General features: G+C 71.2%; 52 protein-coding genes and 2 pseudogenes (1 of these 54 running past the window's edge). 33 read left to right on the forward strand and 21 right to left on the reverse strand.

Annotated elements, in window-relative coordinates; all coding sequences use genetic code 11:
- From ACFT4A_RS25070 to ACFT4A_RS25080, 3 genes are all read left to right on the forward strand, one after another.
- On the forward strand, positions 1–1,706 hold the 3' portion of the coding sequence (locus ACFT4A_RS25070; protein WP_382833627.1) for an ABC transporter ATP-binding protein. 2,014 nt of this gene lie to the left of the window's left edge; the window shows 1,706 of its 3,720 coding nt (coding positions 2,015–3,720); its start codon lies beyond the left edge, outside the window; it ends in the stop codon at positions 1,704–1,706.
- A 113-nt stretch (positions 1,707–1,819) separates the two neighbouring features.
- A complete protein-coding gene (locus ACFT4A_RS25075; RefSeq protein ID WP_382833630.1) occupies positions 1,820–2,212 on the forward strand; it encodes a hypothetical protein in 393 nt (130 codons plus the stop codon).
- Positions 2,213–2,310: 98 nt separating this feature from the next.
- Positions 2,311–3,753 (forward strand): S28 family serine protease, encoded by a 1,443-nt coding sequence (locus tag ACFT4A_RS25080; protein ID WP_382833634.1) that lies wholly within the window; start codon positions 2,311–2,313, stop codon positions 3,751–3,753.
- A gap of 25 nt (positions 3,754–3,778) precedes the next feature.
- Here the strand turns inward: ACFT4A_RS25080 and ACFT4A_RS25085 are convergent, their stop codons facing one another.
- The 3 genes from ACFT4A_RS25085 to ACFT4A_RS25095 all read right to left on the reverse strand — a co-directional run bounded on the left by ACFT4A_RS25085 (position 3,779) and on the right by ACFT4A_RS25095 (position 7,656).
- On the reverse strand, positions 3,779–4,432 hold the full coding sequence (locus ACFT4A_RS25085) for a hypothetical protein (RefSeq protein ID WP_382833637.1): 654 nt from the start codon (positions 4,430–4,432) through the stop codon (positions 3,779–3,781).
- A gap of 129 nt (positions 4,433–4,561) precedes the next feature.
- A complete protein-coding gene (locus ACFT4A_RS25090) occupies positions 4,562–6,406 on the reverse strand; it encodes a glycoside hydrolase family 3 protein (protein WP_382833639.1) in 1,845 nt (614 codons plus the stop codon).
- Between the two features lie 332 nt (positions 6,407–6,738).
- On the reverse strand, positions 6,739–7,656 hold the full coding sequence (locus ACFT4A_RS25095; protein WP_382833642.1) for a LysR family transcriptional regulator: 918 nt from the start codon (positions 7,654–7,656) through the stop codon (positions 6,739–6,741).
- Positions 7,657–7,750: 94 nt separating this feature from the next.
- On the opposite strand from ACFT4A_RS25095, the gene ACFT4A_RS25100 reads away from it, so the two are divergent.
- Positions 7,751–8,752 carry an EamA family transporter gene (locus tag ACFT4A_RS25100; RefSeq protein ID WP_382833645.1) on the forward strand — a complete coding sequence of 334 codons (1,002 nt, stop codon included), beginning with the start codon at positions 7,751–7,753 and terminating at the stop codon, positions 8,750–8,752.
- On the opposite strand, the gene ACFT4A_RS25105 is transcribed toward ACFT4A_RS25100, so the two are convergent.
- Genes ACFT4A_RS25105 through ACFT4A_RS25115 form a run of 3 tightly spaced genes read right to left on the reverse strand, consistent with a single transcriptional unit; the run spans position 8,673 to position 11,802 of the window.
- Entirely contained in the window at positions 8,673–9,503 is an 831-nt protein-coding gene (locus tag ACFT4A_RS25105; RefSeq protein WP_382833648.1) for a sugar phosphate isomerase/epimerase family protein, read from the reverse strand. The genes ACFT4A_RS25100 and ACFT4A_RS25105 overlap by 80 nt on opposite strands.
- On the reverse strand, positions 9,500–10,654 hold the full coding sequence (locus ACFT4A_RS25110) for a dihydrodipicolinate synthase family protein (protein ID WP_382833651.1): 1,155 nt from the start codon (positions 10,652–10,654) through the stop codon (positions 9,500–9,502). Before ACFT4A_RS25110 ends, ACFT4A_RS25105 begins: the two co-directional genes overlap by 4 nt.
- Positions 10,651–11,802 (reverse strand): Gfo/Idh/MocA family protein, encoded by a 1,152-nt coding sequence (locus tag ACFT4A_RS25115; RefSeq protein WP_382833654.1) that lies wholly within the window; start codon positions 11,800–11,802, stop codon positions 10,651–10,653. The genes ACFT4A_RS25110 and ACFT4A_RS25115 overlap by 4 nt, the downstream gene beginning before the upstream one ends.
- Before the next feature lie 290 nt (positions 11,803–12,092).
- On the opposite strand from ACFT4A_RS25115, the gene ACFT4A_RS25120 reads away from it, so the two are divergent.
- Positions 12,093–13,142 (forward strand): LacI family DNA-binding transcriptional regulator, encoded by a 1,050-nt coding sequence (locus ACFT4A_RS25120; protein WP_382833656.1) that lies wholly within the window; start codon positions 12,093–12,095, stop codon positions 13,140–13,142.
- Positions 13,143–13,315: 173 nt separating this feature from the next.
- Here the strand turns inward: ACFT4A_RS25120 and ACFT4A_RS25125 are convergent, their stop codons facing one another.
- Complete coding sequence (locus tag ACFT4A_RS25125; protein WP_382833659.1) at positions 13,316–14,005, reverse strand: class I SAM-dependent methyltransferase; 690 nt, start codon at positions 14,003–14,005, stop codon at positions 13,316–13,318.
- Between the two features lie 104 nt (positions 14,006–14,109).
- Between ACFT4A_RS25125 and ACFT4A_RS25130 the strand changes: the two genes are divergently transcribed.
- The 4 genes from ACFT4A_RS25130 (at position 14,110) to ACFT4A_RS25145 (ending at position 17,096) form a co-directional block, all read left to right on the forward strand.
- Positions 14,110–14,712 (forward strand): dihydrofolate reductase family protein, encoded by a 603-nt coding sequence (locus ACFT4A_RS25130; RefSeq protein ID WP_382833662.1) that lies wholly within the window; start codon positions 14,110–14,112, stop codon positions 14,710–14,712.
- Between the two features lie 86 nt (positions 14,713–14,798).
- On the forward strand, positions 14,799–15,731 hold the full coding sequence (locus ACFT4A_RS25135) for a GNAT family N-acetyltransferase (protein ID WP_382833665.1): 933 nt from the start codon (positions 14,799–14,801) through the stop codon (positions 15,729–15,731).
- 44 nt (positions 15,732–15,775) lie between these two features.
- The gene (locus ACFT4A_RS25140; RefSeq protein WP_382833668.1) at positions 15,776–16,579 is read left to right on the forward strand and encodes a sugar phosphate isomerase/epimerase family protein; all 804 of its coding nucleotides are present in this window, start codon (positions 15,776–15,778) and stop codon (positions 16,577–16,579) included.
- 13 nt (positions 16,580–16,592) lie between these two features.
- Positions 16,593–17,096 (forward strand): GNAT family N-acetyltransferase, encoded by a 504-nt coding sequence (locus tag ACFT4A_RS25145; RefSeq protein ID WP_382833671.1) that lies wholly within the window; start codon positions 16,593–16,595, stop codon positions 17,094–17,096.
- A 206-nt stretch (positions 17,097–17,302) separates the two neighbouring features.
- Here ACFT4A_RS25145 and rbsD read toward each other — a convergent pair whose 3' ends face one another.
- From rbsD to ACFT4A_RS25170, 5 genes are all read right to left on the reverse strand, one after another.
- Positions 17,303–17,692: a D-ribose pyranase gene (gene rbsD, locus ACFT4A_RS25150; protein WP_382833675.1), complete on the reverse strand. Its 390-nt coding sequence runs from the start codon at positions 17,690–17,692 to the stop codon at positions 17,303–17,305.
- Positions 17,689–18,591 (reverse strand): ribokinase, encoded by a 903-nt coding sequence (locus ACFT4A_RS25155; protein WP_382833678.1) that lies wholly within the window; start codon positions 18,589–18,591, stop codon positions 17,689–17,691. Before ACFT4A_RS25155 ends, rbsD begins: the two co-directional genes overlap by 4 nt.
- Before the next feature lie 100 nt (positions 18,592–18,691).
- Positions 18,692–20,644 (reverse strand): substrate-binding domain-containing protein, encoded by a 1,953-nt coding sequence (locus tag ACFT4A_RS25160; RefSeq protein WP_382833681.1) that lies wholly within the window; start codon positions 20,642–20,644, stop codon positions 18,692–18,694.
- A complete protein-coding gene (locus ACFT4A_RS25165) occupies positions 20,634–22,154 on the reverse strand; it encodes a sugar ABC transporter ATP-binding protein (RefSeq protein ID WP_382833684.1) in 1,521 nt (506 codons plus the stop codon). Before ACFT4A_RS25165 ends, ACFT4A_RS25160 begins: the two co-directional genes overlap by 11 nt.
- Positions 22,151–23,188, reverse strand: a complete 1,038-nt coding sequence (locus tag ACFT4A_RS25170) for a LacI family DNA-binding transcriptional regulator (protein WP_382833687.1) — start codon at positions 23,186–23,188, stop codon at positions 22,151–22,153. Before ACFT4A_RS25170 ends, ACFT4A_RS25165 begins: the two co-directional genes overlap by 4 nt.
- 208 nt (positions 23,189–23,396) lie before the next feature.
- On the opposite strand from ACFT4A_RS25170, the gene ACFT4A_RS25175 reads away from it, so the two are divergent.
- From ACFT4A_RS25175 to ACFT4A_RS25190, 4 genes are all read left to right on the forward strand, one after another.
- Positions 23,397–23,762 carry a hypothetical protein gene (locus ACFT4A_RS25175; RefSeq protein WP_382833690.1) on the forward strand — a complete coding sequence of 122 codons (366 nt, stop codon included), beginning with the start codon at positions 23,397–23,399 and terminating at the stop codon, positions 23,760–23,762.
- 81 nt (positions 23,763–23,843) lie between these two features.
- Positions 23,844–24,491: a dihydrofolate reductase family protein gene (locus ACFT4A_RS25180; protein ID WP_382833693.1), complete on the forward strand. Its 648-nt coding sequence runs from the start codon at positions 23,844–23,846 to the stop codon at positions 24,489–24,491.
- 353 nt (positions 24,492–24,844) lie between these two features.
- Positions 24,845–26,191 carry an RNA-guided endonuclease InsQ/TnpB family protein gene (locus ACFT4A_RS25185; RefSeq protein ID WP_382833695.1) on the forward strand — a complete coding sequence of 449 codons (1,347 nt, stop codon included), beginning with the start codon at positions 24,845–24,847 and terminating at the stop codon, positions 26,189–26,191.
- A gap of 29 nt (positions 26,192–26,220) precedes the next feature.
- Positions 26,221–26,367 (forward strand): hypothetical protein, encoded by a 147-nt coding sequence (locus ACFT4A_RS25190; protein ID WP_382833698.1) that lies wholly within the window; start codon positions 26,221–26,223, stop codon positions 26,365–26,367.
- Between the two features lie 16 nt (positions 26,368–26,383).
- On the opposite strand, the gene ACFT4A_RS25195 is transcribed toward ACFT4A_RS25190, so the two are convergent.
- Genes ACFT4A_RS25195 through ACFT4A_RS25205 form a run of 3 tightly spaced genes read right to left on the reverse strand, consistent with a single transcriptional unit; the run spans position 26,384 to position 27,303 of the window.
- On the reverse strand, positions 26,384–26,752 hold the full coding sequence (locus ACFT4A_RS25195) for a DUF4345 domain-containing protein (RefSeq protein ID WP_382833701.1): 369 nt from the start codon (positions 26,750–26,752) through the stop codon (positions 26,384–26,386).
- 33 nt (positions 26,753–26,785) lie between these two features.
- Positions 26,786–27,094 carry a hypothetical protein gene (locus ACFT4A_RS25200; RefSeq protein WP_382833704.1) on the reverse strand — a complete coding sequence of 103 codons (309 nt, stop codon included), beginning with the start codon at positions 27,092–27,094 and terminating at the stop codon, positions 26,786–26,788.
- Positions 27,091–27,303 (reverse strand): hypothetical protein, encoded by a 213-nt coding sequence (locus ACFT4A_RS25205; RefSeq protein WP_382833707.1) that lies wholly within the window; start codon positions 27,301–27,303, stop codon positions 27,091–27,093. The genes ACFT4A_RS25200 and ACFT4A_RS25205 overlap by 4 nt, the downstream gene beginning before the upstream one ends.
- A 128-nt stretch (positions 27,304–27,431) precedes the next feature.
- On the opposite strand from ACFT4A_RS25205, the gene ACFT4A_RS25210 reads away from it, so the two are divergent.
- From ACFT4A_RS25210 to ACFT4A_RS25225, 4 genes are all read left to right on the forward strand, one after another.
- Positions 27,432–28,256: a Scr1 family TA system antitoxin-like transcriptional regulator gene (locus tag ACFT4A_RS25210; RefSeq protein WP_382833710.1), complete on the forward strand. Its 825-nt coding sequence runs from the start codon at positions 27,432–27,434 to the stop codon at positions 28,254–28,256.
- Positions 28,243–28,458, forward strand: coding sequence for a DUF397 domain-containing protein (locus ACFT4A_RS25215; protein WP_382833713.1), 216 nt, complete (start codon positions 28,243–28,245; stop codon positions 28,456–28,458). Before ACFT4A_RS25210 ends, ACFT4A_RS25215 begins: the two co-directional genes overlap by 14 nt.
- Positions 28,459–28,530: 72 nt before the next feature.
- Complete coding sequence (locus tag ACFT4A_RS25220) at positions 28,531–28,743, forward strand: Scr1 family TA system antitoxin-like transcriptional regulator (RefSeq protein WP_382833715.1); 213 nt, start codon at positions 28,531–28,533, stop codon at positions 28,741–28,743.
- Positions 28,724–28,942, forward strand: a complete 219-nt coding sequence (locus ACFT4A_RS25225; RefSeq protein WP_382833718.1) for a DUF397 domain-containing protein — start codon at positions 28,724–28,726, stop codon at positions 28,940–28,942. The genes ACFT4A_RS25220 and ACFT4A_RS25225 overlap by 20 nt, the downstream gene beginning before the upstream one ends.
- Here ACFT4A_RS25225 and ACFT4A_RS25230 read toward each other — a convergent pair.
- A complete protein-coding gene (locus ACFT4A_RS25230; RefSeq protein WP_382833721.1) occupies positions 28,920–29,090 on the reverse strand; it encodes a hypothetical protein in 171 nt (56 codons plus the stop codon). The genes ACFT4A_RS25225 and ACFT4A_RS25230 overlap by 23 nt on opposite strands.
- Positions 29,091–29,251: 161 nt before the next feature.
- Here ACFT4A_RS25230 and ACFT4A_RS25235 point away from each other — a divergent pair, with 161 nt between their 5' ends.
- On the forward strand, positions 29,252–31,522 hold the full coding sequence (locus ACFT4A_RS25235) for an ATP-dependent RecD-like DNA helicase (protein ID WP_382833724.1): 2,271 nt from the start codon (positions 29,252–29,254) through the stop codon (positions 31,520–31,522).
- Between the two features lie 178 nt (positions 31,523–31,700).
- Complete coding sequence (locus ACFT4A_RS25240; protein WP_382833728.1) at positions 31,701–32,990, forward strand: citrate synthase; 1,290 nt, start codon at positions 31,701–31,703, stop codon at positions 32,988–32,990.
- Between the two features lie 663 nt (positions 32,991–33,653).
- On the opposite strand, the gene ACFT4A_RS25245 is transcribed toward ACFT4A_RS25240, so the two are convergent.
- From ACFT4A_RS25245 to ACFT4A_RS25255, 3 genes are all read right to left on the reverse strand, one after another.
- Positions 33,654–35,930, reverse strand: coding sequence for a heavy metal translocating P-type ATPase (locus tag ACFT4A_RS25245; protein WP_382833731.1), 2,277 nt, complete (start codon positions 35,928–35,930; stop codon positions 33,654–33,656).
- A gap of 163 nt (positions 35,931–36,093) precedes the next feature.
- Complete coding sequence (locus tag ACFT4A_RS25250) at positions 36,094–36,333, reverse strand: heavy-metal-associated domain-containing protein (protein WP_215121267.1); 240 nt, start codon at positions 36,331–36,333, stop codon at positions 36,094–36,096.
- A gap of 95 nt (positions 36,334–36,428) precedes the next feature.
- Positions 36,429–37,070, reverse strand: a complete 642-nt coding sequence (locus tag ACFT4A_RS25255) for a TetR family transcriptional regulator (protein WP_382833771.1) — start codon at positions 37,068–37,070, stop codon at positions 36,429–36,431.
- A 225-nt stretch (positions 37,071–37,295) separates the two neighbouring features.
- Between ACFT4A_RS25255 and ACFT4A_RS25260 the strand changes: the two genes are divergently transcribed.
- Together ACFT4A_RS25260 and ACFT4A_RS25265 are read left to right on the forward strand one after the other, a co-directional pair.
- Positions 37,296–39,512 (forward strand): MMPL family transporter, encoded by a 2,217-nt coding sequence (locus tag ACFT4A_RS25260; RefSeq protein WP_382833734.1) that lies wholly within the window; start codon positions 37,296–37,298, stop codon positions 39,510–39,512.
- 89 nt (positions 39,513–39,601) lie between these two features.
- Positions 39,602–40,645 (forward strand): zinc-dependent alcohol dehydrogenase family protein, encoded by a 1,044-nt coding sequence (locus ACFT4A_RS25265; RefSeq protein ID WP_382833737.1) that lies wholly within the window; start codon positions 39,602–39,604, stop codon positions 40,643–40,645.
- 25 nt (positions 40,646–40,670) lie between these two features.
- Here ACFT4A_RS25265 and ACFT4A_RS25270 read toward each other — a convergent pair whose 3' ends face one another.
- On the reverse strand, positions 40,671–40,871 hold the full coding sequence (locus ACFT4A_RS25270) for an AlpA family transcriptional regulator (protein ID WP_215121270.1): 201 nt from the start codon (positions 40,869–40,871) through the stop codon (positions 40,671–40,673).
- Positions 40,872–41,146: 275 nt separating this feature from the next.
- Positions 41,147–42,181, reverse strand: coding sequence for a PucR family transcriptional regulator (locus tag ACFT4A_RS25275; protein ID WP_382833740.1), 1,035 nt, complete (start codon positions 42,179–42,181; stop codon positions 41,147–41,149).
- A 96-nt stretch (positions 42,182–42,277) separates the two neighbouring features.
- Between ACFT4A_RS25275 and ACFT4A_RS25280 the strand changes: the two genes are divergently transcribed.
- The 12 genes and pseudogenes from ACFT4A_RS25280 to ACFT4A_RS25335 all read left to right on the forward strand — a co-directional run bounded on the left by ACFT4A_RS25280 (position 42,278) and on the right by ACFT4A_RS25335 (position 55,660).
- On the forward strand, positions 42,278–43,174 hold the full coding sequence (locus ACFT4A_RS25280) for an alpha/beta hydrolase (protein WP_382833743.1): 897 nt from the start codon (positions 42,278–42,280) through the stop codon (positions 43,172–43,174).
- 58 nt (positions 43,175–43,232) lie between these two features.
- Entirely contained in the window at positions 43,233–43,655 is a 423-nt protein-coding gene (locus tag ACFT4A_RS25285) for a cupin (RefSeq protein ID WP_382833746.1), read from the forward strand.
- Positions 43,656–43,795: 140 nt separating this feature from the next.
- Positions 43,796–44,746, forward strand: coding sequence for a 5-dehydro-2-deoxygluconokinase (iolC, locus tag ACFT4A_RS25290; protein WP_382833749.1), 951 nt, complete (start codon positions 43,796–43,798; stop codon positions 44,744–44,746).
- On the forward strand, positions 44,743–45,624 hold the full coding sequence (locus ACFT4A_RS25295) for a deoxyribose-phosphate aldolase (protein WP_215121275.1): 882 nt from the start codon (positions 44,743–44,745) through the stop codon (positions 45,622–45,624). Before iolC ends, ACFT4A_RS25295 begins: the two co-directional genes overlap by 4 nt.
- A gap of 79 nt (positions 45,625–45,703) precedes the next feature.
- Positions 45,704–45,808: pseudogene (locus ACFT4A_RS25300) on the forward strand (5-deoxy-glucuronate isomerase); the annotation flags it as partial.
- Between the two features lie 35 nt (positions 45,809–45,843).
- Positions 45,844–47,721: a 3D-(3,5/4)-trihydroxycyclohexane-1,2-dione acylhydrolase (decyclizing) gene (iolD, locus tag ACFT4A_RS25305; protein WP_382833753.1), complete on the forward strand. Its 1,878-nt coding sequence runs from the start codon at positions 45,844–45,846 to the stop codon at positions 47,719–47,721.
- 14 nt (positions 47,722–47,735) lie between these two features.
- A complete protein-coding gene (mmsA, locus tag ACFT4A_RS25310) occupies positions 47,736–49,238 on the forward strand; it encodes a CoA-acylating methylmalonate-semialdehyde dehydrogenase (protein WP_382833756.1) in 1,503 nt (500 codons plus the stop codon).
- Between the two features lie 61 nt (positions 49,239–49,299).
- Positions 49,300–49,449 (forward strand): annotated as a pseudogene (locus tag ACFT4A_RS25315) (amino acid permease); the annotation flags it as partial.
- Between the two features lie 165 nt (positions 49,450–49,614).
- Positions 49,615–52,272 (forward strand): CocE/NonD family hydrolase, encoded by a 2,658-nt coding sequence (locus ACFT4A_RS25320; protein WP_382833759.1) that lies wholly within the window; start codon positions 49,615–49,617, stop codon positions 52,270–52,272.
- Entirely contained in the window at positions 52,269–53,135 is an 867-nt protein-coding gene (locus tag ACFT4A_RS25325; RefSeq protein WP_382833762.1) for an ABC transporter permease, read from the forward strand. Before ACFT4A_RS25320 ends, ACFT4A_RS25325 begins: the two co-directional genes overlap by 4 nt.
- A gap of 148 nt (positions 53,136–53,283) precedes the next feature.
- Positions 53,284–54,780, forward strand: a complete 1,497-nt coding sequence (locus tag ACFT4A_RS25330) for a von Willebrand factor type A domain-containing protein (RefSeq protein ID WP_382833765.1) — start codon at positions 53,284–53,286, stop codon at positions 54,778–54,780.
- A 148-nt stretch (positions 54,781–54,928) separates the two neighbouring features.
- On the forward strand, positions 54,929–55,660 hold the full coding sequence (locus ACFT4A_RS25335; RefSeq protein ID WP_382833768.1) for a chaplin: 732 nt from the start codon (positions 54,929–54,931) through the stop codon (positions 55,658–55,660).
- Positions 55,661–55,864 lie beyond the last annotated feature (204 nt).

A 55,864-nucleotide genomic window follows, 5' to 3' on the forward strand; every position in this document is an offset into this window, starting at 1 on the left:
CGCTGCTGGTCAGCCTCGCCCTGGTCGCCACCGACGCGGGCATGGGCCTGCTGCTGCCCGTGCTGATCCGGCACGGCATCGACTCCGGCGTCACCCAGGCCGCGCTCGGCGCCGTCTGGGCGGCCGCCCTGCTCGGGCTGCTCACGGTGGTCGTGCAATGGGCGGCGCAGATCGGTGAGACCCGGATGACCGGCCGTACCGGCGAGCGGGTCCTGTACTCGCTCCGCCTGAAGATCTTCGCCCAGCTCCAGCGCCTCGGGCTCGACTACTACGAGCGGGAGCTGACCGGCCGGATCATGACCCGGATGACGACCGACGTCGACGCGCTGTCGACGTTCCTCCAGACGGGCCTGGTCACGGCCTTCGTCTCGGTCGTCACCTTCTTCGGCATCATGGTCGCCCTGCTGGTGATCGACGTGGAGCTCGCGCTGGTCGTCTTCGCGACGCTGCCGCCGCTGATCATCGCCACGTTCTTCTTCCGCCGGGCGAGTGTGAAGGCGTACGAACTGGCCCGTGAGCGGGTGTCGGTGGTCAACGCCGACCTCCAGGAGTCGGTGTCGGGGCTGCGGATCGTGCAGGCCTTCCGGCGTGAGCGGGACGGCGGGCTGCGGTTCGCCGGGCGCAGCGCCGACTACCGCCAGGCGCGCATCCGGGGCCAGTGGCTGATCTCGATCTACTTCCCGTTCGTGCAGTTCCTGTCGTCGGTGGCGGCGGCGGCCGTGCTGATCATCGGCGGCGCCCGGGTCGACGACGGCACGCTGGCGATCGGCTCACTGGTGGCGTACCTGCTCTACATCGACCTGTTCTTCGCGCCCGTGCAGCAGCTCTCCCAGGTCTTCGACGGCTACCAGCAGGCGACCGTCTCGCTGGGCCGCATCCAGGAGCTGCTCCAGGAGCCGACGTCGACGAAGTCCGCCGACGAACCCCTGGAGGTCCTCTCCCTGCGCGGCGAGATCGCCTTCGAGGACGTGCACTTCGCGTACGGTGACGACGAAGAAGCCCTGGGCGGAGTCGACCTGCGCATCCCGGCCGGGCAGACCGTCGCCTTCGTCGGCGAGACCGGCGCCGGCAAGTCGACCCTGGTCAAGCTCGTGGCCCGCTTCTACGACCCGACCGGCGGCCGGGTCACCGTCGACGGCACCGATCTGCGGTCCCTGGACCTCACCTCGTACCGGCACCGTCTCGGGGTCGTCCCGCAGGAGGCGTACCTCTTCCAGGGGACCGTCCGTGACGCCATCGCCTACGGCCGCCCGGACGCGACCGACGCCGAGGTCGAGGCGGCGGCCCGTGCGGTCGGCGCGCACGACATGATCGCCACGCTGGACGGCGGCTATCTCCACGAGGTCGCCGAGCGCGGCCGCAATCTGTCCGCCGGTCAGCGGCAGCTGATCGCCCTGGCCCGTGCCGAGCTGGTCGACCCGGACGTCCTGCTCCTCGACGAGGCGACGGCCGCACTGGACCTGGCCACGGAGGCCCAGGTCAACCAGGCCACCGACCGCCTCGCGGGCCGCCGTACGACCCTCGTCGTCGCCCACCGCCTCACCACCGCCGCACGCGCCGACCGGGTCGTCGTCATGGACCACGGCACGGTCATCGAGGACGGCACCCACGACGAGCTGCTCGCGCGCGGCGGCCGGTACGCCGACCTGTGGCGGACCTTCATCGGCGCCGCCGAGCCGGAGGAGCCGGTCGGGGTGTCCCGCTGACGGGCACCCGGCGAGGGCGTCTTCGTTACGGTCGTGCAACCGTCCGACATACGTCATGCGTCCGTACAGCCATACGCCGATGGTCGCGCACGACGCGGTACGGGAGGACAACAGTGGACAGTGGAGCGATACGCCGGCGGCTCGCGCTCGGCCTGGCCGTGCTGACCGCCTCCGGCTTGCTCGCCGTGGCGGCACCGGGCGAGGCGCAGGCCGCCGGCTCCGCGTCCTGCCCCGGCCGCAAGGTCCGCACCCTGCCGTTCTCCACCGGCACCGTGTACGTCTACAAGCGCGGCGGCTACGTCTGCGCCGTGACCGTGGCCAAGAAGCCCGGCACGAAGCGGAAGATGTCGGTGAGCGTGCAGGCGCGCGGCAACCGGCCGGTCGTCGACGAGGGCAAGTACTCCTACCTCGCCGGCCCGGTCACCGTGCACGCCGGACGCCGCTGCGTCTGGCTCAAGGGCAGGGTCGGCCCCAAGTCCGTCAGCACCGGCTGGATCCTGTGCTGATTCCCCGCCCGCGCACAGGGTTTTCCCTATGTCCCCTGGTGCTCCGGTGAGTTGGTCCGCTAGCTTCCGGCGCACATCTGTCTCACAGGGGAGTGCGCATGCGCAAGGCGCTCAGATGGCTGCTGGCGCTCACGGTGCTCATAGGCACAGTGAGCACGGCGTCAGCGGCCACCGCCGCCGAGCCGGAGGCCACCGGCACCGGCAGCACCACTGACATCAAGGAGAGGCTGCTTGCCGTACCGGGCATGAGCCTGGTCGAGGAGAAGCCGTACACCGGCTACCGCTTCTTCGTCCTGAACTACACCCAGCCGGTCGACCACCGGAAGCCGTCCAAGGGCACGTTCCAGCAGCGCATCACCGTGCTGCACAAGGACGTCGCCCGCCCGACGGTGTTCTTCACCAGCGGCTACAACGTCTCCACCACGCCCCGCCGCAGCGAGCCCACCCAGATCGTGGACGGCAACCAGGTCTCCCTGGAGTACCGCTTCTTCACCCCGTCCCGCCCCGACCCGGCCAACTGGTCCAAGCTGGACATCTGGCAGGCGGCCAGCGACCAGCACCGCGTCTTCAAGGCCCTGAAGAGCGTCTACGGCAAGAAGTGGCTCTCCACGGGCGGTTCGAAGGGCGGCATGACCGCCACCTACTACGAGCGCTTCTACCCGCGCGACATGGACGGCGTCGTCGCCTACGTCGCCCCCAACGACGTCGTGAACGACCGGGACGCGGCCTACGACCGCTTCTTCGCCCGCGTCGGCACCAAGGAGTGCCGCGACCGGCTGAACGCCGTGCAGCGCGAGGCACTGGTCCGCCGCGAGCCGCTGGAGAAGAAGTACGCGGCCTACGCGAAGGAGGAGGGCCTCACCTTCGAGACCATCGGCAGCCTGGACAAGGCCTACGAGGCGACCGTCCTCGACTACGTGTGGGGCTACTGGCAGTACAGCCTGCTGAAGGACTGCGACCAGATCCCGGCCGACGCCAGGAACGCCACCGACGACGACATCTGGACCTCCGTCGACACGATCTCCGGCTTCTCCGCCTACGCCGACCAGGGCCTGACGACCTACACGCCGTACTACTACCAGGCCGGCACGCAGCTCGGCGCGCCGACGATCGGCTTCCCGCACATCGAGAAGAAGTACATCCGCTACGGCTACCAGCCGCCCCGCAACTTCGTCCCGCGTGACATCCCGATGAAGTTCCAGCCGGGGGCGATGCGGGACGTCGACACCTGGGTCCGGCACAACGCCCGGCAGATGCTCTTCGTCTACGGCGAGAACGACCCGTGGGGCGCCGAGCCGTTCCACGTCGGCAAGGGCGCGAAGGACTCCTACGTCATGACCGCTCCGGGCATGAACCACGGGGCCAACGTCGCGGGCCTCGTGCCCGAGCAGAAGGCCCTCGCCACCGCCCGCATCCTCGACTGGGCCGGTGTCGCCTCCGGCGCGGTGCAGGCAGACCCGCAGGCGGCGAAGCCGCTGGCGAAGTTCGACGCCAAGCTCGACAAGCGGGAGACGCAGCGGGAGATGACGCTGCGGCCGTAACGCGGTGAGTGTGCCCGGCCGTCGCTCACAGCGGCCGGGCGCACCCCACGGGCCGATCGCCGCCGAGCCGGACGTACAGCGCGGTCGAGCCGGGGCAGTCGGCCCGTCCGGCGACCGCCCGGGTCACCCGGTACTCCGGCTGCCGCTCGCCCGTCCCGTCGCAGGCGGTCTCGCGGACCTGTCCGTCGCCGGAGCTGTAGACGCAGTCGCCGACGACGGTGCGCGGACCGCCCCCGCCGCCCGGGTCGCCGGGGTGCGGCGGCTGGAGGTTGCGCATACAGGCGTAGCCGCGCGGCACCGCCCCGTCGCCGTCCTCGTCGGACGCGGGCCGCTGCTCGCTGATGTGCAGCACGAAGTCCGTGGCCGCGGGGCAGCGCGGCCCGTCCCGCACCGCGCCGTCGTGCCGCGCCACGACCCGCGCCGCCGCCCGCTCGCCGGTGCACGGCACCTCGGTGAAGCTCGTCGTACCGAACGAACTGCACTCGTCGACCGCGAGGAACACCGCCCCGTACCCGGACGTCCGGGTCGGCGACGGTGAGACCGCGGTACTCGTCCCCGTCGCCGGCTCGCCCAGCCGGCCGTCCTCCGCCACCCCCGCCGACGGACTCTGACACCCCACCAGCAGCGCGACCAGCAGAAGCAGCCCGCCCACCACCCCCACCGAACCCGTCTTGCGCATTGCCGTCCCCCTGTGTGCTCAGGGCCCTGGGGGCCCTGACCCAGCGTGACCCGCGATCAAGGGCGCACGCCAGGCACATGGGGTGGTTTGCGCACATTGGGGGTGGTGCGCCCGGTCCGTGGCGTACGTCTAGTACGACAGACCGTGTCCGATCGGGTACAGCACCTGCTCCGGATCATCCGCCCGCTGGACGGCGACCGGCAGTTTCCCGCGTGGCTTGACCCGGCCCGCGATCACCCGGGCGGCGGCCCGCAGTTCGACGTCCGTCCAGGAGTAGGCGGCGAGACAGGCCGGGACGGACGGCAGCTGGGCGATGTCGTACGGGTTGCGGATGGCGACCGCCACGACCGGCCTCCCGGTCGCCACGAGCTGCTCGACCAGCGCCTTCTGGCTGCTGCTCGCCGTGACGTTGTAGGTGGCCACCACCACGGCGTCCACGTCCCGGGCTGCCGCGACCGCCTTGGCGATGGTCGCCGCGGAGGGCGCGGTGCCGGTCGACAGGGCGGTGGCGGTGAAGCCGAGTTCCGACAGCGCACCCGCGAGCACGCCCGTGGGCGGACCGGTCGTCCCCGACGGCGAGGCCGGATCGGCCCCGACCACGAGCACCTTGGGATGGCGGCGCCGGGACAGCGGCAGCAGCCGGCCCTCGTTGACGAGCAGGGTGGTCGTCCGCTCGGCGATCCGGTCGGCCGCCTTCAGATGCGTACGGATGCCCACGGTCCGGTCGACGCCGCCCTGACTGACGTACGGCGAACGGAACAGCCCGAGCTTCGCCTTCAGCCGCAGCACCCGCAGGATCGATTCGTCGAGCCGCGCCTCCGTCAGCTCGCCCTCACGCACGGCCGTCAGAACGGCGTTCCAGGCCAGGTCCAGATTCGGCGGGTTGAGCAGTTGGTCCACGCCCGCCTTCAGCGCGAGCACCGGCACCCGGGCATCGCCGTACTTGGTCCGTACGCCCTCCATGCCGAGGGAGTCGGTGACCACGACCCCGTCGTAGCCGAGCCGCTCGCGCAGGATGCCGGTGAGGATGGGGCGGGAGAGGGTCGCCGGGTCGCCGGAGTCGTCGAGGGCCGGGACCATCAGATGGGCGGTCATGATCGAGTCGATGCCGGCGGCGATGGCAGCCCGGAAGGGCGGTGCGTCCAGCTTCTCCCAGACCTCCCGGCTGTGCGTGATGGTGGGGAAGCCGGTGTGGCTGTCGACGTTGGTGTCCCCGTGCCCGGGGAAGTGCTTGGCGGTCGCGGCGACCCCGGAGCCCTGGTACCCGGCGACCTCGGCGGCCACCAGCCCGGCCACGGCCCGCGGGTCGGCGCCGAAGGACCGTACGCCGATGACCGGGTTGGCCGGGTTGACGTTCACGTCGGCCACGGGGGAGTAGTCCTGCCGGATGCCCATCGCCCGCAACTCGGCACCCGCGATCCGGCCGAGCGCCCGGGCATCGGACCGCGACCGGCCCGCCCCGACGGCCATGGCCCCCGGGAAGAGCGTCGCGGGCTTCCCCACCCGGGCGACGATCCCGTGCTCCTGGTCGGTGGAGATGAGCACGGGCAGCCCGCGGGGCAGTCCCAGGGAAGCCCGCTGGATGCCGTTGGAGAGGTCGGCGATCTGGTGCGGCTCGCGGGTGTTGTGCGCCCAGGCGAAGTAGATGATGCCGCCGACCCGGTACTTCGCGACCAGTTCGGCGGCCGTACGGACCCCGATCTCCTTGAGGTTGGCGTCGATGTCGGCCTGGTCGGGGGCGGTGGCGGAGTGGCCGTAGACCCGCATCACGAAGAGCTGGCCGACCTTCTCCTCCAGCGTCATCCGCGAGACGAGAGCGCGCAGTCGCGTGTCGTCCGAGGAGTCGGCCGCGTACGAGGGCCCGGCGGCCGCGAGACCCGCGGTGACCCCGGCCGTGGCCGCGAGAACGGTGCGTCTGGAGGGCTGTGCGGTGTTTCCCGTGCTTCCCGTGCTTCCCGTGCCGGTGTCGTGCACGTGCGCTCCTTCCGGAGGTGATCCGCTCGGATCCGCTGAAGGAAACTTCCAAGAAGTCACCAATAACCGGGAAGTTTCTGCCAGTCAAGGGAATGCACAGTAACCGCACAGGGGCCGCCACCGGCGCGGTTGGAGGGGGACGCGCCGGTGGCGGTGGGGCCGCCGGTCGCGGTACGGCGGAGAGGGTGGTCAGCGATCGCAGCCAGGAGCGAGGGCCGACACCGCACCGTGGTGACTCTCCGGGGGCCTGCGCATTGGACGGGCCGGATCCGGACCGGGTTCCCGGCGCGGGCCGGATTTCCGGAAGTCGGTACTCAAGGTGAACCGGTGACTCAACGGGGCGTGTGAGCCGACACGTTCGGCCACTGCTCGCCCAGTGCCCGCACGGTCTCCGCGATGGCCGGACGCCGTGCCGCCCCCGTCCGCCACAGCGCGTACAGCCGCCGCACCGGCATGGGATCGAGCGGCACCTCCACCACCCCGGCGGGCAGGGCCCCGCGCCCCAGCCGGGGGATCAGCGCGACCCCGAGCCCGGCCGCGACGAGGGCGACGAGCGTCGGATTCTCCTCGGCCTGGTGGACGATGTCCGGCTCGTGCCCGGCCGTGCGCAGCGTCCGCAGCAGCCAGTCGTGGCAGACCCGCCCCGGCGGCTGGCAGATCCACCGCTCACCGCCCAGCTCCTCCCGCCGTACGGCCGTACGCCCGGCGAAGGGATGCCCCTCGGGTACGAGCAGATCGCACAGGTCGTCCCCGATGTACGCCTGTTCCACGCCCGGCGGGGCGGGCAGCGGCGCGATGTCCCAGTCGTGCGCCACGGCGAGGTCGACGGCTCCCTTCGCCACGAGGTCGACGGACAGATGCGGGTCGACCTCGGTGAGCCGGGCGTCCAGGGCCGGGTGCCTGCGGCCCAGTTCGGCCAGCACGCCCGGCAGCAGCCCGCGCGCCGCCGACGCGAACGCGGCGACGGTCAGCCGTCCGGCAGGCAGCCCCCGCCGCTCCTCCAGATCGGTCTCCGCCCGCTCCACGATGGCCAGCAACTCCTTGGCGGTCGCGGCCAGTTGCCGGGCCTCGTCGGTGAGTCGGACGCCCCGCCCCTCCCGCTCCAGCAGCACGGTCCGCGTCTCCCGCTCCAGCTTGGCGATCTGCTGGGACACCGCCGAGGGCGTGTACCCGAGCGCGACGGCGGCGGCCCCGACGGTGCCGTGCACGGAGACGGCGTGCAGGGCGCGCAGCCGCTGGAGGTCGAGCATGGGACTCCCCACTTCCATGGTTCAGCGATGCTTCATCCAACTCTGCAGCAATCATCGCTGGTGCTTCACGGTCGCCGGACGCGATGCTCACGGCATGCGCCCCTCACACCTCGCCCTCGCCGTGCTGGTCGCCGCCGTCTGGGGCGTCAACTTCACGGTCATCGAGATCGGACTCGACCACTTCCCGCCCCTGCTCTTCTCGGCCCTGCGCTTCCTCGCGGCGGCCCTGCCCGCGGTGTTCTTCGTGGGGCGCCCGAAGGTGGCGTGGAAGTGGATCGTGGCGGTCGGCCTGGTCCTGGGCGTGGCGAAGTTCGGCCTGCTGTTCGTCGGCATGGACGCGGGGATGCCGGCCGGTCTGTCGTCCCTGGTCCTGCAGATACAGGCCGTCTTCACGGCGGCCATCGCCGCCCTCACCCTCGGCGAACGGCCCTCCCGCGTCCGGCTGCTGGGCATGCTGATCGCCCTGGCCGGGATCGCCGTGGCGGCCGTCGACGAGGGCACCTCGGGCCCGCTCGGCGCCTTCGCGCTGGTCGTCGCGGCGGCGGCCTGCTGGGGCGCCTCGAACGTCCTCACCCGCAAGGCGGCACCCCCCGACTCCCTCAACTTCATGGTCTGGGTGAGCACCGTCCCGGTCCTGCCCCTGCTGGCCCTCTCCCTCCTCGTGGAGGGCCCGTCCCGTGACCTGGCGGCCCTGCGCGCGATGGACTGGCAGGGCGCGGGCACGGTCGTCTACGTCGCCTGGATCACGACCGTCTTCGGCTTCGGCGTATGGGGCCTGCTCCTGCGCCACCACCCCGCCTCCACGGTGGCCCCGTTCTCCCTCCTGGTCCCCGTCTTCGGGATGTCGTCGGCGGCCCTGTTCCTGGGGGAGCCGGTGAGCCCGCTGCGCTGGTGCGCGGCGGCGCTGCTGGTGGGCGGGGTGGCGCTGACGTCCGGCTTCCCCCGGCCCCCGCACACGGCCGCCGCCCCGCCCGGGGCATCCGGGCGGGGCGGCGTGGGCGCGGTTCAGGGCTGGATCACAAGGTGTGTTCGACGAACCTCGCAGCCGTCTCGGCCAGCACCTCGCGGCCGTCGCGTGCCCACAAGCCGTCGTTGAACAGCTCCACTTCGATGGCGCCGGTGTACCCGGCGTCCTCCACGTACCGCTGCCACTCCCGCATGTCGATCGCGCCGTCACCGATCTGGCCCCGGCCGGTCAGCACGCCCTCCGGCAGGGGAGTCGTCCAGTCGGCGAGCTGGAAGGTGTGGATGCGGCCGGACGCGCCCGCGCGGGCGATCTGCGCGGGGGCCGTGTCGTCCCACCAGATGTGGTACGTGTCGACGGTGACCCCGACCTGCTGGGCCGGGAACCGTTCGGCCAGGTCCAGGGCCTGCGCCAGCGTCGACACCACGCAGCGGTCGGAGGCGTACATCGGGTGGAGCGGCTCGATGGCCAGGCGTACGCCGTGCTCCTCGGCGTACGGCCCCAGTTCGGCCAGCGCGTCCGCGATCCGCTCCCGCGCCCCGTGCAGATCCTTCGAGCCGGCCGGGAGGCCGCCCGAGACCAGGACCAGCGTGTCCGTGCCGAGCGTCGCCGCCTCGTCGATCGCGCGCCGGTTGTCGGCCAGGGCCTCGGCCCGCTCCCGCGGGTCGATCGCCGTGAAGAAGCCGCCCCGGCACAACGTTGTCACCGTCAGGCCCGCGTCCCGGACCAGCTTGGCTGTGGCCTCCAGACCGTACGTCTGGACCGGCTCGCGCCACAGGCCGACGTTGGCGACGCCCGACTCACGGCAGGAGTCGACCAGTTCCGGCATCGACAGCTGCTTGACCGTCATCTGGTTGATGGAGAATCGCGCGAGCTCGGTCACTGGTCCACCCCGTACAGGGACAGCAGGTTCTTCATCCGCTCCTGCGCCAGCTTCGGGTCGGGGAACAGACCGAGACCGTCGGCGAGTTCGTAGGCCTTCGCGAAGTGCGGGAGCGAGCGGGCCGACTGCAGCCCGCCGACCATCGTGAAGTGTGACTGGTGGCCCGCGAGCCAGGCCAGGAACACCACGCCCGTCTTGTAGAAGCGGGTCGGCGTCTGGAAGAGGTGGCGGGAGAGCTCGACCGTCGGGTCGAGGAGCGCGCGGAATCCCGCGACGTCCCCGGTGTCGAGCACCCGGACCGCTTCCGCCGCCAGCGGACCCAGCGGGTCGAAGATGCCGAGCAGGGCGTGGCTGAAGCCCTGCTCGTCGCCCGCGATCAGCTCGGGGTAGTTGAAGTCGTCGCCGGTGTAGCAGCGCACGCCCTGCGGCAGCCGGCGGCGCAGATCGACCTCGCGCTGGGCGTCCAGCAGCGAGACCTTGATGCCGTCGACCTTGTCGGGGTGCGCGGCGATGACCTCGAGGAAGGTGTCCGTCGCCGCGTCCAGGTCGGACGAGCCCCAGTAGCCCTCCAGTGCCGGGTCGAACATCGGGCCGAGCCAGTGCAGCACGACCGGTTCGGCGGACTGGCGGAGCAGCCGGCCGTAGACCTCCAGGTAGTCCTCGGGGCCGGAGGCGGCCGCCGCGAGCGCCCGGGACGCCATCAGGATGGCCTGGGCGCCGGAGGCCTCCACGAGCGCGAGCTGCTCCTCGTAGGCCGCGCGGACCTCGGCGAGGGTCGCCGGGCCGGTGAGCTGGTCGGTGCCCACGCCGCAGGCGATACGACCGCCCACCGACTTGGCCTCGGCCGCCGACCGGCGGATCAGCTCCGCCGCGCCCGCCCAGTCCAGGCCCATGCCGCGCTGCGCGGTGTCCATGGCCTCGGCGACGCCCAGCCCGTGCGACCACAGATGGCGGCGGAAGGCGAGGGTGGCGTCCCAGTCGACGGCGGCGGGCGAGTCGGGGGACACGTCCGCGAACGGGTCGGCGACGACGTGCGCCGCCGAGAAGACCGTGCGGGAGGTGAACGGGGAACCGGTGGTGAGCGCAAGGGGTTCCTGGCGGGGCTCGTACGCCCTCAAGGCCCCGCTCGTGTCCGGGAGCTGGATGGTCACAGGGAGATCTCCGGTACGTCGATACGACGGCCCTCGGCCGAGGACGCGAGCCCCAGCTCGGCGAGCTGGACGCCGCGGGCACCGGCCAGCAGGTCCCAGTGGTAGGGGGCGTCGGCGTAGACGTGCCGCAGGAACAGCTCCCACTGGGCCTTGAAGCCGTTGTCGAACTCGGCGTTGTCCGGAACCTCCTGCCACTGGTCGCGGAAGACCTCCGTGGCGGGGATGTCCGGGTTCCAGACCGGCTTGGGGGTGGCCGAGCGGTGCTGGACGCGGCAGTTGCGCAGGCCCGCCACGGCCGAGCCCTCCGTGCCGTCCACCTGGAACTCCACCAGCTCGTCGCGGTTGACGCGCACGGCCCAGGAGGAGTTGATCTGGGCGATGGCGCCGCCCTCCAGCTCGAAGACGCCGTACGCGGCGTCGTCGGCGGTGGCGTCGTACGGCTTGCCGTTCTCGTCCCAGCGCTGCGGGATGTGGGTGGCGGTGAGGGCCTGGACGGACTTCACACGGCCGAACAGCTCGTGGAGCACGTACTCCCAGTGCGGGAACATGTCGACGACGATGCCGCCGCCGTCCTCGGAGCGGTAGTTCCAGGACGGGCGCTGGGCGTCCTGCCAGTCGCCCTCGAAGACCCAGTAGCCGAACTCGCCGCGCACGGACAGGATCCGCCCGAAGAAGCCGCCGTCGATGAGGCGCTTCAGCTTCAGCAGGCCGGGGAGGAAGAGCTTGTCCTGGACGACGCCGTGCTTGATGCCGGCCTCGTCCGCCAGCCGGGCCAGGTCCAGGGCGCCGGCGAGACCGGTGGCGGTCGGCTTCTCGGTGTAGATGTGCTTGCCGGCCGCGATCGCCTTCTTCAGGGCCTCCTCGCGGGCGGAGGTGACCTGGGAGTCGAAGTAGATGTCCACGGTCTCGTCGGCGAGGACCGCGTCCAGGTCGGTCGAGACGTGCTCCAGCCCGTGCCGCTCCGCCAGCGCCCGCAGCGCGTGCTCGCGGCGGCCGACCAGGATCGGCTCGGGCCACAGCACGGTGCCGTCGCCGAGGTCGAGGCCGCCCTGCTCGCGCAGGGCCAGGATGGAGCGGACCAGGTGCTGGCGGTAGCCCATGCGCCCGGTCACGCCGTTCATGGCGATACGCACCGTCTTGCGTGTCACGTCGTTCCCTTCGTACGCGGTCGTCGCGCCGCGTACGCCCACTGGTGAGCGTTGCAGCAAGCGCTTTCTACATGCGAAGAAGCTAGCCTCTGAACCGTGGTCCGGACAAGACCGTGACCAGGACGAGTTGTTCGAGGGGGCGAACAACCGGGGGTCGGGGGCTTAAGGTCTGGTCGGAACCTTGGCCATGGATTCGGTGAGGCCGGGGCTCTTGGCCTGCTCGGAACCGTTGTCATGGGTCCGGGTGTGTACGAGGGCGACGACGAGATGCGCGACCGGAGGACGACGAGATGACGGTGACCCTGGCGGACGTGGCGGCCCGCGCGCAGGTCTCGCCCGCGACGGTGTCGCGCGTGCTGAACGGGAACTATCCCGTCGCCGCCTCCACCCGCGAGCGGGTGCTGAAGGCCGTGGACGAGCTGGACTACGTGCTCAACGGGCCCGCGAGCGCCCTGGCCGCCGCCACCTCCGACCTGGTCGGGATCCTGGTGAACGACATCGCCGACCCCTTCTTCGGGATCATGGCGAGCGCGATCCAGGCCGAGATCGGCGGCCCGGGCGGCCGTGCGGGCGGGGAGAGACTCGCGGTGGTCTGCAACACGGGCGGCTCCCCGGAGCGGGAGCTGACGTATCTCACGCTGCTGCAGCGGCAGCGTGCGGCGGCCGTGGTGCTGACCGGCGGGGCGATCGAGGACGCGGCGCACAAGACGGCGATGGACACGAAGGTGCGCAAGCTCACGGAGGCGGGGACGCGGGTGGTGCTGTGCGGGCGGCCGCCGGCACCCGAGACCGGGGCGATCGCGCTGACCTTCGACAACCGCGGCGGCGGGCAGGAACTCACCGAGCACCTGATCGGCCTCGGCCACCGGCGCCTCGGCTACATCGCGGGCCCCGAGGAGCGGACCACGACCCGCCACCGCCTGGAAGGCCACCGGGCCGCGCTGGCCGCGCACGGCATCGAGGAGGACCCCCGGTGGACGGTGCACGGCCGCTACGACCGCAGGTCCGGCTACGAGGCGACGCTGGAGCTGCTCCGGCGTGACCCGTCCCTGACGGCGGTCGTCGCCGCGAACGACTCCGTCGCGCTGGGGGCGTGCGCGGCGCTGCGCGACTCCGGGCGGCGGATCCCCGAGGACGTGTCGGTGGCCGGCTTCGACGATCTCCCCTTCAGCATCGACGCGGTGCCTTCGCTCACGACGGTCCGGTTGCCGCTGGCGGAGGCCGGGGCGCGGGCCGGGCGGATCGCGATGGGGCGTGAGGAGGCGCCGCCCGGGGGGATCGCTTCGGTGCGGGGGGAATTGATGGTGCGGGGGTCCTCCGGGGTTCCGCGGGATTCCTAGTCCTGGGGGTTGCTGCCGGGCCCTGCTGGGGGTGCCGCGGGGTTCCTGGTGCTGGGGGTTCCTGTCCGGGCCTGCTGGGGGCGCCGCGAGACTCCCGGTGCTGGGCGTCGCCGCCCGGCCCTCCTGGGGGCTGCCGCCCCCAGGCCCCCGCTTCGGCCTGAACGGCCTCGTCCTCAATCGCCGGACGGGCTGACAGTCGCCGTGAATCCGAACAGATCCGGCACCCCGTCCGGGCCCGCCTCCACCGTCCGTTCGATGCGCAGGCCCGCTGTCACCGACCCGTTGAGCAGGTCGGCCAGGGGGATGTGCCAGGCGCCGAGGCGGGCGCGGACGCCGGTGGTGTTCCAGGAGGCGAAGGTGTGGGACCGGTCCGCGTAACCGGCGTCGATCACCGCCCTGGACGCGTCCTGGCGGTCGGCGAAGGCGCCGACGAAGCAGGGGTGCACTCCGAGGTGGACGAAGCGGCCGCCGGGGGCCAGCACGCGGCCGATCTCGCGGAGCACGGCGGCGTAGTCGGGCACGTCCGTGCTGGCGAGGACGCACACCGCGGCGGGCACCGAACCGCCGGCCAGGGGGAGTGCGGTCGCGTCGGCGACGGCCACGGGCAGGCGGTGGGCGGCGTGGCGCAGCTGGTTGCGGGAGAGGTCGAACCCGACCGGGCTCCAGCCCAGGGCGGCCACGGTCGGCGCGTGGGCGCCGGTGCCGCAGCACACGTCGAGGCAGGTGCTCCCGTCGCCGCGGCCCAGCAGATCGGCGAGGGTGGCATGGACGCGGCGGATGTAGTCGCTGCCCGCCGGAGACATCAACGCGTTGTACCAATCGGCGTGTTCGTCGTACACCGCCGTCGTCCTTGAGGTCACCATGGCCCGACGCTAATGCCCCCGGGTGCCCGGCGCCGATGAGTTTCGCGTCGTTGGCCGGTCTGCAGTGCCGTCATCGCCCGAGCGAGAAAAGCGGAGTGAGTCCCATGCGCATCGTGATCACCGAGTTCATCAGCCTGGACGGCGTCGTACAGGCGCCCGGCGGGCCGCAGGAGGACACCGACGGGGGCTTCGCGCACGGCGGCTGGTCGCACCCGTACTTCGACGAGGAGGTGCTGGGCGGCGCCTTCGACGCCGGTCTCGGCAGTGCCGAGGCACTGCTGTTCGGGCGGCGTACGTGGCAGACGATGGCGGGGGCCTGGCCCGAGCGGGCCGGGGACCCCTTCGCCGACCGGATGAACTCCCTGAAGAAGTACGTCGTCTCCGGCACGCTCGCCGAGGCCGACCTCACCTGGAACAACACCTCCCTCATCCCCGGCGACCAGGCCGTGCCCCGGATCCGCGCGCTGCACGAAACCGAGGGCGGCGACCTCGCGATGATGGGCAGCCCGACGCTCGTGCGGACGCTGCTGTCCGAGGGCCTGGTCGACGAGCTCCAGCTCATCGTCATGCCGGTGATCCTCGGCGGCGGCAAGACGATCTTCCCCGGGGACGGCGCGAAGCGCCCGATGGAACTGGTCTCCACGACCACCGCAAAGACCGGCGCCCAGGTGTGCGTGTACCGGCCGACGGCCCCGACGGAGGGCTAGCCCCGGAAGTCCTGGACGTCTAGGATCGGCCCCAGCAGATCTCTGACTGAGTCAACTATCGACGATCGACACGGGGGTCGTGGCCCATGACCGTCCAGGACATCCGCTCCTTCAACCGCTTCTACACGAACGTCATCGGCGCGCTCGACTACGGCCGGCACCTCTACGCCCCCTACACCCTCACCGAGTCCCGCGTGCTCTACGAACTCGCCCACGCGCCGCGCACGGACGCCGCCGACCTGCGGGCCCAGCTGCACCTGGACGCCGGATACCTGAGCCGGATCCTGAACAAGTTCGAGGAGGACGGGCTGGTCGAGCGCGGCCCGTCCGAGAAGGATCCGCGCCGCCGCCGCATCACCCTCACCTCACCCGGCCGCGAGGCCGCCGCGCTGCTCGACGAGCGGGCGAAGGAGACGGTCGGGTCGCTGCTGGACACCGTGCGGGCCGAGGACCGGCCCCGGCTGGGGGAGGCCCTGCGGACCGTCCGGGAGCTTCTCGGCGACGGCCGGGCACCCCGGCCCGAGGACGTCGTCCTGCGCGAGCCCGCCCCCGGCGACCTCGGCTGGATCGTGCAGCGCAACGCCGCGCTGTACGCCGCCGAGTACGGCTTCAACGCCGACTACGAAGGCCTGGTCGCCCGGATCGTCGCGGACTACGGTGAGGACCACGACCCGCATCTGGAGCGCACCTGGATCGCCGAGCTGGACGGACGGCCGGTCGGGTGCGTGATGTGCGTACGGGACGACGCGCCCGGGGCCGCCCGGCTCCGGCTGCTGCTCGTCGAGCCCGACGCACGCGGCCTGGGCATCGGCGACCGGCTGGTGGGAGCCCTCGTCGACTTCGCCCGCGAGGTCGGCTACCGCGAGGTCCTCCTGTGGACCAACGACATCCTCGGCGCGGCCCGCCGCATCTACCAGCGCCACGGCTTCGCCCTGGTCGCGGAGAAGCCGCACCGCTCCTTCGGCCAGGACCTGACCGGCCAGGACTGGCGGTTGGATCTTCACGCAACACCGGAGTGATGGGAGGGAGTCACGGGCGTGGGTGCCGGGTAGGGTCCGTCCACATGAAGCTGGCGTTCTCCACCCTCGGTGTCCCCGGCATGCCCTTGCCCGACGTCCTGCGGCTCGCGACCGCGCACGGCTACCACGGTGTGGAGCTGCGCACCCACGCGGAGGAACCGGTCCACCCCGGCCTCGGCCCCGCCGAACGGGCCGAGGTCGCGGCCGAGTTCAAGGGGTCGGGCGTAGAGATCCTTGGCCTCGCGGGATACGTGCGCGTCGCCGCGCCGGGCGACGACGAACCCGTCCTGGCCGAGCTCCGTGCCCTCCTCGACCTGGCCCGTGACCTCGGCGCCCCGTACATCCGTGTCTTCCCCGGCGGCGACCTGGACGTCCAGACCCCCGAGGAGGCCGACGCGACGGCCGCCCGGCGGCTGGGCACGGCCGCCGAGTACGCCAACGACCTGGGCGTACGCATCCTCCTCGAAACCCACGACTCCCACCGCACCGCCGCCGACGCGATGCGCGTCCTCGGCCTCGTCGGCCACCTCCAGGTCGGCGCGCTCTGGGACGTCATGCACACCTGGCTCGGCGGCGAACAGCCCTCCGAGACCTACGCGGCACTCTCCCCCCACCTCGGCTACGTCCAGGTCAAGGACATCGCCTCCGCCGAGGACACCACCCCCCTGCCCCTCGGCGCGGGCGTCCTCCCCCTGGCCGAGTGCGTCGAAGTCCTCTCCCGCCACAACTGGGACGGCTGGCTGTGCTGGGAGTACGAGAAGCGCTGGTACGAGTCAGCGGCCCCCCTGCCCGACCTGCTCCAAGCGGGCCGCGAACACCTGGGCAGGCTGCTGAACGACTCGGCGTGACGAGGCACCCCCCATGCCCCCGACACTGAACACCCCCCGCCTCCTCCTGGACCCCTACACCCCGGAGGACGAAGAGCGCTTCGTCGCCCTGTTCCAGGACACCCGGGTGTCCCGCTGGATGGGCGAGGGACCGGCCTCCGAGCCGGAGGACCGGGCCCTGTTCGGCCGGATCTTCACCAAGGTCTACGCCCAGGACCTGTTCGACGTGTGGGCGGTCCGGCGCGACGGGCTTCTGGTCGGGCACGCCGAGATCAAGCGGACCGACGCGGTGGACGGCCACGAGATCATCTACGCGCTGGCTCCCGAGGCCTGGGGCGGCGGCCTCGGGACGGAGCTGGCGGAGGCGCTCGTGGCGTACGGATTCCGGACGCTCGGGCTCAGCGAGGTGTACGCCACCGTGGACGCGCGGAACACGGCCTCGCTGCGCCTCCTCGGCAGGATCGGATTCGCGCACGTCAGGGACGTCGAGGAGGGCGACGGGAGTCTCACCCGGGTGCTGGTCCGACCGGTGCGGTGATCCTTTCGAGAATCCGGCAAGAAATTCTTACCGACCGTGCAACCCTTTGCCGCCCACGGCGGTCGTACATGGTGTCAGGACTTCTGGGGGGAGATCTGGGGGGATCGCGGGGGATCCTGACGGGAGGGGAAAAGCCGAGGGGGCCCGGTCGACGGACCGGGCCCCCTCGAAACTTTTCAGGGCCACCGAGCGAGCCGTTCAAGGCCTCAGAAGAAGACGCCGCACCTCAGCAGCACATTCGCGTACGGCCGTGCCTCGCCCGTGCGGACGACCAGCCGCGCACCCGCCGACAGCCCCTTGAGCCGCTCGTGCGATACGAGCTCCAGCGACGGGAAGCGGCTCTCCAGCAGTTCCGAGGCCTCCGGGTTGGCGTCCCGTACCTCCGTCGCCGCCGTCGCGCCCTCGATCACCAGCTCGGCCAGCAGGCCCTCCAGCACCTCGGCGAACCCCGGCACCCCGGCCCGGAAGGCCAGATCCACCACCCGGGGACCGTCCGGGATGGGCATGCCCGCGTCGCACACCAGCACCCCGTCCCCGTGGCCCAGTTCGGCCAGCGCACCGGCGAGATGACGGTTCAGTATTCCGGCCTTCTTCACAGCGCAGCGACCTCCGCCGCCGTCGGGAAGGACGCCTGCGCGCCCTCCTTCGTCACGGTCGCCGCCCCGACCCTCGCCGCGTACGCCGCCGCCTCCGCCAGGGACGCGCCCGCCCCCAGCCGGGTGGCCAGCGCCGCGGTGAACGCGTCTCCCGCGCCGGTCGTGTCGACGGCGTCCACCTGCACGGACGCGACCCGGGAGACCCCCTCCGAGGAGGCCACCAGTGCGCCTTCCCCGCCCAGCGTCACCACCACCGACCGCGGCCCCTTCGCGAGCAGGATCCGGGCCCAGTCCTCCGGGCTGTCCCCCACGGCGGACGAACCCAGGATGACCTTCGCCTCGTGCTCGTTGACGATCAGCGGGTCGCAGGCCGCCAGCACCTCAGACGGAAGGGGGCGCGGCGGCGACGGGTTCAGTACGAAACGGCTCTCCGGAGCCAGGTTCCGTACGACCGCCGCCACCGTCTCCAGCGGGATCTCCAGCTGCGCCGACACCACCCGGGAGCTCTGGAAGAGGCACGCGGCGGCGCTCACGTCCTCCGGGGCCAGCCGGCCGTTCGCGCCCGGCGAGACGACGATGCTGTTGTCCCCGGACGGGTCGACCGTGATCAGGGCGACCCCGGTCGGCGCGCCGCCCACCAGGACACCCACCGTGTCGACACCGGCGTCCCGCTGCGACTCCAGCAGCAGGCGGCCGTGCGCGTCGTCGCCGACCCGGGCCAGCAGCGCCGTACGGGCCCCGAGCCGGGCGGCCGCGACCGCCTGGTTCGCGCCCTTGCCGCCCGGGTGGACGGCCAGGTCGGAGCCGAGCACGGTCTCGCCGGCACCGGGCCGGCGCTCGACACCGATCACCAGGTCGGCGTTGGCCGACCCCACGACCAGGAGGTCGTAGTCGTACATGAGTGGTCTCCCCACGTGAGTGACAGGGCCGGGCGGGCCCATGTGCTGGATGCCGCCCGGCCGTTCCCCTATGCCGGTGATGTCGGAGACATCGGCGATGTCAGCCGCTGAAGCCGGCCACGTTCTCCTTCGTGACCACCTTCACCGGCACCTTCACCGTCTCCTCGACCTTCTTGCCCTTCAGCGCCTTCAGGGCGTTGTCCACGGCGATCTTCCCGAGCTGCGAGGGCTGCTGCGCCACCGACGCGTACAGGCTGCCGCCCTCGACCGCCTTCAGTCCGTCGGGCGTGCCGTCGAAGCCGACCACGGAGACCGACGTGCCGGCCTTGGAGCCCAGCGCCTTGATCGCGCCGAGGGCCATCTCGTCGTTGGCGGCGATGACGCCCTGGACGTCCGGGTGGGCCTGGAGCAGGTTCGACATGACGTCGAGGCCCTTGGTGCGGTCGAAGTCGGCGGGCTGCTGGGCGACGACCTGGATGCCCGGGAAGGCCTTCAGCCCCTTCTCGAACCCGGCGGCCCGCTCGCGGGCGGCGGAGGTGCCCGCCTGGCCCTGGAGGATCACGATCTTGCCCTTGCCGCCGAGCTTCTCGCCGATCGACTTGGCGGCGAGCTCACCACCGGCGACGTTGTCGGAGGCGACCAGCGTGTCCAGCTTGGCGTTGTTGACGACACGGTCCACGGCGATGACCGGGATGTCCGCCTTGTCGGCCGCCTTCACCGAGTTGCTGGCGGCGTCCGAGTCCACCGGGTTGACGATGATCGCGCCGAGCCCGGAGCTGGTGAAGTTCTGCAGCTGGTTGGCCTGCTGGGAGGCGTCGTTCTGCGCGTCCGTGACGGTCAGGTCGATGCCCAGCTTCTTCGCCTCGGCCTCGGCGCCCGCCCGGATCTGCACGAAGAAGGGGTTGTTGAGCGTGGACAGCGACAGGCCCATCTTCGGGGCGCTGGTGGCGGAGGAGCCGTTGTGCAGGAAGGACGTGGCGCCGACGATCGCGACGGTGACGACGGCCGCGAGCCCGTATGTCGCCGCCTGCTTGCCCTTGCCTCCTTGCGAGGAACCGGCCGCCCCCGCGGTCGCCCCCGCCTTGCGGCGGGCGGTGTCGAGCAGCACGGCCAGCGCGATGACGACGCCGATGACGACCTGCTGCCAGAACGCCGAGACGTTCAGCAGGTTGAGCCCGTTGCGCAGCACGGCCAGGATCAGCGCGCCGATCAGCGTCCCGGACGCCTTGCCCGTACCGCCCGCGAGGGAGGCACCGCCGATGACGACCGCCGCGATGGCGTCCAGTTCGTAGCCGTCGGCGGCCTGGGGCTGCGCGGAGGACAGCCGGGCGGCGAGGACGACACCGGCGACGGCGGCGAAGACGCCGGACAGGGCGTAGATGGCGAGCTTCTGCTTCTTCACGCGCAGGCCGGACAGCCGCGCGGCCTCCTCGTTGCCGCCGATCGCGTACATCGAGCGGCCGATGTAGGTACGGCCGAGCACGAACGCCGCGATGAGACCCATCACGATCATGACCAGGACGGGCACCGGCAGCCAGCCGCCGAGCGTGTCGCCGAGGTGGGAGACCGAGTCGGGCAGGGCGATCGGGGAGCCCTCGGAGATGACGAGGGACAGACCGCGGGCCACCGACAGCATGGCCAGCGTCGCGATGAACGGCGGCAGTTTGCCGTAGGAGATCAGGATGCCGTTGACCAGGCCGCACGCGATACCGGTGGCTATGGCCAGCAGGACGGCCACGAAGACGGGGACGCCCGCCGAGGTGGCGGTCCACGCGAGCACCGTGGCCGACAGGGCGGCGACCGAGCCCACCGACAGGTCGATGCCCGCCGAGACGATCACGAAGGTCACACCGAACGCGAGGATGGCGGTCACGGCCGCCTGGACGCCGACGTTCAGCAGGTTGTCCGTCGTCAGGAAGTCGCCGGACAGCGCCGACATCGCGATGACGAGGACGATGAGCGCGGTGAGCGCGCCGTTGTCGAGCAGCAGGCGGCGCAGGCCCCCCGAGGCGGCTCCCGCGCCCGTCGTGCTCTTGAGCGTGTCAGTGGCCACGGGAGGCCTCCTTGTCTGTGCTGGGGTTGCTTACTGCGAGCGCCATCACGGCGTCCTGGGTGGCCTCGTCGGCGGAGAGCTCACCCGCGATCCGGCCCTGGGCCATCACCAGCACCCGGTCGCTCATGCCGAGCACCTCGGGCAGATCGCTGGAGATCATGAGTACGGCGGCACCGGCCGCCGTCAGTTCGTTGACGAGCTGGTAGATCTCTACCTTGGCGCCGACGTCGATACCGCGCGTCGGCTCGTCGAGGATCAGCACCTTGGTGTCGGCGAGCAGCCACTTGCCGATGACGACCTTCTGCTGATTGCCGCCGGACAGCGTGCGCACGTGCTGGCCGAGGCCCGCCATCCGCACCCCGAGCTGCTCGGCGATCCGGGCCGCGGCCTCCCGCTGCCCCTTGAGGTCGACGAGCCCCGCGCGCGTGGCCGACCGCAGCGTCACCAGGCCGAGGTTCTCCTCGACCGACGCGTCCAGCACCAGGCCCTGGCCCTTGCGGTCCTCGGGGATGAGGCCGATGCCGGCGGTCATGGCGGCGTTGACGTCGTGCCCCTTCAGGGCGGCCCCGGAGACCTTCACGGCTCCCTTGTCGTACGGATCGGCCCCGAAGACCGCCCGCACGACCTCGGTACGACCGGCGCCGACCAGCCCCGCGATGCCGACGACCTCACCGGCACGCACCTCGAAGCCGACGTCGTGGAAGACGCCGTCCCGGGTCAGCCCCTCGACGGTGAGCAGCGCGTCGCCCTTCTCGGGCCGCTCGCGCGGGTACTGCTGCTCGATCGACCGCCCCACCATGAGCCGTACGAGCTCGTCCTCGGGCGTGGCGGCGGGCACCTGCCCGACGCTCTTCCCGTCCCGGATGACCGTGACCCGGTCGCCCAGGGCGGCGATCTCCTCCAGGTGGTGCGTGATGAAGACGATCCCGACGCCGTCCTCGCGGAGCTTGCGCACGATCGCGAAGAGCTTCTCGACCTCCTCGGAGGTGAGCACGGCGGTCGGCTCGTCCATGATCAGCACACGCGCGTCGAGGCTCAGCGCCTTGGCGATCTCGACCATCTGCAGGCGCGCGATACCGAGTTCACGCACCCGCGCACGCGGAGAGACGCTGACCCCGACGCGCTTCAGCAGCACCTCGGCGTCGGCCTCCATCCGCCCCCGGTCGATCATCCCGAACCGGCGCGGCTGGCGCCCCAGGAAGATGTTCTCGGCGACCGTCAGATCGGGAACGAGGTTGAACTCCTGGTAGATGGTGGCGATCCCGAGCCGCTCGGAGTCCTGCGCACCCTGGATGCGCGTCTCCTCGCCGCCGACCAGGATCCGTCCGGCGTCGGGGGTGTAGGCGCCGGAGAGCATCTTGATGAGGGTGCTCTTGCCCGCGCCGTTCTCACCGAGCAGCACATGCACCTCGCCCCGGCGCAGGTCGAAGTCCACGCTGTCCAGCGCGACCACACCCGGGAAGGTCTTCCGTATGCCCTCGATGCGCAGCAACTCGTCCGCGTTGCTCACGTCTGGCTCCTGTTCGTTACGGGGGACGGCTCCAAAGAATCCGGTTGCTCGCCGCACGAGCGGCGTACGACGAGCCGGGCGGGGAGGGTGACGGACTCCCCGGGCCGGCCCTCGATCCGGGCGACCAGCGCGCGCACGGCGGCACGCCCCAGCTCACCCGTCGGCTGGGCGATCGCGGTGATGGGCGGATCGGTGTGCACGAACCACGGGATGTCGTCGAACGCGGCCAGCGCGATGTCGTCCGGCACCCGCACGCCACGCGCGCGTACGGCGTCCAGCGCGCCGAGTGCCATCAGGTTGTCGGCCGCGAACACGACCTCGGGCGGCTCGGCCAGGTCGAGGAACCCCTCGGTGACCCGGCGCCCGCTCTCGGCCTGGAAATCGCCCTGCCCTATGTAGGCGTCGGGCAGTTCGAGGCCGTACGCGCCGAGCGCCTCCCGGAAGACCTCCACGCGCTCCCGGCCGGTCGTGGTCGCCGCCGGTCCCGCGATGATCGCGAGCCGCCGGTGCCCGAGCCCGTGCAGATGCGCCACGAGATCCCGTACGGCACTCCGGCCGTCCGCCCGCACCACCGGCACGTCCACGCCCGGGATCCACCGGTCCACGAACACCATGGGCGTCCCGGCCCGCGCGGCGTCCAGCATCAGCGGCGAGCCGCCGTCCGTGGGGGAGACGAGCAGCCCGTCGATGCGCCGGTCCAGCAGGTTCCGTACGTGGTGGTCCTGGAGGTCGGGCCGCTCGTCGGCGTTGCCGATGATGACGCTGTAGCCGAGCGCGCGGGCCTCCTCCTCGACGGAGCGGGCCAGTTCGGTGAAGTACGGGTTCAGTACGTCGCTGATGACCAGGCCGAGGGTGTGGGTCTTCTCGGTGCGCAGGGAGCGGGCGACGGCGTTCGGGCGGTAGCCCAGGGCCCCGACGGCGGCCAGCACGCGTGCGCGTGCCTCGGCGCTGACCGACGGGTGGTCGTTCAGGACGCGCGAGACCGTGGCGACGGACACGCCGGCCTCGGCAGCGACGTCCTTGATACTGGCCACCGCCGCTCCACCTCCTTGTGGATCAGTCGTGGGAGCCCTGCTGGAGGACTCGTGGAATCGATTACATCGACGGGTGGATGGAATCGATTACACGCCGGTAAATCAAGACCCCCGGGGCACGTCGCAACCGGATCGTGATGTCGCGGGAGGCTCCCCGGCGGCTCAGGGTGGAAGGAGGAGGTCCGTTTCCAGGACGAGCGGAGGAGCCATGACGGCGACGACCCGGAACGACGTACCCGTCACCCTCGGCGGCGACGGTGTAGAGGTGCGCAACATGCCGATCGGGGGCGATATGTCGGTCAGCTACATCAGCCTGCCGCAGGGCACGGACATGGGCCCGGCCCTCAAGGGCCTGCCCGACGACGCGTGCCAGTGCCCCCACTGGGGCTACGTGCTGAAGGGCCGGATCCGGATGCGCACGGCGTCCGGCGAGGAGGAGTACGAGGCGGGTCAGGCGTACTACTGGCCTCCGGGCCATGTACCGCTCGCGCTGGCGGACAGCGAGCTGGTGGAGTTCTCCCCGACCGACGACTTCAAGCAGGTGATCGAGCACGTGGTGGCGCAGTCCGGCTGAGACGGGCAGGGGGTTGCCCACGGGCCGATGAGTCTCGCCGACCGGAGGGGTCCACCCCTCATCGATCACAGGAGGAGCCCCGTGCCTCAGCTACTGCGCGTGCAGAACTTCAACGTCTCGAGCGACGGATTCGGCGCAGGTGAGAACCAGAGCCTTGAACGGCCGTTCGGCCACGCCGACCCCGGCACGATGTTCGCCTGGGCCGGGGCGACGGCGAGCTGGCCGAACCGTACCGCCCCCGGCGGCAGCCGCGGCCTCGACGACTACCTCACGCGCGACTTCGCGCACAATATCGGCGCCGAGATCATGGGCCGCAACAAGTTCGGTCCCCAGCGCGGCCCCTGGCAGGACCACGACTGGCAGGGCTGGTGGGGCGACGAACCGCCGTTCCACACGCCGGTGTTCGTGATGACCCACCACGAGCGCCCCTCGTTCACCCTCTCCGACACCACGTTCCACTTCGTCGCCGGCGACCCGGCCGACGTCCTCGCGCAGGCCCGGGAGGCGGCCCAGGGCAAGGACGTCCGCCTCGGGGGAGGGGCCGCCACCATCCGGGAGTTCCTCGACGCGGACCTCGTCGACACGCTGCACGTGGCGGTCTCGCCGGCCGTGAAGCTCGGATCCGGCTCACGTCTCTGGGAGTCGCCCGACGAGCTGCTGGACCGCTTCCACTGCGATGTCGTACCGAGCCCGAGCGGGGTGACGCACCACTTGTTCTGGAGGCGGTGAGGCAAGTGGAGGCAGTGGTGGAGCGTTCGGGACAACGGGGAGTCTGTATGCCTGGGCTTTCGCGGTGGGGGATGGCCTGATCGCTCCACCTTGCTTTCGGGCAGGGTGCCCGGTCCTTCAGGGCCGGGGTGAATGCCCGTTCCTGCGGAGCGGGGCAGGGGACGCCGAAGCGCCGTCAGGGCAAGTCGGCGTCTTTCATGATGCTGAGACCACCCCCCGGACCGGTGGTGGTGACGGGGTAAGGGCATGGGGCTGGAGGCCGGTGGCTGGTACCGGCATGGTGTGGTCACTCGTGCGGGTGAGTGTGATCGATGGTGTGCACGGTGGGGGAACGTGCGGTCTAGGTTCGCGGCGTGGCACGGTTTCGGATGTACCCGACGAGCGAGCAGGAGCAGCAGATGCTGCTGCACTGCGCGCACGCGAGGTATGTGTGGAATCTCGCGGTCGAGCAGCACTCGCACTGGCGGCGGGACAAGGCGCACCACCGTCCCGACGGCAAGCGCATTGGGGCCCCGTCGTTCGCGGAGCAGTGCCGTCAGCTCACCGAGGCCCGTGCTGCCAGTGAGTGGCTGCGCGCCGGGAACCAGACCGTCCAGGCACAGGCACTCAAGGACTTCGCCAGGGCCAAGGCCGCGCGTTTCACGTCCGGGTTCGGTGAACCGACCTGGCGCAAGAAGTTCGTGCACGAGGGCTTCCGCGTCATCGGCGACGACCGCGTACCCGAGTACGAGCCGGACGGCCGCCCGCTGATCAACCCCAGGACCAAGAAGCAGGTCGTGGGCCGCTCCGTGACCGTGCAGAAACTCAACCGGCGGTGGGCGCAGGTGAAGGTGCCCGGATGCGGATGGGTGCGCTTCCGCCTCAGTGTCAAAGGCAAGGGTGCCCGGATTCCTGCGGCGAAGACGTTCCGCGTCACCTACCGCAACGGTCAGTGGCACATCGCGTTCGCCGTCATCCCCGACCCGATCGACAAGCCGGGCACGGGTGAGGTCATCGGCATCGACCGTGGCGTGGCCATCACTGCCGCGCTCTCCGACGGCCGCACCTTCAACTGTCCCCAGCTCACCACCCGTGAGCGCGCCCAGATCCGCAAGCACCAGCGCCGCGCCGCCCGCGCGGAGAAGGGCAGCCCTCAGAAGATCTGCGAGTACGCGAAGGTGGCCAAGCTCAAGGCCAGGGAGGCGAACCGGCGTAAGGACTGGTGCGAGAAGAGCAGCACCATGCTCGCCCGCACTTACGACCTGGTGCGGTTCGAGAAGCTGAACATCAAGACGATGACTGCCAGGGCCAAGGCGAAGCCCGATCCCGACCAGCCCGGCCAGTACCTCAAGAACGGCCGGGCGGCCAAGGCCGGGCTGAACCGGGCCATCCTCGCCCAGGGGTGGGGCCTGCTGCGGCAGCGCACCGGGCACAAGGCCCCCGGCCGGGTCGAAGACGTCCCCGCCCCCTACACGTCTCTGCGGTGCAGTGCCTGCGGATGGATCGACAAGAACTCGCGCAAGAGCCAAGCCGAGTTCGTCTGCTCCTCCTGCGACTTCACCTGCAACGCGGACACCAACGCCAGTATCAACGTCGCGGCAGGACAGGGCGGGATCCCCCGCCCCCGGCGAACAGCCGGTGCCGGAGGGGCGACAACGGCCACCAGCCGTTCGAGCGCCCGTGAACCTCAACCCGTATGGGCTGGAATCCCCCTCTTTTAGGAGGGGGAGGATGTCAAAACCCGTCCAAGGTGGCGCCCCCCGCCCGCGCTGAGAAACCCCTGCCACGCGCCTCGACGGCCACCCTGCCGAACGTCTCCCACCACGCCCTGCCGCACGCCGCCCCGGCCGAAGCGAGCCACCGCATCTCCGACTTCCTGACCGGCCGCGTCGGCTGAGCCCCGCCCGCGCCGACTACGCGCAGCCGACCAGTACGACGGCTCCCACGGTCTCGACCCAGAAGTAGAACCAGGACGGGTAGAACGCCGAGGGCCGTTCCACCAGCCGCGCCACCAGGCGCCCGAACGCCATCCCCGCCAGCGACACCGCCACCGTGAGAACCACGCCGGATCGTAGATCGCCGGAACCACTGAACACGGCCCAGGTGAGCAAGACACCGACCGCGACCCCGAAACCGCCGTAGACGGCCCTGACTTCGGCGCGGGCCTCCGGGACGGACAGCTCGATACCGAAAGGGCGGATGAGCGCCCTGGGGGCTACGAGTCCGAAGAGCCCCATACCCAGGAAGAACAGCGCGGCGAGGCCTGTGCAGAGAGAGGACATGGCGGTGAGCGTGCCGTCCGTGAGCGCGTGCCCTCAATTACTTCCCGGGTCATGGCCCGGGCTACGGCCGAGCCGTGCCCCTCTGCTCTCCGCGACCCGCTTGACGTCCCGCAGGGACTCGGTGAGCCGCCGGGCCAGGTAGCGCAGCTCCGCACTCGTCACCCGGCGTTCCGCGAGGAGTTCGTCGGCATGGCCGAGGAGATCGCCCGCCATGCCGAGCTGTACGTCCTCGATGTCGTCGGCGAGACGGGAGACGTAGCCGGTCCCGTCGCCGACGAGGTAGCAGGGCCTGCCCTCGGGACTCGTCCACGGCAGCAGCCGCCCTTGCGCTCCGCTGGTCATACGCCGGCCTCTGCCCTCAGGTAGGGGCGGACCAGCCGGTTGTCCTCACCGCGCAGCGGTCGCTCCTCGGGGCGGCGGGCCGTCGTGACCCTGACGTCGTCGTGGCAGTACGGGCACGGGGGCGGAGCCGGTGATCGCCGTCGCCGCCCGCGAGGCGGGAGCAGGAGGCGGAGGATCGGCTCCAGGAGCCGGGCGATGCGGTCTGTCATGTCTGTCGGCCTTCCCACCTGCGGTGACTGCGTTCTGTGCTGAATCACTCACAGAGTGGGGTCGGCCCTCGCTACGCTGCCAGGGGCTGGAGCTTGACATCACGTTTGTCAGGAAGGGGAGTTGGCCGATGGGCGAACGCCGCGCACTTCGAACGCCGCGTCAGAAGTACGGAGAGGAACTGCGGCTACGGCGGACAGCCGTCGGCCTCACCCAGGAGGAACTGGGCGACCAGGTCGTGTGCTCACCCACGTTGATCAGCCATTTCGAGGCCGGGAGGCGCCTTCCCAAGCCGGATGACGCGATGCGGATCGACAGGGCGCTGGGGACGGACGGGTTCTTCGCACGGTGGCTGGAGGATCTGGAGTCGAAATACACCGATCACTTCGCCGCCGTGGCCGAGCTTGAGCAACTTGCGGTACTCATCCAGCAGTTCGCGCTCTCGCTGGTCCCCGGGGTGCTGCAGACCGACGACTACGCACGCGCTCTCTTCCGTGCGTACCGACCGAATCACACGCCCGAGGAACTTGACGAACTCGTAGTCATCCGAACAAAACGCCGCCGAGTCCTCGACGGACCAGCACAGCCTGTGGTCTGGACACTGCTTGACGAGGCGGTTCTTCGACGCTGCGTGGGCGGGCCGCAGGTCATGGCGGAACAGCTCCACAGGATCGCGGACATGGCCGAGTCGGGACGACTGCGCCTGCACGTCCTTCCCTACGGCGTCGGGGCACACGCGCTCATGCAGAGTCTGCTCACGCTCATGACATTCGAGGACTCGGCTCCGGTGGCCTACGTCGAGGGTTTTCAGACCGGGAACTTGATGGACGATCCTGGCCTGGTGAGTGCCTGTCAGACCGCTTACGCTCTGGCTCTGAGCGACTCGTTGTCGCAGCAGCAGTCACTGTCCCTAGTCAGGGCGGCAGCGGAGGAACATGCGAATGGTCACCAGTGAGCGAACCCTCACCGGGTGGTACAAGTCCAGCTACAGCGGCGGCGACCAAGGCGAATGCCTGGAAGTCGCCCACGGCCACCCCGACATCCCCGTCCGGGACAGCAAATCCACCCCCGGCCCCACCCTCACCTTCTCGGCAACCGGCTGGACCGCCTTCATAACCGCTATCAAGGACGGCCACCTTCACCGCCGCAAGCCGTAACTGACCAGCGACGCCCCACCGCCGACCCGAGGGTCGGCACGAGGAACTGCGTGAACGCGGTCCAGCCCGCTCATGGAGAGCCTGCTCATCCTGATGAGCTTCGAGGACTCCGCCCCGGTGGCCTATATCGACGCGTTCGAGACCGGACGTCTGATGGACGATCCGGCGCTGGTGAGTGCTTGTCAGAACGCCTACGCTCTGGCCCTGAGCGACGCGTTGTCGCAGCAGGATTCACTGGCCCTCGTCAGGTCGGCAGCGGAGGAGCATGCACGTGATCAGCAATGAGCGGACCGGGTGGTTCAAGTCCAGCTACAGCGGTGGCAGCCAAGCCGATTGCCTCGAAGTCGCCCACGGCCACCCCGACATCCCCGTCCGGGACAGCAAATCCACCCCCAGCCCCACCCTCACCTTCTCGGCAACCGGCTGGACCGCCTTCGTCACCGCCGTCAAAGACGGCCAGTTCACCGCCGCAAGCTGTAACTGACCAGCGACGCCCCCACCATCGACCCGAAGGCCGGTACGAGGAACTGCGTGAACGCGGTCCAGCCCCACACGATCCCGGCGCACGCCGCCGTCGTGTTGACGGCCACGGCCAGGATCCACAGGGCGACGCTCTGGGCCTGAGGTGACATCGTTCCTCAATTCACGGCGAATCAAGCCTGAATTCTCCCACGGGAATGGCAGGGAAAAAGGACAGCTAAGATGCTTGAACTGTAAAGCTTCCGCTTGTTCTTGTGAATTCGCCGTGAAAGACGGCGGTGGCGTTGTCCTACCCGGGCGGTACGGTCGCTCCATGACCGATCAGGGCGAGCGGCGACTGGCCACGCTGGAAGGCGTACTCGAGCGCATCACGTACGCCAACGAGGAGAACGGCTACACGGTCGCCCGGGTCGACACCGGCAGAGGCGGCGGTGATCTGCTCACGGTCGTCGGCGCGCTGCTCGGCGCGCAGGTCGGCGAGTCCCTGCGTATGGAGGGCCGTTGGGGCTCGCATCAGCAGTACGGCAAGCAGTTCCATGTGGAGAACTACACGACCGTCCTGCCGGCCACGGTGCAGGGCATTCGCCGCTACCTCGGCTCGGGTCTGGTCAAAGGCATCGGCCCGGTCTTCGCCGACCGGATCACCCGGCATTTCGGGCTGGACACCCTCCAGATCATCGAGGAGGAGCCGAAGCGGCTGATCGAGGTGCCGGGCCTCGGCCCCAAGCGGACGAAGAAGATCGCCGACGCCTGGGAGGAACAGAAGGCGATCAAGGAGGTCATGCTCTTCCTCCAGACCGTCGAGGTGTCGACGTCCATCGCCGTGCGCATCTACAAGAAGTACGGCGACGCCTCGATCGGGGTCGTGAAGAACCAGCCGTACCGCCTCGCCTCCGACGTCTGGGGGATCGGCTTCCTCACCGCCGACAAGATCGCCCAGTCCGTCGGCATTCCGCACGACAGCCCGGAGCGCGTCAAGGCGGGCCTGCAGTACGCGCTGTCGCAGTCCACCGACCAGGGCCACTGCTTCCTCCCGGAGGAGCAGCTGATCAAGGACGCGGTCAAGCTGCTCCAGGTCGACACCGGCCTGGTCATCGAGTGCCTGGCGGAGCTGGCCGAGCCGGGGGAGGACGGCGAGGAGCCCGGCGTCGTACGGGAGAAGGTCCCGGGTCCGGACGGCGGGGAGCCGGTCACCGCCATCTACCTCGTGCCCTTCCACCGCGCCGAACTCTCCCTCTCCGCCCAGCTGCTGCGCCTTCTGCGCACCGAGGAGGACCGGATGCCGGGCTTCCGTACGGTCGCCTGGGACAAGGCCCTCACCTGGCTCAAGGGGCGTACGGGTACCGACCTCGCCCCGGAGCAGGAGGCCGCCGTCAAGCTGGCGCTGACCGAGAAGGTCGCCGTCCTCACCGGCGGCCCCGGTTGTGGCAAGTCCTTCACGGTCCGCTCGATCGTGGAGCTGGCCCGTGCCAGGAAGGCGAAGGTCGTGCTGGCCGCCCCGACCGGCCGGGCCGCCAAGCGCCTGTCCGAGCTGACCGGCTCCGAGGCCTCCACCGTCCACCGCCTGCTGGAGCTGAAGCCGGGCGGCGACGCGGCCTACGACCGGGACCGTCCGCTGGACGCCGACCTGGTGGTGGTCGACGAGGCGTCGATGCTGGACCTGCTGCTGGCCAACAAGCTGGTGAAGGCCGTGCCGCCGGGGGCGCATCTGCTGTTCGTCGGGGACGTGGACCAGCTGCCGAGCGTGGGGGCGGGGGAGGTGCTGCGGGATCTGCTCGCCGACGGGGGACCGATCCCCGCCGTCCGTCTGACCCGGGTCTTCCGGCAGGCCCAGCAGTCGGGCGTGGTGACGAACGCCCACCGGATCAACGCCGGCCAACACCCGGTCACCGACGGCATGAAGGACTTCTTCCTCTTCGTCGAGGACGAGACCGAGGAGGCCGGGCGGCTCACCGTGGACGTGGCGGCGCGTCGTATCCCCGCCAAGTTCGGGCTGGACCCGCGCCGGGACGTGCAGGTCCTCGCCCCGATGCACCGGGGCCCGGCGGGCGCGGGCACCCTGAACGGTCTGCTCCAGCAGGCCATCACCCCCGGCCGCCCCGACACGGCCGAGAAGCGGTTCGGCGGCCGGGTCTTCCGGGTCGGGGACAAGGTCACCCAGATTCGCAACAATTACGAGAAGGGCGAGAACGGCGTCTTCAACGGCACCGTGGGCGTGGTGACCTCGCTCGACCCGGTCGACCAGCGTCTGACCGTGCTGACGGACGAGGACGAGGAGGTGCCGTACGACTTCGACGAGCTCGACGAGCTGGCCCACGCGTACGCCGTGACGATCCACCGCTCCCAGGGCAGCGAGTACCCGGCGGTCGTCATCCCGGTGACCACGGGCGCCTGGATGATGCTCCAGCGGAACCTGCTCTACACGGCGGTCACCCGGGCCAAGCAGCTGGTCGTCCTCGTCGGTTCGCGCAAGGCGATCGGCCAGGCGGTGCGCACGGTGTCGGCGGGCCGGCGGTGCACGGCACTCGATTTCAGGCTCGGAACGAGCGGATCGAGAAAAAATGATCGATCAAATGAGTCGTGAAGGTCACAGAGGCTTCCGGATGGGGAACACAAGGGGCAGGATGAGCAAGTTGGCGGCACTCAGTGCCGTCAATAGGCCCGATGGTCGACCCCGAGTGCACTCTCCTGAGCCAAGTGGGGGATGGTAGAGACAGTCAGGGCAACCTCGAAGATGAGGCACAACGTCGGTGAGGGAAGACGTGAGCGACAACTCTGTAGTACTGCGGTACGGCGACGGCGAGTACACCTACCCGGTGATCGGCAGCACCGTCGGGGACAAGGGCTTCGACATCGGGAAGCTCCGTGCCCAGACCGGTCTGGTGACACTGGACAGCGGTTACGGCAACACCGCCGCGTACAAATCCGCCATTACCTACCTGGACGGCGAAGCGGGCATCCTGCGGTACCGCGGCTACCCGATCGAGCAGCTGGCCGAGCGCTCCACCTTCCTGGAGGTCGCCTACCTGCTGATCAACGGCGAGCTGCCGACCGTCGACGAGCTCTCGACGTTCAAGAACGACATCACGCAGCACACCCTGCTGCACGAGGACGTCAAGAACTTCTACAAGGGCTTCCCGCGTGACGCCCACCCGATGGCCATGCTGTCCTCGGTCGTCTCGGCGCTGTCCACGTTCTACCAGGACAGCCACAACCCGTTCGACGAGCGCCAGCGCAACCTCTCCACGATCCGCCTGCTCGCCAAGCTCCCGACGATCGCGGCGTACGCGTACAAGAAGTCGATCGGTCACCCGTTCGTCTACCCGCGCAACGACCTCGGCTACGTCGAGAACTTCCTCCGCATGACCTTCTCGGTCCCGGCGCAGGAGTACGACTTGGACCCGGTCGTGGTCTCGGCGCTCGACAAGCTGCTGATCCTGCACGCGGACCACGAGCAGAACTGTTCGACCTCCACGGTCCGTCTGGTCGGCTCCTCGCAGGCGAACATGTTCGCCTCGATCTCCGCCGGCATCAACGCCCTGTGGGGCCCGCTGCACGGCGGCGCCAACCAGTCGGTGCTGGAGATGCTGGAGGGCATCCGCGACTCCGGCGGCGATGTCGACACCTTCATCCGCAAGGTGAAGAACAAGGAGGACGGCGTCCGCCTGATGGGCTTCGGCCACCGGGTCTACAAGAACTTCGACCCGCGCGCCAAGATCATCAAGGCCGCCGCGCACGACGTGCTGTCCGCCCTCGGCAAGTCCGACGAGCTGCTGGACATCGCGCTGAAGCTGGAGGAGCACGCGCTCTCCGACGACTACTTCGTCTCGCGCAGCCTCTACCCGAACGTCGACTTCTACACCGGCCTGATCTACCGGGCCATGGGCTTCCCGACCGAGATGTTCACGGTCCTGTTCGCCCTCGGCCGGCTGCCGGGCTGGATCGCCCAGTGGCACGAGATGATCAAGGAGCCGGGTTCCCGCATCGGCCGCCCGCGCCAGATCTACACGGGCGTGGTCGAGCGCGACTTCGTTCCCGTCGAGGGCCGCTGAGGCACAGCGCCGTACCGCAGGAGCCCCCGCATCCGACTGCCGGATGCGGGGGCTCTCGCGTGGCCCGTCCGATGGGGCCCGTCTGATGGTGGGCCCGTCCGATGGCGGGCATCTCTTACAAGATTTCTTACGCAATGAAGAAGGCGCCCCGGAACGTCGGTCCCCCCACGGGCCGACGGCCAGGGCGCCTTCCCAGTCCCGGTGCGGATTCCCCCCACGGGATCCGGCCGGGCGTCTGTGAGGACAGCGCCTGAATCGCTGTGAGCACAACGAGCAAAACTCGTCGTACCTCGGTTGTGTGCGATCTGCCGGGACAGCGCACGTCCGGGAGGGCCGCTCAAAGCTTCCCGGTGTGCGTGCCCCGGCAACGCATCTCTGGAGAAGTCCCCCAAGACATCTCCAGATGTCAGGTCACGCCCCCCAAGACGCTCCCTGACATCGTCAACTTAGACCTTCGAACCCCTTCGATGGTTACGTTCACATCACTGTGATCTGCGTCTCTTGCATATGTCCGTTAGCTGCGCAAGAGCCCGGAAATGCCGTCCGGGGCTCAAGCGTAAGGATGATGCGCGAGCCTTGTGAAGAGCTTATGTGAGCCGGGCCCGGGACTCCAGAGGGGCTCATATCAGGTTCGCCGCGAACTTAGGGCGAATTCAGGGGACTTCACCGGAATGTCCGGAGCCGCAGACTGTTCGTGACGACGAAGACCGACGAGAAGGCCATCGCGGCCCCCGCGATCATCGGGTTCAGCAGCCCCGCGGCGGCCAGCGGCAGCGCGGCCACGTTGTAGCCGAAGGCCCACACGAGATTGCCCTTGATCGTGGCCAGCGTCCGGCGCGACAGCCGGATCGCGTCAGCGGCCACCCGCAGATCGCCGCGCACCAGCGTCAGATCGCCCGCCTCGATCGCCGCGTCCGTACCGGTGCCCATCGCGAGGCCCAGATCGGCGGTGGCGAGCGCGGCCGCGTCGTTGACGCCGTCGCCCACCATGGCGACGACCCGCCCCTCGGCCCGCAGCCGCCGTACGGCGTCGACCTTGTCCTCGGGCAGGACCTCCGCGATCACCTGGTCGATCCCCACGGCCTTCGCCACCGTCTCGGCCACGGCCCGGTTGTCCCCGGTCAGCAGCACCGGCGTGAGCCCCAGCGCGCGCAGCTCCCGCACCGCCTCGGCGCTGGTCTCCTTGACCGCGTCCGCCACGGCCAGCACGGCCCGCGCCGTCCCGTCCCAGCCGGCCAGGACCGCCGTACGCCCGGCCCGCTCGGCCTCGTCCCGCGCGCGGGCCAGCTCCGGCGGTACGTCGTCGAAGAGCCGCCCCACGGCGACCTCACGGCCCTCCACACGCCCGTGTACGCCCCGCCCGGGGATGCTCCGGAACCCCTCGGCCTCCGGGAGCCGTCCGGCCCTCTCCTCGGCGCCCAGCGCGATCGCCCGCGCGACGGGGTGCTCGGAGGCGTGCTCGACGGCGCCCGCGAGCAGCAGCACCTCCTTCTCGTCGGTGCCCTCGGCGACGTACACCTCCTGGAGGGCCATCCGGCCCGTGGTGACCGTGCCGGTCTTGTCCAGGACGACCGTGTCGATCCGGCGCGTGGACTCCAGGACCTCCGGGCCCTTGATGAGGATGCCGAGCTGCGCGCCGCGGCCCGTGCCGACCATCAGCGCGGTCGGGGTGGCCAGGCCCAGCGCGCACGGGCAGGCGATGATCAGCACCGCGACGGCGGCCGTGAAGGCGGCGACACCGTCGCCGGTCAGCCCGAGCCACGCCCCGGCCGTGGCGACGGCGATCAGCAGGACCACCGGCACGAAGACCCCGGAGATCCGGTCGGCGAGCCGCTGCACCTCGGCCTTGCCGTTCTGCGCGTCCTCCACCAGCTTCGCCATCCGCGCGAGCTGCGTGTCGGCGCCGATCCGGGTGGCCTCGACGACCAGCCGGCCACCGGCGTTGACCGTCGCGCCGGTGACCGCGTCCCCGGCCGTCACGTCCACCGGCACCGACTCGCCCGTCAGCATCGAGGCGTCCACCGCGGAGGCGCCCTCGACCACCGTGCCGTCGGTGGCGATCTTCTCGCCGGGCCGTACGACGAACCGGTCGCCGACCGCCAGCCGCTGCGCCGGGATCCGCACCTCGCGCCCGTCCCGCAGGACCGCCACGTCCTTGGCGCCCAGCTCCAGCAGCGCCCGGAGCGCGGCCCCGGCGCGGCGCTTGGAGCGGGCCTCCAGATAACGGCCCAGCAGGATGAAGGCGGTGACGCCGGAGGCGACCTCCAGATAGATCTGCGAGGCGCCGTCGCCGCGCGAGACCGTGAGCTCGAAGGGGTGCCGCATGCCCGGCATGCCGGCGTCGCCGAGGAACAGCGCCCACAGGGACCAGCCGAACGCCGCCAGGGTGCCGAGGCTGACCAGCGTGTCCATGGTGGCGGCGCCGTGCCGCGCGTTCGTCCAGGCGGCCCGGTGGAAGGGCAGCGCGCCCCAGACGACGACCGGCGCGGCGAGGGTGAGCGAGAGCCACTGCCAGTTGTCGAACTGGAGGGCCGGGACCATGGCCAGCAGGACGACGGGTACCGCGAGGGCGGCGGAGACGAGCAGGCGGCGGCGCAGGGCCGACAGCTCGGGGGCCGCCGTCTCGGTGGCATGACCCTGCTGGGTGGCGGGGTCCTTCCCGGCGGCGGGTTCCTCCACGGGCGGGGGCGCGGGCTCCTCGGCGGTGTACCCGGTCTTCACCACGGTGGCGATCAGGTCGGCGACCTCGGTGCCCGCGGGGTAGCTGACCCTGGCCTTCTCCGTCGCGTAGTTCACCGTGGCCGTGACGCCGTCCATGCGGTTGAGCTTCTTCTCGACGCGGGCCGCGCAGGAGGCGCAGGTCATCCCGCCGATGAGCAGCTCGACCTCGGCGACCGCGGGCTCGCGGTCCGGCGGCGCCTGGGCGGTGGTGCTGGTCATGTCCTTCACTCCAGGAGGTGGCGGGACGCCCGGTAATGCGGAACGGGCCGTACGGGCCGGGGCGGCGGCTGTACGGCCCGTACATCGGTACGAGTGCCAGGCCCGGAGCGTCTCAGACCTGGCGTCCCGGGCTCTCGGGCCCGGCACTCGGAGAAGGCGGAGGTCAGGCCCGGCCGGCCAGCTCGAAACCGGCCTCGTCGACGGCGGCGCGTACGGCCTCGTCCTCGAGCGGGGCCGCGGAGACGACGGTGACCTCGCCGGTCTTGGCGACGGCCGTCACCGAGCTGACGCCGGAGATCTCGGAGATCTCGCCGGAGACGGCGCCCTCGCAGTGTCCGCAGCTCATGCCGCTCACCTTGTAGACGGTGGTGACGGGGCCCGTGGTGTCGGTCTGGGCGGTCATGTCGTTACTCCTCGTCGAGGCATGTGGGGCTGTGGGGACCCGCGAGGGGCCCGCACACTTCCCCACTGTACCCCTAGGGGGTATCAGTCCGGGTATCAGTACACGACGTCCTCGGCCAGGGGGCGCAGGTAGCGCAGCAGGACGTCCTTCAGCTCCTGGACGTACGCCTCCCGCTCGTCGCCCTCGTGGGCCAGGATCAGCTCCAGGCCCGCCATGTAGATGCCGACGCACATCCGGGCGGTGCGGGTGACGGCGGAGGCGGGCGCGTCGGGCACGAACGGCGCGAGGATCGTCTCGACCCGGGTGACCAGGGTCGTGTGCAGCGCGTCGTGCTCCTCGGCGATGCGGCCCGGGATGTCGGGGCCGTGCATCAGCGCGAAGAAGGCCGGGTGGCGGCAGTTGAAGTCGATGAAGCGGTCGACGGTCCCTGCGATCACCTCCTCGATCGGGGTGGCCGCGGGGTCGATCGGGGTGAGGATCTCGTCGTACGACTGCCGCATCTCGTGCATGAGCCGTCCGCCCAGCTCGATCGCGATCGCTTCCTTGTTCGGGAAGAACTGGTACAGCGTGCCCGGTGAGACGCCTGCCTGGCGGGCGATGGCGTTGGTGCTGGCGGCCGTGTAGCCGGTGGTGGAGAAGACCGTGGCGGCGGCTTCGAGCAGCTGGGTGATCCGGCGCTCGCCGCGGGCCTGGCGACGGCGCGGCCGGTCCTCGGCCGTCGCCGTCGTCGTCTCCATCGTTTCCGCCGTCTCCGCCGCCTCGGTCGTCTCCGCCGCGGGTTTCTCGGTCTTCTCGGGCACGCGTTATCCCCAGGTCTCATCACGCGATTGACAAACGCGAGTGGTCGCTCGCATTCTGGAGTCGGCAAGAATGCGAGCGAACTCTCGTGTTTGCCAGTCTATGGCAGCCCGCGCTGTCAGGCTGCGCCTGGACACGGGTCACGGTGAAGGGGACACCGCACGATGACCGAAGTCAACACACCACCACGCGTCGGCGGCTGGACCCGCTTCGTCACCGCGAGGCCCAGACTGTCCCTGCTGGTGGCACTGGTGATCACCGCGCTCGCGGTGCTGGCCGGCAGCGGCGTCGCCGACCGGCTCGGCGCCGGCGGCTGGGAGGATCCGGCCGCCGAGTCCACCCGTGCGACCAAGGCCCTGGAGCGCGAGTTCCCCGGCTCCCAGCCCAACTTGCTGCTCCTGGTCGACGCGGGCGACGCCTCGGTCGACGATCCGGCCGTCGCCGCACAGGCCGAGCGTCTCGCCGGCCGGCTGGCGAGCGAGCGGGGCGTCACCGGCATCGGCTCCTACTGGCAGTCCGGCACCCCGGCCCTGCGCGCCGAGGACGGCCACGAGGCGCTGATAGCCGCCCGCATCACCGGCGACGAGAAGACCGCCGCCGAGACCCTGGAGCGCATCGCGCCCCACTTCCGCGGGGCGCACGGCCCGGTGGAGGTCACCGTCGGCGGCCCGGTCGCCGTGCGGCACGAGATGCAGACGGTCATCCAGGAGGACCTGACCCGGGCCGAGCTCATCGCCCTGCCGGTGACGCTCGTGCTGCTGGTGATGGTCTTCGGCAGCGCGGTCGCGGCCCTGCTGCCGCTCGGCATCGGCATCGTCGCCATCCTCGGCACCAACGCGATCCTGCGCGGCCTCACCGAGCTCACCGACGTGTCCGTGTTCGCGATCAACCTCACCACGGCCCTCGGTCTCGGCCTCGCCGTCGACTACGCGCTGTTCATCGTCCGCCGCTACCGCGAGGAACTGTCCACGGGCGCCGAGCCCCTGACGGCGATCGGCACCACCCTGCGCACCGCCGGCCGCACGGTGCTGTTCTCCGCCCTCACGGTCGCGGTGTCCCTGGCCGCGATGCTGGTCTTCCCGCAGTACTTCCTGCGGTCCTTCGCCTACGCCGGGATCGCCGTGGTGCTGCTGGCCGCGGCGGCCGCGCTGATCCTGCTCCCGGCGGCGCTCATGCTGCTCGGGCACCGGGTCAACGCCTGGGATCTGCGCCGCGTGTTCCGGCGCGGACACCGGCCCAAGCCCGCCGGGGAAGAGGGCAGAACATGGGCGCGTACGGCGACGCTCGTGATGCGCCGCGCCCCCCTCTTCGCCCTGGGCACCACAGCCGTGCTCGTCCTGCTCGGCCTGCCCTTCCTGGGCGTGAAGTTCGGCACCGCCGACGACCGCCAGCTGCCCTCGACCTCCGAGTCCCATGTCGTGCAGCAGCACATCCGGGACGGCTTCCCCGGCAGCCCCGACGGCGGCCTCGAAGTGCTCGCCCAGGGCCGCGCGACCGAGGCGCAGTACGGCGCCTACAAGGAGCGGATCGCCGATCTGCCCGATGTGCAGCGGGTCGACGGGCCGCTGGTGAAGGGCGACTCCGCGTACTTCACGGTGCTGCCGAAGGGTGAGGCCGTCGACGATCCGGCCCAGCGCCTCGTCGGTGAACTGCGCGAGCTCCGGGCGCCCTTCGACACCGAGGTGACCGGCATGGCGGCCGTCCTGGTCGACTCCAAGGACGCCATAGGGGAGCGCCTGCCGCTCGCCGCCGTCTTCATCACCATCGTCACCCTGCTCCTGGTCTTCGTCCTCACGGGCAGCGTGCTGATACCGATCCAGGCGGTCGTGCTCAACGCGCTCAGTCTGACGGCCATGTTCGGCGCGGTCGTCTGGGTCTTCCAGGACGGCCATCTGTCCGGCCTGCTCGGCTTCACCAGCCCCGGCTCCATCGAGACGACCCTGCCGGTCCTGATGTTCTGTGTGGCCTTCGGCCTGTCCATGGACTACGGGGTGTTCCTGCTCTCCCGCATCAAGGAGGAGTACGACCACACCGGCGACCACGACCAGGCCGTCCGGCACGGCCTGCAGCGCACGGGCGGGCTGATCACCGCGGCGGCGGTCATCCTGGCCGTGGTCATGGTCGCGATCGGCACGTCCCGGGTGACCAACACCAAGATGCTCGGCCTGGGCATCGCGCTGGCGGTCCTGATGGACGCGATGATCGTCCGCAGCCTCCTGGTCCCCGCGGTCATGCGCCTCACGGGCCGCGCCACCTGGTGGGCCCCGGGCCCGCTGCGTCGCTTCCACGAGCGCTTCGGCCTGAGCGAGGGCGAACCGGGGCCGGCGAAGGGGAAGGAGACCGAAGAGGCCAGAGACAAGGTCGGAGCGTCGCATGCCTGATCGCCCGGGAAGGTAGGAGCATCTCGGGATCCCGGACAGGCGCGAACCGGACCTGCGCGAACCGGGCGTGAACGAAAGGCGGGTGGATCATGCGGGCCGTGGTGTTCGAGCGGTACGGGGAGACGGCCGAAGTGCGGGAGGTCGCCGATCCGGAGCCCGTGGAGCACGGCGTCGTCGTGCGGGTCGAGGCCACCGGCCTGTGCCGGAGCGACTGGCACGGCTGGCAGGGCCACGACCCGGACATCGCACTGCCGCACGTGCCCGGGCACGAACTCGCCGGTGTCGTCGAGGCGGTGGGAGCCCGGGTGACCGGCTGGCGGCCCGGCGACCGGGTCACCGTGCCGTTCATCTGCGCCTGCGGCACCTGCCCGTCCTGCGTGGCGGGCGACCACCAGGTGTGCGAGCGCCAGACCCAGCCCGGCTTCACGCACTGGGGCTCCTTCGCCCAGTACGTGGCGCTGGACCACGCCGACGTGAACCTCGTGGCGCTCCCCGGGGACATGTCCTTCGCGACGGCCGCCTCCCTCGGCTGCCGGTTCGCCACGGCCTACCGGGCGGTGGTGCGGCAGGGCAGGGTCGCTGCGGGGGAGTGGGTCGCGGTGCACGGCTGCGGAGGGGTCGGGCTCTCGGCGGTGATGATCGCGGCGGCGTCGGGAGCGCGGGTCGTGGCCGTCGACGTATCGGCTCAGGCACTGGACCTGGCGAGGAAGTTCGGAGCCGCGCAGTGCCTGGACGCGACCGCCGTGCCGGACACCGCGGCGGCGGTCCGCGACCTGACCGGCGGCGGCGCCCACCTCTCGCTCGACGCCCTCGGCTCACCCGCCACCTGCGCCGCCTCCGTCAACGGCCTGCGCCGCCGCGGCCGGCACGTCCAGGTCGGTCTGCTGCCCTCGCCGACCGGCACGACACCCGTCCCGATGGCCCGCGCCATCGCCCTGGAGCTCGAACTCCTCGGCAGCCACGGCATGGCGGCGCACAGCTACCCGCCCATGCTGGAGCTGGTCCGCAGCGGTGTGCTGCGCCCCGATCTGCTGGTGACGTCCACGATCACGCTGGACGAGGTCCCGGCCGCGCTGGCGGCGATGGGGACGGCGCCGGGAGCGGGGGCCACGGTCATCGAGCCGTGGAGCTGACGCCCCCGCAGGCCGGCGCGGGAGGTCAGTCGTCTCTTCGCCCCCGGTTGCCGGGCCTGGAGGCGACCCAGGCCCGGACCGTGTCGGCGTACCAGTAGGGCTTGCCGCTCTCGACATGGTCGGGCGGCGGCAGCAGACCGTGCTTGCGGTAGGACCGCACGGTGTCCGGCTGCACCTTGATGTGTGCCGCGATCTCCTTGTAGGACCAGAGCTTTCGGTCGGTCATGACATGCACCTCCCCGCGCGCACCACGGCGGGGGCCGGGGACGGCCGTCCGGGGGAGCCGGGTGCTGCGCTGGCGATCAACAAGCCTGTGGCCGGTCAACGACGCTCGGTGACATGGGGCAGGGCCTGTGGGCCGGGTGTGACGGAAGACGTGTGGACGTGCGACATGTGTGACAGGACGGGGGTGTTTGTGACACAGCCGGGGCAAAGGCGCGCGCCGGATCGTCGGCGGGGTGCCTTGACGCGGCACCGGGGCATCGCCTCGTCCGCGGTGCCTCAGTCGTCGAGCAGCCGCCAAGTCGTGAGGGCGACACCGGCCCGCAACAGGCCCGCTGGTTCGGTGAGTTCGATGCCCAGGGTCTTCCCGATCTGTTCGAGCCTGCGGGCGACGCTGCTGTGGTGCAGGTGGAGCAGATCGGCGGCCCGGCGCAGGGAGCCGGTGGCGCAGTAGGCGTCCAGGGTCTCCAGGTCCTCCGGGGCGTCGGCGACTCGGGCGATCGCGGCCACGTCGGCGTTGTCCCGCAGGACGTCCGGGGGTACTTGGGCGAGTAGGGCAAGGGCCCCCAGGCTGTCGTGGTCGACGACCGGGCGGCGCGGCGTGGTGAAGCGCAGGGCGGTGCGGGCCTGTTGCCAGGACCGGTCGGGGCTGTCGGCGGTGCCGATGCCCGCGCGGACTTCGGCCGGGAACCGGGCCCGGTCCACGGTGGTGGCCAGGACGACGCCCACGTCGCCGACCGGCGCCGCCTTCACCGGGCGGGACGGGCAGAGCAGGGCGCCGATCCGGTCGAGCGGGAGCCGCGACCGTACGGCGACGACACGGACCGGCAGGTCGGCCGCGAAGCCCAGGAGCCGTAACGCCCGGGCTCTGCCCGCCTCGTCGCAGTCGGAGCTGACGGCCAGTTCGACGAGGGCGGGGTCGGCCATGGTGGTGCGGGCGGGCCCGTAGCGCTCCACGACCGCGGCGGCGGCGAGGGCGAGCCGGTCCAGCAGGACGTCGTCGAGCGGCAGGGGAGTGCCGGGCCGCTCCAGCCACACCGTGCCGATCTCCTCCTCGTCGAGGGTGATCGGAAGCGCGGTGGAAGCCGGTGCCGACGAGGCGGAGACCTCCCGGCCGTCGGGCGCGACGCGGACGGCCCGCCCCGTGCCGTGCAGCCGGATCCCGGCCACGCACTCGGCCAGGCCCGCCGAGGCCCGGGCCAGCGCCGGGAGGTCCACGCGGCGGCGCATCAGGGTGTCGTAGAACATGACGACGCGTATCGCGCCCTCGACCTGCGTGTCCAGCTGTGACAGTCGTACGGCCAGTGCCTCCATGGGCCGAGGATAGGCGCCGATCGGCGCACAACGAGGGCTGTATGAGCGACAGTTGGCGGATGCTCCGGGGGCCGGTGGACGGTCAGGATGACCGGTATGGACCCTGAACTCGAGGCATTCATCCCGTTGTTCCCCCGCGCCGATCTGACCGACCCGGTCGTCGAGCGCAAGAGCTTCGCCGAACTGGCCACCGCGGTGCCGGCGCCCGACACCTCCGGTATGGAGGTCGAGGACCGTGTGGTTCCGGCCGACCCGGACGTGCCCGTCCGTGTCTACCGTCCGCAGCAGGCGCAGGGCGCCCTCGTCTGGATGCACGGCGGCGGATTCGTGATGGGCGATGTGGACACCGAGCATCCGTGGGCCGCCCGGATCGCCGAGAGCTCGGGGGCGGTGGTCGTCTCGGTGGGGTACCGCCTGGCCCCCGAGGACCCGTACCCGGCCGCCCTCGACGACGCGTACGCCGTGCTGACCTGGACGGCGGAGCACGCGTCCGAACTCGGCGTCGACCCGGAGCGGATCGCGGTCGGAGGGCACAGCGCCGGCGGGAACCTCGCGGCCGCGCTCGCCCTGCGGGCCCGGGACGAGCAGGGGCCGCGGATCCGCTTCCAACTGCTCAACCAGCCGGGGCTCGACGACCGGCAGGAGACCTGGTCGCAGCGGAACTTCACCGACACGCCCTGGATGAACCGCGACAAGACCGCCGCGGCATGGCGGCACTACCTGGGCTCCCGGCCCGCCACGCCGTACGCCGCCCCGGCGCGGGCCACCGACCTGTCGGGCCTGCCGCCCGCCTACCTCGCGACCGCGGAGCTGTGCCCTGCCCGGGACGAGGGCATCGAGTACGCCCTGCGCCTGCTCCGGGCGGGCGTCCCGGTCGAGCTGCACCAGTGGCCCGGCACCTTCCACGGCTCCCAGGCGATCATCTCCGCCGACATCTCCCAGCGGCAGATCGCCGAACTCACCGCGTCCCTGCGCCGCGCCCTGGCCGAGTGAACCGAATGAACCGAATGACCCCCGAACCGAGCGAACCGAGTGAAAGGACATCCCTGACATGACCGTCACCCCGATCGATCTCTTCGGCTGCTTCCTCCACCTCGACGACGACGGCCGGGTGAGCGCCGAGCGGCCCGTGTTCGACCCCGGGCGGGAGGGCTGGCAGCTGATGACCTTCCACGTGGAGACCGACGCCGATGTCCACGGCGACCACTGGGAGATCCACACCGCCGCGGACGAGGTCGTCTCCTGTCTCACCGGCGGAATACGCCTCTACCTCCGCCCCGAACGGCCGGAGGACGCCGAGAACTCCGTGGACGCCGAGGGCCTCGCGGACGAGATCAAGCTGACGGCGGGCACCGCGGTCATCGTTCCGCGAGGCCGCTGGCACCGCATCGCCCTGGACGCCCCCAGCGACATCATGTCCGTCACCCTGCCGCGCGGCAGCCGTCTGGAGAGGCGGACCGGCACCGAGGCCTGAACCCCACGGAACGGGGGGACCCGGACCAGGACACGCGGAAAGCGCTGTCATGATCTGGTCCGAATGTCCGGACAAAACATTGACAGGGCTTCGCGAAGGGGGCTACAACACCGGGGAGAGCCGACACCGAGGGGTATCCGATGGCGTACGACCTGATCACCATGGGGCGGATCGGAGTGGATCTGTATCCGCTCCAGACGGGCGTCCCGCTGCCGCAGGTCACGTCCTTCGGCAAGTTCCTCGGCGGCTCGGCGACGAACGTCGCGGTCGCCGCGGCCCGTCTGGGACGGCGGACCGCGGTGATCACACGCACCGGTGACGACCCCTTCGGCACCTACCTCCACGAGGCCCTGAAGGACTTCGGCGTGGACGACCGCTGGGTCACCCCGGTCCCCGGTCTGCCCACCCCGGTCACCTTCTGCGAGGTCTTCCCGCCGGACGACTTCCCGCTGTACTTCTACCGCCGGCCCAAGGCCCCCGACCTGGAGATCGACGCCCACGACCTCGACCTCGACGCCCTCCGCGACGCCCGCGTCTTCTGGGTCACGGGCACCGGCCTGAGCGAGGAACCGAGCCGCACGGCGACCCTCGCGGCCCTCGCCCACCGCGCCAAGTCCGGCACGACGGTCTTCGACCTCGACTGGCGCCCGATGTTCTGGCAGGACCCCGACGCGGCCCGCCCGTTCTACGCGGAGGCCCTGCGCCACACCACCGTCGCGGTCGGCAACCTCGACGAGGTGGAGGTCGCCACCGGCGTGCGCGAACCCCACGCCGCCGCCCGCGCCCTCCTCGACGCGGGCGTCGAACTGGCCGTCGTCAAGCAGGGCCCCAAGGGCGTCCTGGCGGTCAACCGCGAGGGCGAGAGCGCCGAGGTCCCGCCGCTGCCCGTGAACGTCCTCAACGGCCTGGGCGCGGGCGACGCCTTCGGCGGCTCCCTGGTCCACGGCCTGCTGGCCGGCTGGGATCTGGAGAAGACCATGCGGCACGCCAACGCCGCCGGTGCCATCGTCGCCTCCCGCCTGGAGTGCTCCTCCGCGATGCCCACCCCGGCCGAGATCGAGGCGGCCGTCACCGCGGGGGCCGTCAAGTGACCGTCGACGTCTCCGAACTCGTCCGCCTGCGCAGCCACCGCCCGGAGGCCATCGCCGAGGCCGCCGCCCGCCGCCCCCGCAGGCCCCTGCTGAACGACAACGGCCGGCTGATGATCGTCGCCGCCGACCACCCGGCCCGCGGCGCCCTCGGCGTCGGCGGCCGCAGCATGGCCATGGCCAACCGCGCCGACCTCCTCGAACGCCTCTGCCTGGCCCTGTCCCGCCCCGGCGTGGACGGCGTCCTCGCCACCGCCGACATCCTCGACGACCTGCTGCTCCTCGGCGCCCTCGACGGCAAGGTCGTCCTGGGCTCGATGAACCGCGGCGGCCTCCAGGGCGCGCGCTTCGAACTCGACGACCGCTTCACCGGCCACCGCCCCGAGGACATCGAGCGCCTCGGCTTCGACGCGGGCAAGCTGCTCCTGCGCATCGACTACGACGACCCGGGCTCCCTCACCACCCTGGAGTCCACCGCCCGGGCCGTCGACGCCATGGCCGCCCGGCGGCTCCCCGTCTTCGTCGAGCCGTTCATCTCCCGCCGCGACGAGACGGGCCGGCTGCGCAACGACCTCTCCGCCGAGGCCGTCACCAAGTCGATCGCCATCGCCTCGGGCCTGGGCGGCAGTTCGGCCTACACCTGGCTGAAGGTGCCGGTCACCGCGAACCCCGACGACATGGCCGAGGTCATGGCGGCCTCCACGCTGCCCGCCGTACTGCTCGGCGGGGAGGTGGGCGACGATCAGGACGGGGCGTACGAGAAGTGGCGCGGCGCCCTCCAACTGCCCACCGTGCGCGGGCTGGTGGTCGGCCGTTCGCTGCTGTACCCGGCGGACGGCGATGTGGCCGCCGCCGTGGACACCGCCGTCGGACTGCTGTGAGGGCCGCTCGATGACCGGTGAGCCGTACGTCCTCAAGGCGACTCTCCCCCTCCCGGGCGGGGAGAGCATGTGCGCGCACGCCCGGGCCCAGATCGCCTCCGGCGCGGGAGGCCGCTTTGCTTTGGCAGGAGCGAAGAGCGAGCGACAACTCCCCGCCCGCTACGGCCCCGCGCCGGAGGTCCCCCACACCACGAGTCGCACCAGGCGGGAGGCACGCCGATGACCACGAGGCTGACGGTCGCACAGGCGCTCGTGCGCTTCCTGTCCGCCCAGTACACCGAACGTGACGGCGTACGGCAGCGGCTCATCGGCGCCACCTGGGGCATCTTCGGCCACGGCAACGTCGCCGGGATCGGCCAGGCGCTCCTGGAGTACCCCGAGGCGATGCCGTACCACCAGGGCCGCAACGAACAGGCCATGGTGCACGCCGCGGTCGGCTACGCCCGGCAGTCCAACCGCCTGTCCACGCACGCGGTGACGACGTCCATCGGCCCGGGCGCCACCAACCTCGTCACCGGCGCCGCCCTCGCGACCATCAACCACCTGCCGGTGCTGCTCCTGCCCGGCGACGTGTTCGCGACCCGCCCCGCCGACCCGGTCCTGCAGCAGCTCGAAGTGCCTTACGCGGGCGACGTGTCGGTCAACGACTGCCTGCGCCCGGTGTCGAAGTACTTCGACCGCATCACCCGGCCGGAGGCCCTGATCCCCTCCGCCCTGAACGCGATACGCGTCCTCACCGACCCCGTCGAGACCGGCGCCGTCACCCTCGCCCTGCCCCAGGACGTCCAGGCCGAGGCCTACGACTGGCCGGAGGAGTTCTTCGCCGAGCGCGTCTGGACCGTACGGCGTCCCGGCGCCGACCCGACGGAACTCGCCGAGGCGGTACGGATCATCCGCGCGGCGAAAAGGCCCCTGGTCGTCGCGGGCGGCGGCGTCCACCACAGCCGCGCCGAGGCGGCACTCGCCGAGTTCGCCGGGACCACCGGCATCCCGGTCGCCTCCACCCAGGCCGGCAAGGGCTCCCTGCGCCACGACCACCCCCAGGACGTCGGCGGCATCGGCCACACCGGCACGGCCACGGCCGACGAACTCGCCCGCACCGCCGACCTGGTGATAGGCGTCGGCACCCGCTACACCGACTTCACGACGGCCTCCGGCACGCTCTTCTCGAACCCGGACGTCCGCTTCCTGAACCTCAACATCGCCCCCTTCGACGGCCACAAGCTCGCCGGGCAGCCCCTCGTCGCCGACGCCCGCAGCGGCCTGACGGAACTCACCGACGCCCTCCGCCCGCACGCCCACCGCGTCGCCGACTCCTACGCCACCGAGTACACCGAGGACAAGGAACGCTGGGAGCAGCGCGTCGACGCCTGCTACGAGGTGGACGAACCGGACACCCGCCCCACCCAGCCGCAGGTCCTCGGCGCCCTCGACGAACTCGCCGACGAGTCGGACATCCTCATCAACGCCGCCGGTTCCCTCCCCGGCGACCTGCACAAACTGTGGCGGACGCGCTCGCGGGACCAGTACCACCTGGAGTACGGCTACTCCTGCATGGGCTATGAGATCCCGGCCGCGATCGGCGTGAAGCTGGCCGCCCCCGACCGGCCCGTGTGGGCGCTGGTCGGCGACGGCACGTATCTGATGATGCCGACCGAGATCGTCACGGCCGTGCAGGAGGGCATCGCGATCAAGGTCCTGATCATCCAGAACCACGGCTACGCGTCCATCGGCGGCCTGTCCGAGTCGGTCGGCGGCGAGCGCTTCGGCACCGCGTACCGCTACCCCTCCGAGGACGGCGCGTACACCGGGTCCCCGCTGCCGGTGGACCTCGCCGCCAACGCGGCCAGCCTCGGCATGCGCGTCCTGCGCGCGAAGACCGTACGGGACCTGCGCGAGTCCCTCGCGGAGGCCCGGGCCGCCGACACTCCCACATGTGTCTACGTCGAGACCCAAACGGCAGACACAGTGTCGGGCGCGCCTCCCGCCCAGGCCTGGTGGGATGTACCTGTGGCCGAGACCGCGACACGACCGTCCGCGGTCAAGGCACGTGAGCTGTACGAACGGCACGTCTCCACCCGACGCCGCCATCTGTGAAGGAGTTCCCGGCCATGACGAAGATCGTCAACCACTGGATCGGCGGCAAGACCGTCGAAGGCGCCTCGGGCACGCACGGGCCGGTGACCGACCCGGCGACCGGCGCGGTGACGACGAAGGTCGCGTTCGCCTCGGTGGACGAGGTGGACGCGGCGGTCGCCGCCGCCAAGGAGGCCTACGCCACCTGGGGCCAGTCCTCGCTGGCGCAGCGGACCTCGATCCTCTTCAAGTTCCGGGCGCTGCTGGACGCCAACCGGGACGCCATCGCCGAGCTGATCACCGCCGAGCACGGCAAGGTGCACAGTGACGCGCTCGGCGAGGTCGCCCGCGGCCTGGAGATCGTCGACCTGGCCTGCGGCATCAGCGTCCAGCTGAAGGGCGAGCTGTCCACGCAGGTCGCGAGCCGCGTGGACGTCTCCTCGATCCGCCAGCCGCTCGGCGTCGTAGCGGGCATCACGCCGTTCAACTTCCCGGCGATGGTGCCGATGTGGATGTTCCCCATCGCCATCGCCTGCGGCAACACCTTCGTGCTGAAGCCGTCCGAGAAGGACCCGTCGGCGTCCCTCAAGATCGCCGAGCTGCTGGCGGAAGCCGGGCTGCCGGACGGCGTGTTCAACGTCGTGCACGGCGACAAGGTGGCCGTCGACCGCCTGCTGGAGCACCCCGACGTCAAGGCCGTCTCCTTCGTGGGCTCGACCCCGATCGCCCGCTACATCCACACCACGGCTTCCGCGAACGGCAAGCGCGTCCAGGCCCTGGGCGGCGCCAAGAACCACATGCTGGTCCTCCCGGACGCCGACCTGGACGCGGCGGCCGACGCCGCCGTGTCGGCCGCCTACGGCTCGGCGGGCGAGCGCTGCATGGCCATCTCCGCCGTCGTCGCGGTCGGCTCGATCGCCGACGAACTGGTGCAGAAGATCCGCGAGCGCGCCGAGAAGATCAAGATCGGCCCCGGCGACGACCCGACCTCCGAGATGGGCCCGCTCATCACCAAGGTCCACCGCGACAAGGTGGCGTCGTACGTCGAGGGCGCGGCGGCCGAGGGCGCCGAAGTGGTCCTGGACGGCACCGGCTACACGGTCGACGGCTTCGAGGACGGCCACTGGATCGGCATCTCGCTGCTCGACAAGGTGCCCACGTCGGCGAAGGCCTACCAGGACGAGATCTTCGGCCCGGTCCTGTGCGTGCTGCGCACCGAGACCTACGAGGAGGCCCTGGACCTCGTCAACGCCTCGCCGTTCGGCAACGGCACCGCGATCTTCACCCGGGACGGCGGCGCGGCCCGCCGCTTCCAGCTGGAGGTCGAGGCCGGCATGGTCGGCGTGAACGTCCCGATCCCGGTCCCCGTGGGCTACCACTCCTTCGGCGGCTGGAAGGACTCGCTCTTCGGCGACCACCACATCTACGGCAACGACGGCACGCACTTCTACACCCGCGGCAAGGTCGTCACCACCCGCTGGCCGGACCCGGCCGACGCCCCGGCGGGCGTGGACCTGGGCTTCCCGCGCAACCACTGAGGTTTTTTCTCCGGGGGCGCCTGCGGTTCTCGCAGGCGCCCCCGGACCTGTTCCCACTGATCTCGCGGTCCTGGTCTACGTCCTGATCCAGCAGGACCCGACGTACCTGCTGTGGACGGGCGGCATCACAGCGACAGCGACCCTGTACTGGGCGTTGTACCTCCGCCCCCGCAGGGAAACACGGTGGCTGGTGTCAGTACCGGAGGCATGAGGGCCTGTCTTCTAGGGGCGCGGGGAACTGCGCGAACAACCACAACGCACCCGCACCCGTACACCACCCGCAGTACGCGAAAACCCCGTGTACACCCCTGGAATGGCATTCACTTCGGCCTCCGGTCGACAACTGTTCGACAGGTTCACCCCGTACCGTTGACGCATGGATCTTCGACTGCCCGGACTGAACGGGCTGCTTCGGCGACCCCGAAGGCTCCTCGCCGCCGGTGCCGCCGTCGTCGTCCTCGCGGGCGCGGGCACGTGGACGGCCGTCGCGGACGACGAGACGCCCCCGGTCCACCGCGAAGACCGCACCCTGGCCACCGGCGACGGCGTGCGCATCGACACCTCGTACTTCACCTCCGGCGGCGACGGCCGCCGCCCCGCCGTGCTGCTCGGCCACGGCTTCGGCGGCAGCAAGAAGGACGTACGGCAGCAGGCCGAGGGCCTCGCCAGAGACGGCTACGCGGTGCTGACCTGGTCGGCGCGCGGCTTCGGCAAGTCGAACGGGAAGATCGGCCTGAACGACCCGAAGGGCGAGGTCGCCGACGTCTCGAAGCTCATCGACTGGCTGGCGAAGCAGCCCCAGGTCGAGCTCGACAAGCAGGGCGATCCCCGCGTGGGCATGGCCGGCGGCTCCTACGGCGGCGCCATCGCGCTGCTGACGGCGGGCCACGACGACCGCGTCGACGCCATCGCCCCGGCGATCACGTACTGGAACCTCGCCGACGCGCTGTTCCCGAACGGCGTGTTCAAGAAGCTGTGGGCCGGCATCTTCGTCAACTCCGGCGGCGGCTGCGAGAAGTTCGAGCCCGCGCTGTGCCGCATGTACGAGCGGGTCGCCGAGTCGGGCAAGCCCGACGCCGAAGCGCGCAAGCTGCTGGAGGAGCGCTCGCCGTCCGCCGTGGGGAAGGACATCGACGTGCCGACCCTGCTGATGCAGGGCCAGTCGGACTCCCTCTTCCCGCTCGGCCAGGCCGACCGGGCCGCGAAGGCCATCCGCGCCAACGGCGCCCCCGTCGACGTCGACTGGATCGCGGGCGGCCACGACGGCGGCGACATGGAGACCGGCCGTGTCCAGGACCGCGTCACGACCTGGTTCGACCGCTATCTGAAGGACGACAAGGCCGCCGACACCGGCCCCGCCTTCCGCGTCACCCGGACCCTCGGCATGGGCTCCGGCGACGGCGAACCCCGTCTGACCGGCGTGACCTCGGACCGCTACCCCGGCCTGGAGGCCAAGCAGCGCTCCATCGCCCTGGCCGGCCGTGAGCAGACCTTCGACAACCCGCCCGGTGCCAGCCCGCCCGGCGTCTCCGCCCTGCCCGGCCTCGGCGGCGCCGGCGGCCTCAGCCAGCTCTCCTCGCTCGGCATCGGCATCTCGCTGGACTTCCCCGGCCAGTTCGCCGCGTTCGAGTCGAAGCCCTTCGGCGAAGACGTCCAGATCACCGGCTCGCCCACGGCCACCGTCCATGTGAAGTCCACCAGCGACGACGCCGTGCTCTTCGCCAAGGTCTACGACGTCGGCCCGGGCGGCGGCTCCCAGCAGGTCCTGCCCTCCCAGCTCGTCACGCCCCTCCGGATCGAGGACGCCAAGGCAGGCAAGGACGTCACGATCACCCTCCCGGCGATCGACCACGAGATCGACGACGGCCACCGGCTGCGCCTGGTCCTCGCCTCCACCGACCTCGGCTACGCCTCCCCGGTCTCCCCGGCGACGTACACCGTCTCCCTCAAGGGCGATCTGAAGGTCCCGTCGGCCCTCGGCCAGCGTGACACCGAGGGCGGACTGCCCGCCTGGGTGTGGTGGATGCCGATCGCCGGCGCCGTGATCGCCCTGGGCCTGATCATCACCGGCCGCCGCCGCACGGCGGCCCCCGCCCCGCCCGAGCCCGGGCTCGCCGAGGTCCCGCTGCAGATCACGGACCTGACCAAGCGCTACGCGAAGTCGTCCGAGCGGTACGCCGTCAAGGACCTGTCCTTCCGTGTGGAGAAGGGCCAGGTGCTGGGCCTCCTCGGCCCCAACGGAGCGGGCAAGACGACGACCCTGCGCATGCTGATGGGCCTGATCAAGCCGGACGGCGGCGAGATCCGCGTCTTCGGCCACGCCATCAGCGCGGGCGCCCCGGTCCTCTCCCGGGTCGGCGCCTTCGTCGAGGGCGCGGGCTTCCTACCGCACCTGTCCGGCCGCGAGAACCTGGAGCTGTACTGGCGCGCCACCGGCCGCCCCGCCGAGGACGCGCACATGGAGGAGGCCCTGGAGATCGCGGGCCTGGGCGACGCGCTCGCTCGCGCGGTGCGCACCTACTCCCAGGGCATGCGCCAGCGCCTCGCCATCGCCCAGGCCATGCTCGGCCTGCCGGACCTGCTCATCCTCGACGAACCGACCAACGGCCTGGACCCGCCCCAGATCCGCGAGATGCGCGAGGTGATGATCCGCTACGCCGCAGCCGGCCGTACGGTCATCGTCTCCAGCCACCTCCTCGCCGAGGTGGAACAGACCTGCACCCACCTGGTCGTGATGGACCACGGACAGCTCGTCCAGGCGGGCCCCGTCGAGGACATCGTCGGCTCGGGCGACACCCTCCTGGTGGGCACGGCCACGCCGGTGGACGAGCCCGTCGTGGAGAAGGTCACCGCGCTGCCGGGCGTCGTCTCGGCCGTGCGCACCGACGAGGGAATCCTGGTCCAGCTCGACGCCGACGGCTCCCCGCAGCGGCTGATCGCCGAACTCGTACGGCTGGACGTGCCGGTGCGGTCGGTCGGCCCGCACCGCCGCCTGGAGGACGCCTTCCTCACCCTGATCGGAGCCGAAGCATGAGCAAGCTCGCCGAGCCGCCCGTCGAGGTCGCCGACGGCTACCGCGCGGGCCGCACCCTGCCCTTCCGGGTCGAGCTGGTCCGGCAGCTGAAGCGGCGCCGCACGATGGTCATGGGCGGCGTCCTGTTCGCCCTGCCGATCATCCTGCTGATCGCCTTCCAGGTCGGCGGCGACCCGGGCGGCAACAACAACCGGGTGAACCTCATGGACACGGCGACCGCGTCCGGGGCGAACTTCGCCGCGGTCAACCTCTTCTCCGCCGCCGGCTTCCTGCTCGTCATCCCCGTCGCCCTGTTCTGCGGCGACACGGTCGCCTCGGAGGCCAGCTGGTCCTCCCTGCGCTATCTGCTCGCGGCCCCGGTGCCCCGGGCCCGGCTGCTGTGGTCCAAGCTCGCCGTCGGACTCAGCCTGAGCCTCGCGGCGATGGTCCTGCTCCCGGTCGTCGCCCTCGCCGTCGGCACGGCGGCCTACGGCTGGGGCCCGCTCGAACTCCCCACCGGCGGCAGTCTGTCCACGGGCACGTCGGCCCAGCGCATCCTGATCGTCGTCGCCTACATCATGGTGTCCCAACTGGTCACCGCGGCCCTCGCGTTCTATCTGTCGACCCGGACCGACGCACCGCTCGGCGCGGTCGGCGGCGCGGTGTTCCTGACCATCATCGGCAGCGTCCTCGACGAGGTGACGGCCCTCGGCGACTGGCGCCACTTCCTGCCCGCGCACTGGCAGTACGCCTGGCTCGACGCCGTCCGGCCGCAGCTGGAGTGGTCGGACATGATCCAGGGCACATCGATTTCCGTAACGTACGCGCTCGTGCTGTTCGCGCTGGCCTTCCGCGGTTTCGCGCGCAAGGACGTGGTCTCCTAGGTCAACGGAGGGTCTCCCACCGGTCTCGACGGGCGGTCTCCGTGGCCGCTTCGAGACGCTTCCGCAACGCCCCGTACCGCACGTTCCCACCCTCCGCGCCGTCACAGTCGCAAGAAGCCGACACCGACGGACCCAGGGGGCACGGACGATGGAGCGGTACCGGACACGAAAGCTGTTGCTCGCGCTCACGGCGGCGAGCGGACTGTTACTCACCGCGTGCAGCGGAGGCGCCGACAGCAGCGGGGGCAGCAAGGCGGCCGACCGCGACGGCTACAGCGCGCCCAGCCGGGGCGACGACCTCAGCGAGCAGGAGGACGACCGCCGGGAGAACCCGCGCCACCTCTCCACCTTCGCCCTCGACGTCGACACCGCCTCCTACGACTACGCCCGCCGCTCCCTCGCCGACGGCCGGTTCCCCGACCCCTCGACGGTCCGCCCCGAGGAGTTCGTCAACAGCTTCCGCCAGGACTACGAACGCCCGGACGGCGACGGCTTCTCGGTCACCGTCGACGGCGCCCGCACCGACGACGAGGACTGGTCCCTGGTCCGCGTCGGCCTCGCCACCCGCACCGAGGAACGCGCCGGCGAACGCCCACCCGCCGCACTCACCTTCGTCATCGACGTCTCCGGCTCCATGGCCGAACCGGGCCGTCTGGACCTCGCCCAGGAGTCCCTCGCCGTGATGACGGACCGGCTGCGCGACGACGACTCGGTCGCGCTCGTCGCCTTCAGCGACGAGGCCGAGACCGTCCTGCCCATGACCCGCCTCGACGGCAACCGCGACGAGATCCACGACGCCATCGCCGAGCTGGAGACCCGGAACTCCACCAACCTCGGCGCGGGCGTCGAGACCGGCTACGAACAGGCCGTCGAAGGCCTGCGCGAGGGCGCCACCAACCGGGTCGTCCTCGTCTCCGACGCCCTCGCCAACACCGGCGACACCGACGCGGACGCCATCCTGGAGCGGATCTCCGGCGAACGCCGCGAGCACGGCATCACCCTCTTCGGCGTCGGCGTGGGCAGCGACTACGGCGACGCCCTCATGGAGAACCTCGCCGACAAGGGCGACGGCCACACCGTCTACGTGTCCGACCCCGGCGAGGCCCGCAAGGTCTTCTGCGAGCAACTCCCGCGCCACATCGACCTCACCGCCCGAGACGCCAAGGCCCAGGTCGCCTTCGACCCCGGGACCGTCGAGGAGTTCCACCTGATCGGCTACGACAACCGCCGCGTCGCCGACGAGGACTTCCGCGACGACCGGGTCGACGGCGGCGAGGTCGGCCCCGGCCACACCGTCACCGCCCTGTACGCCGTCCGCACCGAGCCGGGCGCCGAGGGCCACCTCGCCACCGCCACCGTCCGCTGGCTCGACCCCGACACCCGCGACCCCCACGAGGAGTCCGGCGATCTCGAGACCGACGCCCTCCACGACTCTCTCCGCGACGCCCCGAGCCGCTTCCAGGTCACCGCGGTGGCCGCCTACTTCGCCGACGCCCTGCGCTCGGGAGGCGACGGCATCCCGGGAGCCCCGCGCGGCTTCGGGGAACTCGCCGACCGCGCACGGGCGTTGGCCGACCGCACCGGGGACGGGGCCGTGGACGAACTCGCCGAAGCCGTCGAACAGGCGGCCCGCAGGCGGGGCTGACAAGCCTCCCGGAACACGGCCCGCGCGGCGGGCCAACCGGGTGAACCTGCGGAACCAATCCTCCCGCGCCGGGTTGATGAGGCAGTAGAGCATGCGGCGCTGCGATCTTTCACCGCTGCCCCATTCTTCAAGCAGGAGGACAACTACATTGCGACAGACCCTGAGCAAGGGAGCGTTCGCGGCGGCCGCCGCCACCGGGATTCTGTCCCTGTACGGCAGCCCCGCCCTGGCTGACGCCGACGCGTCAGGCGTGGCGAAGGACTCCCCTGGTGTGCTCTCCGGAAACAGCGTGCAGGCGCCGGTCCACGTGCCGGTGAACCTGTGCGGCAACACGGTCAACGGACTCGCGGCGCTCAACAAGGCGATCGGCAACTCCTGCAAGAACACCTCGCACAAGCCGAAGCACCACGACGGCGGCGCGGGCGCGGACGCGTCGGCGGTCGTGAAGGGTTCTCCCGGTGTGGGCTCCGGGAACAACGTGCAGCTGCCGGTCGACGTGCCCACCAACGTGTGCGGCAACTCCGTCAACGGCGGCGCGTTGTTCAACACGGCGTACGGCAACGACTGCGAGAACGAGTCGTCCGGCGGCGGCTACGGCCACGACCACGACCACCACCACGACACTCCGTCGACGGACGAGGAGAAGACGCCTCCGGTCAAGGAGGTCCCCTCCAGGCCGGACCACGAGACCCCGGACTCCACGACTCCGGACACCGAGACGTCGTCCACCTCCGAGGAAGAGGTGGTCGAGGAGGGCACGCTGCCCCAGCTCGCCGAGACCGGCAGTGAGGCCCTGGCCGCCGCGTCGGCCGCCAGCGCCGCCCTGATCGTCGGCGGAGTGATGATGTACCGCCGCGGGCGCACCACCTCGTCCCGCTAGCGGCTCCCGGGTGCCGGACACGATCCGTCCGGCACCCACCCCGCCCCACCCGCACCCCCCGTCGATCGCGATCCGGGGGGTGTCGGCCGTCCCGGCACCCTCATGCCCCGGCCGCGCGGGTCCCCGCACAGGAAACAGGGCCGGGGGGGGGGGGGGGGGGGGGCCCCCGCCCGCCGCCCCCCCCCGCGGGCGGGCCGGGCGGCC

Source organism: Streptomyces sp. NPDC057099, assembly GCF_042671245.1.
Classification (GTDB): Bacteria; Actinomycetota; Actinomycetes; order Streptomycetales; family Streptomycetaceae; genus Streptomyces; species Streptomyces purpurascens.

What these genes read in the sequence shown, in the direction of transcription:
- ACFT4A_RS25125 (WP_382833659.1), bottom strand. Translation starts at nt 14,005, where the DNA reads ATGGTGACCTCAAGGACGACGGCGGTGTACGACGAACACGCCGATTGG.
- ACFT4A_RS25225 (WP_382833718.1), top strand. Translation starts at nt 28,724, where the DNA reads ATGCACGTGATCAGCAATGAGCGGACCGGGTGGTTCAAGTCCAGCTAC.
- ACFT4A_RS25325 (WP_382833762.1), top strand. Translation starts at nt 52,269, where the DNA reads ATGAGCAAGCTCGCCGAGCCGCCCGTCGAGGTCGCCGACGGCTACCGC.
- ACFT4A_RS25175 (WP_382833690.1), top strand. Translation starts at nt 23,397, where the DNA reads ATGACGGCGACGACCCGGAACGACGTACCCGTCACCCTCGGCGGCGAC.
- mmsA (WP_382833756.1), top strand. Translation starts at nt 47,736, where the DNA reads ATGACGAAGATCGTCAACCACTGGATCGGCGGCAAGACCGTCGAAGGC.
- iolD (WP_382833753.1), top strand. Translation starts at nt 45,844, where the DNA reads ATGACCACGAGGCTGACGGTCGCACAGGCGCTCGTGCGCTTCCTGTCC.
- ACFT4A_RS25080 (WP_382833634.1), top strand. Translation starts at nt 2,311, where the DNA reads ATGCGCAAGGCGCTCAGATGGCTGCTGGCGCTCACGGTGCTCATAGGC.
- ACFT4A_RS25270 (WP_215121270.1), bottom strand. Translation starts at nt 40,871, where the DNA reads ATGACCGACCGAAAGCTCTGGTCCTACAAGGAGATCGCGGCACACATC.
- ACFT4A_RS25200 (WP_382833704.1), bottom strand. Translation starts at nt 27,094, where the DNA reads ATGACCAGCGGAGCGCAAGGGCGGCTGCTGCCGTGGACGAGTCCCGAG.
- ACFT4A_RS25255 (WP_382833771.1), bottom strand. Translation starts at nt 37,070, where the DNA reads ATGGAGACGACGACGGCGACGGCCGAGGACCGGCCGCGCCGTCGCCAG.
- ACFT4A_RS25280 (WP_382833743.1), top strand. Translation starts at nt 42,278, where the DNA reads ATGGACCCTGAACTCGAGGCATTCATCCCGTTGTTCCCCCGCGCCGAT.
- ACFT4A_RS25155 (WP_382833678.1), bottom strand. Translation starts at nt 18,591, where the DNA reads ATGTACGACTACGACCTCCTGGTCGTGGGGTCGGCCAACGCCGACCTG.
- ACFT4A_RS25145 (WP_382833671.1), top strand. Translation starts at nt 16,593, where the DNA reads ATGCCCCCGACACTGAACACCCCCCGCCTCCTCCTGGACCCCTACACC.
- ACFT4A_RS25285 (WP_382833746.1), top strand. Translation starts at nt 43,233, where the DNA reads ATGACCGTCACCCCGATCGATCTCTTCGGCTGCTTCCTCCACCTCGAC.
- ACFT4A_RS25100 (WP_382833645.1), top strand. Translation starts at nt 7,751, where the DNA reads ATGCGCCCCTCACACCTCGCCCTCGCCGTGCTGGTCGCCGCCGTCTGG.
- iolC (WP_382833749.1), top strand. Translation starts at nt 43,796, where the DNA reads ATGGCGTACGACCTGATCACCATGGGGCGGATCGGAGTGGATCTGTAT.
- ACFT4A_RS25095 (WP_382833642.1), bottom strand. Translation starts at nt 7,656, where the DNA reads ATGCTCGACCTCCAGCGGCTGCGCGCCCTGCACGCCGTCTCCGTGCAC.
- ACFT4A_RS25275 (WP_382833740.1), bottom strand. Translation starts at nt 42,181, where the DNA reads ATGGAGGCACTGGCCGTACGACTGTCACAGCTGGACACGCAGGTCGAG.
- ACFT4A_RS25120 (WP_382833656.1), top strand. Translation starts at nt 12,093, where the DNA reads ATGACGGTGACCCTGGCGGACGTGGCGGCCCGCGCGCAGGTCTCGCCC.
- ACFT4A_RS25220 (WP_382833715.1), top strand. Translation starts at nt 28,531, where the DNA reads ATGGAGAGCCTGCTCATCCTGATGAGCTTCGAGGACTCCGCCCCGGTG.
- ACFT4A_RS25235 (WP_382833724.1), top strand. Translation starts at nt 29,252, where the DNA reads ATGACCGATCAGGGCGAGCGGCGACTGGCCACGCTGGAAGGCGTACTC.
- ACFT4A_RS25135 (WP_382833665.1), top strand. Translation starts at nt 14,799, where the DNA reads ATGACCGTCCAGGACATCCGCTCCTTCAACCGCTTCTACACGAACGTC.
- ACFT4A_RS25245 (WP_382833731.1), bottom strand. Translation starts at nt 35,930, where the DNA reads ATGACCAGCACCACCGCCCAGGCGCCGCCGGACCGCGAGCCCGCGGTC.
- ACFT4A_RS25210 (WP_382833710.1), top strand. Translation starts at nt 27,432, where the DNA reads ATGGGCGAACGCCGCGCACTTCGAACGCCGCGTCAGAAGTACGGAGAG.
- ACFT4A_RS25215 (WP_382833713.1), top strand. Translation starts at nt 28,243, where the DNA reads ATGGTCACCAGTGAGCGAACCCTCACCGGGTGGTACAAGTCCAGCTAC.
- ACFT4A_RS25330 (WP_382833765.1), top strand. Translation starts at nt 53,284, where the DNA reads ATGGAGCGGTACCGGACACGAAAGCTGTTGCTCGCGCTCACGGCGGCG.
- ACFT4A_RS25265 (WP_382833737.1), top strand. Translation starts at nt 39,602, where the DNA reads ATGCGGGCCGTGGTGTTCGAGCGGTACGGGGAGACGGCCGAAGTGCGG.
- ACFT4A_RS25130 (WP_382833662.1), top strand. Translation starts at nt 14,110, where the DNA reads ATGCGCATCGTGATCACCGAGTTCATCAGCCTGGACGGCGTCGTACAG.
- ACFT4A_RS25205 (WP_382833707.1), bottom strand. Translation starts at nt 27,303, where the DNA reads ATGACAGACCGCATCGCCCGGCTCCTGGAGCCGATCCTCCGCCTCCTG.
- ACFT4A_RS25320 (WP_382833759.1), top strand. Translation starts at nt 49,615, where the DNA reads ATGGATCTTCGACTGCCCGGACTGAACGGGCTGCTTCGGCGACCCCGA.
- ACFT4A_RS25140 (WP_382833668.1), top strand. Translation starts at nt 15,776, where the DNA reads ATGAAGCTGGCGTTCTCCACCCTCGGTGTCCCCGGCATGCCCTTGCCC.
- ACFT4A_RS25195 (WP_382833701.1), bottom strand. Translation starts at nt 26,752, where the DNA reads ATGTCCTCTCTCTGCACAGGCCTCGCCGCGCTGTTCTTCCTGGGTATG.
- ACFT4A_RS25230 (WP_382833721.1), bottom strand. Translation starts at nt 29,090, where the DNA reads ATGTCACCTCAGGCCCAGAGCGTCGCCCTGTGGATCCTGGCCGTGGCC.
- ACFT4A_RS25085 (WP_382833637.1), bottom strand. Translation starts at nt 4,432, where the DNA reads ATGCGCAAGACGGGTTCGGTGGGGGTGGTGGGCGGGCTGCTTCTGCTG.
- ACFT4A_RS25250 (WP_215121267.1), bottom strand. Translation starts at nt 36,333, where the DNA reads ATGACCGCCCAGACCGACACCACGGGCCCCGTCACCACCGTCTACAAG.
- ACFT4A_RS25260 (WP_382833734.1), top strand. Translation starts at nt 37,296, where the DNA reads ATGACCGAAGTCAACACACCACCACGCGTCGGCGGCTGGACCCGCTTC.